This window comes from bacterium, from assembly GCA_030648955.1.
Lineage (GTDB): Bacteria > Patescibacteriota > Minisyncoccia > Phycocordibacterales > JAUSHB01 > JAUSHB01.
This window is the reverse complement of record JAUSHB010000006.1, coordinates 1-57671: the sequence shown is the minus strand read 5'-3', so window position 1 is coordinate 57671 and position 57671 is coordinate 1. Positions and strand designations below refer to the sequence as shown.

The following is a 57671-nucleotide window of genomic DNA, read 5'->3' as shown; positions in this document are numbered from 1 at the left end:
AGTGACCGTCATGGAATCATATCCGGAACAAGTCACTATTGATCTCAATGAACAGGGCGCTTCAAGTTTTTGTGCGCAGGTGATTACCCAAACCCCATTTGAGGTAACATTTAAGGCAAGCAAAGATGCTCGCGTTTCTCTTAAACTTGATGGAGTTCTTGCGGCACTAAAGATAACTGACCTGTCCGCGCAACAGCAGGCGGGAAAATCCGACGTAAAAAGTATTGCGCCAATTTCTACCACAACAACAAATACAACAGTTGACGATTCTTTCTTATACGAGGGAAGTGCGACGCAGTAGATACAAGAAGGGGGGAGCACGTATATTAAAAAAACATCCGCCAAGGCGGATGTTTTTTTAAGTGGTTTTTATCGTCTACACTTGTTCTCTGCCGGACGATGCTCGTCCCTCATTTCTTTTCTTGAGTTCTTCTGGTTTTACCACCTCACCTGTTGCTGGATCAACAACATTCTCACCCACGTACATGGGTTTCTCATTTTTAAATCCGCCCTCAGGTTCTTTTTTTCCTAATATTCCTTCAAACATATTGTAAAAATTATTTAATAATATCCATTGACATAACTTAATATTTATGCCACTCTAATTGTAGCACAAATTTGAACTTTACAGGAGGGTCTGTGGAAAACACAAAAGAAGAGCTTGAAACGTTATTCAACAAAGAGCTTCTCGAAAAACGGCAACTGTACTTGCGTGAGGTAGATAGCAAGTCCACATTATGGATCTTATCTTCTCTTACGTATTTAAATGCCATGAGTAAGAACGACCCAATCGAACTTCATATCACCAGTACTGGTGGAGGTGCTCGTCAAGGACTTGATCTTTGCGATAAGATAAGACTGTCGGATGCTCCCGTTATCGGCATGGTATCGGGAGTAGCTAATTCAATAGCGGCTGTCGTCCTTCAAGCATGTCATGTTCGGAAAATTGCACGTAACTCCATAATCGGTGTGCATAATGCTTCCAAAGATTCGACCAAGTTATTCATGCTTGATCCTGACAAAGAAAATCCGTATGGTATTGAAGATTGGGAAAAGATTAAAGAATCGCTTGCTCCAGGGTTCGAAGTACAAAAAGAAATTATAAAAATCTTTTCTGAACGAACAAAACGTGAACCCATTGAAATTATTCACGTACTAAATAAAGAAAAAGATTTTCGGTCAGAGGAAGCCCTTGAATTTGGTCTCGTGGATGAAGTAATCTAGTTCGCAATATTGGTAACGGCGTGCACGATGTGCACGCCGTTTTTTATTTTTCTTCGCTGTCTATTTTCACCACCCGCAATTTTTCAATCACCTCATCTTGTGCTTTCGTAACGATTTCACGCACGTTGTGCGGATTGGGGATACTCTTAACACTAATCTCTGGTACTTCACCGGCAGTTTGAATATGAATGTCTCCAAAATTAAAAAATGTCGGTATAATTCCATTAACGTTCACGGTTATATCTTGTATGCGATCAAGGCGAAATGTAGAAATTCCCCGAGAGAATAATCCCTTCTGTTCGATGTCGATGATTCGCTTGTTGGTGAGCATAAGAATATCGAGATAATAATCAGTCCAAAGAACAAAAAATGCCACCCAAATAATCCACATCCATGTTGCTGTGACCATAGTGATAAACAATTGAGCATGCTTGCCTAAAACCACAACATCCGAGAGTCCTGCACCACGTATCAATATATTAATCACGAACGGTAGAAAAACAAGAAACACAAGCGGTAGTGATTGCGCCATAAATATGAACCAATGTTTTCGTACCTCAATAATAATGTGTTCGTCTTTGTCGAGAGTAATCATGTCGTTGTGCTATATCCAAGAAGAGTAATAAGAATAATGGAGAAGAAGATGAGGGAAATTGAAAAAAAAATAGCTCCCATAAAACTCGTTGTGAGTGGTTTATATCCATAAGTAGTCCAATGATACACCAACACGAAACTTATAGTTGCAAACAAAACTAGCATGACCCCCAAGCCCATCCAAAGGTATTTGGGGTGTACCCAAAAATCAACAGACATTCCTTCTTGAATGATATTGTTATTTATGAGAAATAATTTTAGATCCATCATTCTGTGATTATATCCCCTAACTTGAATAGCTTCAATAGATTTTTTTGTTGCAGAAGTTTCTGGAGTTTTGGAAGTAGAAGCTCACAAAAAGTTGACTTTAAAGCACCTTCTGTTATATTAGAGCTCACTATGTTAATGGTACGACTGCAAAGAGTAGGAAGGAAAAATGACCCATCGTTTCGGGTTGTTTTGACTGACTCAAAAAATTCAACAAAAAGTGGCAAATTTCTCGAAGTGCTCGGCTCATACAATGCCCGCTTCGGTAAGCCGGAAATTAAAGCAGACCGAGTAAAATATTGGGTCTCTGTCGGCGCCAAAGTGTCTCCCACAGTCCACAATCTCCTGATTAATGAAAAAATTACGAGTGGAAAGAAAATCAATGTTCTCCCCCGCAAAAGCCCTCCCAAGAAAGACGAAGCGGCGGCTCCCGAAGTAGCAGGGGAGACCCAAGCAACTCCGGTAGTAATCGAAGAAAAACAAAGAGACGTAGAAGTAAAATCTTAACAAAAGGGGCTCATGCCCCTTTTTATTGACATACAATATGCAAGAAATATAATGATAGAACGGTCGAAAATCTGCAAAGAATTTATTAGATAGAGTTTGAAAGATTGAATACAATGGCTAAAGAGAGAGATGTTGAATTTTTGGAATATGTTATCAAAGCCCTTGTTGATGTTCCTGACAAAGTGAAGGTCAAGAGGGAAGTCGATGAGATGGGAGTTCTTCTCACGCTCGATGTCGATCAGGTTGATATGGGAAAAATTATCGGTCGATCCGGTAATACCGCAAAGGCAATCAGAACATTGCTTCGTGTTGTGGGTATCAAGAATAACGCCCGAGTCAACCTCAAAATTAGTGAACCCGAAGGTGGCAAAATGATGGCAGCACGCACTAGTTCAAGTGATGTCGATCGAGTGATAGAAGATCTCAAGATTTAAAGTGTTTTATTTTCAAAACCCGCCCCAGAAATGGGGCGGGTTTTGAAAATAAAGATGGTTGTACGAGTTGCCTAACACGATCCCGCAGACATTGGGGATACTGTGGCTCCTCCCTTGCCATCCTGCCCGCAGATACAGATCCATGGTTCAGGCATCATGATTTCATATACCGTATTGTTAAAACCGCCATCATTTGATTCCAGAGTAGTACCGCTTTCAAGATTGCAGTGGAGGAGATATTTTTGCACATTACCTGCAGTTCCCTCAGTTTCAAGAAAAATATATCGACAATTAAATGCATCGCTATTACTTGTTGGATTTGATGGATCATGCCAAGCTGATTTACTTATGTAACCGCCATTAAATAATTCTGAAATAAATCCAACCGATACACTGTTATCGATCCAAACACTGTCGGCTGGTACTGATTGGTCATACCAATCACCAAGAGCGCAAGTGCCCGCGTTGTATTTGTGGTATGAAAACCCCTCGAGTGGGGCATTTGAACCATCATTGGGGTACTTACCAAAATCAGTGTAATATAGTTCCAATGCAGTTTTAAATGCGCGCATTGTTTGAACTCGCTCACTATCTCGCGCTTTTGCGCGTGCACTATTAAGCGATGCAAGAACAACAGACGCGAGAATACCAATGATGGCGATAACAACCAAAAGTTCAATAAGGGTAAATCCTAGAGTTTTACTGTCCCAATTTACTCGGCTTCCTTTTTTGGTCAATGTGGTAATTTCTTGTCTATTGTTGGATTCTAATTTTTTCATATGTATTTTTAGGTGAAATCTTCTTCCTGGTTACCACGTACATTGAGCCATATATATCTTACGCATATCATACACTATCTCCCTATTTTCCCCCATTTAACATTATTCACACTCACTTTTATCCCAATTATTAAAGCAAAGGATGAACTGGGGGAGTAGTGGCTGTACAAAATCAAATGATGTTGAGCTCGGACCAGCGGTTTCTTGTGGATTTTTTCTCCGATGATATAGTTTCTTTATCCTGCAGTAATTCGCCTTGGGCGGACTATTTAAAGGGTTTGTAGTATGGCACAAGTTAATTTTCACATAGTCACACTTTTCCCAGAAGCGATTGAGCCCTATCTACAAGCTTCTATTCTAGGGCGCGCGGTACACCATAAGATTATAACAATTTCGTTATATCAACTTCGGGATTTTATTCACCGGCGTGGACAAAAAAAGGTTTTGAGTGGATTACCGAAGACTAAAAAGTATCTTAAGGTAGATGATAGACCTTACGGAGGAGGTCCTGGTATGGTACTTCAAGCAAAACCTCTCATTGATGCGGTAGAAATGATTCAAAAAAAGATTAAGAAAAAAGCCAACAGGAAAGTAAAAGTAATTTTATTTGCCACTTCTGGAAAACAATTTACCAATTCGTATGCAATAAATATTAGTAAACGGTATACGGATATTATACTCATTGCTGGACGTTATGAAGGAGTAGATGCACGGGTAAAAAGAATACTTCATGCCGAAGAAGTCTCCATAGGCCCATATGTTTTGACAGGGGGGGAACTACCTTCGGCGATAGTTATCGACGCAACAGCGCGTCATATTTCCGGAGTTCTTGGGAAAGATGAATCTATAGAAGAGCATCGTATCACTTCATCTGATGTATACACAAGACCTGAAATCTTGGAGTACAAAGGTAAAAAATATCGGGTTCCCAAAGTCTTGCTATCGGGGAATCACAAGGCAATAGAAGAGTGGAAAAGAAAACGCTTAGCTTCTGATATGTAATTAACATATCCTCCAATCGCACATGAATTGAACAACTCGATACAAACAAAAGTGCATTCCTGGCCGTTATCCCCAGTAGGATTTCCAGAAAAATTTGACAAAAAGTACACCGAGTGTATAATCCCTCTAACGCTTGAATGATTGAGTTATTTCTGAATTTCTGCATATTTCTCCCCATATTTGCGATGAAGCAAGAAATGTAAAACATTTCACTTTTCGCAGTAATTAAGAGTCTAGCTTTTGCATAATTTTGCAAAAAAATTCTTAGCATTATAAGCTAGTTTAATAGCCTTCATAATTAAAAGGTAGGGTTTCTTTTTGCGTTTATTGTCTAACGATGTGAGAGAACCACAAAATAAAGTTTTGCGGTTCCGAACGAGCGACGACAACAAAAGATTTATCCCCTTTTATTTTTTGCGTTATGAGAGAAAAAAAACATTTTTCACGTTACAAAGAAGCTCTCGAACAGTTGCCAAATTTTACGGATACACAAGTAAAATCGTATCAATGGCTTATCGAGAAAGGTCTCGCAGAAGTATTCAAGGAGTTTTCTCCCATCAAAGATTATTCGGAAAAAAAGTTTGAACTTGAGTTCACGGGATTTGAACTTTCAAAGCCCAAATATGACGAGCATTACGCTAAGGTAAATAAACTAACTTACGAAGCTCCAATCCGTGCACGCGTCAAACTCAAGAACAAGACTCTTAACATAGATAAAGAGCAGGAGATTTTCGTTGCTGATTTTCCGCTTATGACCGAACATGGTACGTTCGTTATCAATGGAGTGGAACGCGTGGTTGTGCCACAACTCGCGCGTTCGTTCGGAATTTTCTTTAATATTCAGGAATCAAAAGGCAAGCGATATTTTGGTGCAAAAATTATCCCTGCTCGTGGAGCGTGGGTTGAAATAGAATCCGAATCAGATGGAGCGATTTATGTGCGTATTGATAAGAAGCGTAAATTTCCCATTACGTCCCTTCTTCGCGTACTAGGACTTCACACTGATGAGGCGATACTGAAAGCGTTTAGTGATAATCCAGAAGCCAAAAAAGTTATCGAGATTTCTCTATCAAAAGATGTTGCAAAAAGTGTAGCCGACTCCTATGTTGAAATTTATAAGCGCTTGCGTGATGGAGATCTCGCGACAGCAGATCATGCAAAAGAATTTATTCTTTCCATTTTCAGCAAGGAAAAATACGACCTTTCAGAAGTCGGTCGTTTTAAATTTAATCGTAGATTTGGTAAGGGTACGGGAAAAACAGATATAGAAAAAAGAACAGTAACTTCTGATGATATTGCAATCATTGCTCGCCATATTGTTACCCTCAATCAGACACCCAAAGCGCTTCCTGACGATATCGACCATTTGGGATCGCGGCGCGTGCGACCCGTAGGAGAAATGATGCAGCAGAAGGTACGTGTTGGAATGTCTCAAATGAAGCGAAATATTCAGGACCGAATGTCTACAATCGATTCTGATGCAACACTTCCGATTCAGCTCATCAGCCCGCGTCCACTCCAGGCCCGAATCAAAGAATTTTTTACGACCAACCAACTTTCGCAGTTCATGGCGCAGTACAATACTCTTACGGAGATTGAACATTTGCGCACGCTCTCCGCACTTGGTCCCGGAGGTCTCACACGAGAGCGTGCAGGTCTTGAGGTGCGTGACGTTCACCCATCACATTACGGCAGACTTTGCCCAATCCACACACCAGAAGGTCCGAATATCGGTCTTATTCTCCGTTTGTCAACCTACGCACGTGTAAATGACTTCGGCATTATTGAAACCCCATACGCAAAAGTAGTAAAAGGAAAAATTACAAAAGAAATTGTATATTTTGACGGACTTGAAGAGGAAGGTTATAACATTGCCCATGGTGCGATTCGCTATGATGAACATGGCAACATTGCCGACGAACACGTTGAAGTACGTTCAAGTGGAAAACCAACCCTTGTTCCTCGTGATATGGTCCATTTTATCGACGTTGCTCCCGGTCAGGCATTTTCAATAGCTACTTCAATGATTCCATTTCTTGAGCACGATGATGCAAACCGCGCGCTCATGGGTTCAAACATGCAAAAACAAGCAACACCATGCATTTCACCAGAAGCGCCAATTGTTGCGACGGGCATTGAAGAAAAAGCGGCGCGTGATACAGGAAGAGTGGTTATTGCGAAAGAAGATGGTGTGGTTAAATATCTTGATGCGCGAAAAATTATTATTGAAGATACGAAAGGTAAAGACCATGAATACAACCTTATTTCATATTCAAGAACCAACGGTTTCACCGCGTTTCATCAACGTTGCGCGGTTGATCTGGGTCAGAAAATAAAAAAAGGGAATGTGTTAGCAGATACTTCTTCTTCCGAAGGTGGTCAGATTGCGCTTGGGCAAAATGTAATGGTTGCGTTTATGGCATGGGGTGGTGCAAACTACGAAGACGCGATCATTCTTTCAGAACGTCTGGTTAAAAACAGTAAATTCTCAAGCATTCACATGGATGAGTTTGTGGTAAATGTGCGAGACACTAAACTTGGTCCAGAAATAACAACACATGATATTCCCAATGTCGGCGAAGGCAAACTGAAAGATTTGGATGAGGATGGTATTGTGCGCGTAGGTGCCGAGGTACATCCGAACGATATTTTGGTCGGAAAAATTACACCCAAAGGAGAAGCGGAACTTACTCCAGAAGAGCGACTTCTTCGTTCAATCTTTGGTGAAAAAGCGCGTGACGTGAAAGATACATCACTTCGCATGGAGCATGGCAAGCGCGGACGCGTGGTGGGCGTAAAAGTATTCTCACGAGACAAGGGAGACAATCTCGACTCGGGAATCATCAAACGCATTCATATTGAAGTTGCACAACTCCGCAGTGTTTCTGTGGGCGATAAACTTGCGGGGCGTCACGGGAACAAGGGAGTTATTTCTATTATTTTACCTGAAGAAGATATGCCCTACGGTGAAGACGGTATGCCGGTAGATGTTATTTTGACACCTCTCGGCGTTCCTTCTCGAATGAACTTAGGACAAGTGCTCGAACTTCACTTGGGACTTGCTGCGCACACGCTTAATTATCAGGCAATATCTCCTGGGTTCATGGGTGCAACGGCTGAAGAAATAAAAGAAGAATTGGTGAAAGCTGGGTTTCCTGCTGATGGAAAGGTGCAACTGTATGATGGCAGAACAGGAGAACCTTTTGAACAAAAAAGTGCCATAGGGTATATGTATATTATGAAGCTTCACCACATGGTTGAAGACAAGATTCACATGCGCTCCATTGGACCATACTCTCTCATCACACAACAGCCACTTGGCGGAAAAGCACAAGGTGGAGGACAGCGATTTGGAGAAATGGAAGTCTGGGCACTAGAAGGATATGGCGCAACGCATGTGTTACGCGAAATGCTTACGGTAAAGTCAGATGACATATCGGGGCGTTCAGCCGCGTTTGATTCCATCGTAAAGGGTGATGATGTCAGGCAAAACAATCTCCCTGAATCATTTAATGTATTACTGAACAACCTTCGCGGTCTTGGTCTTGATGTCGAACTGCGAAAAAGAGAAGGCGGGACGAAAGAAAAATAAAAATGCAAATATCAAAATGAAAAATTACGGCGTCGCCGAAGGCGACACAATAATTTTAAACTTTGATTTTTAAACTTTAATTTTATACCCATGAAACCAATGAAAGAAAAATTTGATTTTGATGCTGTACTTCTCAAGCTTGCATCCCCGGAGCGTATTAAAGAATGGTCATATGGCGAAGTTACAAGGCCTGAAACCATCAACTATCGAACCCAGCGTAGCGAACGTGGGGGTCTTTTTGACGAACGCATTTTCGGTCCCGAAAAAGATTATGAATGTTATTGTGGAAAATATAAGAGGATTCGTTATAAAAATATTGTGTGTGAAAAATGCGGAGTTGAAGTAACACGAAGTATCGTACGTCGAGAGCGCATGGGGCATATTGAACTTGCAAGTCCCGTTGCTCATATTTGGTTTTTGCGTGGCGTTCCTTCAAGAATCGGGCTTATTCTCAATATCCCTGTTTCTGAACTTGAGAAGGTGATTTATTTTGCCGGTTATGCCATAACTCAAGTTAACGAAAACGAGAAAGAGAAACTCATGAAAAAGCTTGATACAGAGTACAAGGTGAAAGTGAATGCACTTAGTGACGATAAATCAAAGGAGAAGATCAAGGAACTATTGAGTAACGCTAAAAAAGAAATTGAAAGTATCAGCCTTGGTCGTGTGCTTGATGAAGCAACCTATCATCGTTTTTCACTTAAATACGGCACAGTGTTTGAAGCAAGTATTGGCGCGGAAGCGATTTATAATATCTTCAAAAATCTTGATCTTAATAAACTCAAAGATAAACTTCAGGGAGAGCTTCTCAATGCCGGCGCTGCGGAACGTGCAAAACTTCAAAAACGGCTTGGTGTGGTAAAAGCTATGATTAATTCAAAAGTTCGTCCAGAGTGGATGTTTCTTACGGTAATCCCCATTACTCCTCCCGCGCTTCGCCCGATGGTTGCACTCGAAGGAGGAAGGCATGCGACATCAGATATCAACGATCTCTATCGTCGTGTAATCAATCGTAATAATCGACTTAAAAAATTAAAAGAGATCGGTGCGCCCGATGTCATTTTACGCAACGAAAAACGAATTTTACAGGAAGCCGTTGATTCTCTTCTGGATAACTCAATCAGGCGAGCGCAATCTGCTGCCATGAGTCAAGCACAAAAACGAACCCTCAAATCACTTTCCGACAGTCTCAAGGGTAAACAAGGTCTTTTCAGACAAAACCTTTTAGGAAAACGTGTTGATTATTCGGGTCGTTCCGTTATTGTTGTTGGACCAAATCTTAAATTAAGCCAATGTGGAATTCCCAAACACATGGCACTTGAGCTTTTCCGCCCTTTCGTTATTTCAAAAATCCTTGAACGTGAATTAGCATTTAATATTCGCGGAGCAGGACGCCTTATTGACGAGGGCGTGCCGGAAGTGTGGGCAATTTTGGAAGAAGTGATTAAGGGTAAGTACGTAATGCTTAATCGTGCGCCGACACTTCACCGTCTTGGTATTCAAGCATTCAACCCTGTGCTTATCGAAGGCAATGCAATCCAGGTCCATCCGCTCGTGTGTACGGCGTTTAATGCCGACTTCGACGGTGACCAGATGGCAGTACACGTTCCGCTTTCTAAAAAAGCTCAAGAAGAAGCCCGTGAAATCATGGCATCAAATAAAAATCTTCTTGGTCCCGGCAATGGCGATCCTATTGTAAACCCAAAACAAGATATCGTACTCGGATGCTATTGGATGACCAAGATAATTCCTGGCGACAAAGGAGAAGGAAAAATTTTCCCAACCCCGAACAATGCCATTACTTCATATGACTTTGGGCAAGTTGGATTTCGCGCAAAAATAAAAGTGATGGGCACTGATAGTCCAAAATACAAAGAATTTGGAGGCGGAGTATTTGAAACATCTGTCGGGAGGCTCCTCTTTAATAGCGTTTTGCCAAAAGATTTCGCCTACATTAACAAAGAAGTCGGCAAGAAAGATCTTGAACAAATTGTCGACGATCTCATTAATACGTATGGTATTGATGCAACACCAGATGTTCTCGATAAAATCAAAGCGTTTGGGTATAAGTATGTTACAAAATCAGGAATTACCTGGGGAATTGATGAAGTACGCGTTCCAACCGCAAAAAAAGAAATTGTCGCAAAAGCACGAGCGGAAAATGCAATTGTGGTAACTCAATATAACGACGGGCTTCTTTCTGACGAAGAGAGATATCGTAAAGTTATTGAAATTTGGCAGGGGGTTCGAAATGAAATTGAAAAAATAATGCCCACCACCCTTGACCCGAATGGATCCGCGTATGACATGATTAAATCAGGCGCGCGTGGAACGCTTTCACAGGTGGTAAACATGGCTGGTATGAAAGGTCTTATTATTAACACCGCAGGACGTACGCTTGATTTCCCAATTATTCCATCGAACAAAGAAGGGCTTTCACCGCTTGAATTTTTTATCACGACTCACGGTTCTCGAAAGGGTCTTGCTGACACCGCGCTTAATACCGCAAAGGCCGGATATCTCACAAGAAGACTTGTTGATGTTGCGCAAGACGCAATTATTACGGAAGAAGATTGTGGGGACAAGGAGGGAAAAATTATTAAGCGCGAAAGTCTTGCGGGGTTTGAAACACCGCTCTCACGTGACATTCGTGGAAGAGTTATCATGAAGGATATTGTTGGCATAAATGGAAAAACTCTTTTCAAAAAAGGACATCTTCTCACTAAAAAAGAAGCGCAAGCCGTTGAAAAAGATGGAATTACCGAAGCCCATGTACGATCACCACTTACCTGTAAGGCATTGCATGGGATTTGTAAAACATGTTACGGCGCAGATCTTTCTAAGAATGTTCTTGTTGGATATGGAGAAGCGGTTGGAATAATTGCTGCACAGGCGATTGGAGAGCCGGGAACACAGTTAACCATGCGTACGTTCCACTCAGGAGGAATTGCAGAAGTGGGAGGAGATATTACTATGGGTCTTCCGCGCGTGGAAGAAATTTTTGAGCGAAGAATTCCCAAGAGTCCTGCGGTAGTTAGTCAGATAGATGGAGATGTTATAGAACTATTAGATTCTGAACAAGAAAAGAAGATTGTTGTTCTCCCTGATCCAAAATCTCTCACAAAAACTAAAAAAGAAAAAATTGAATATATCGTACATCCACGAAGAATGATACTCGTGAAGGTGGGCGAAACGGTAAAAAAGGGGGCTCTTCTTACTGACGGTTCTGCAGATATTGCCGAAGTATTTGAATACGGAGGCAAAGATGCCGCAGAAAATTACATCATCAACGAAGTCAATAAAATTTATCAACTTCAAGGAGCTTCAATTTCACGTAAACACATAGAAGTCATTGTGCGACAGATGTTCTCTCGAAGAAAGATTAAGGATCCTGCGGGAACGCGATTTGGGTTAGGGGAGGTTGTTGAATCCGGCGAACTTGCTGAAGAGAATGATCGTGTTGCGGAAGATGGCGGTGAAAAGGCAAAGGCGGATTTCGTGGTTCTTGGCATCTCTGAAGTCGCGCTTACCACGCAAAGCTGGCTTTCAGCAGCGTCATTTGAAAATACAACGCGTGTTCTCATTGATACGGCGATTCGCGGGGGCGTTGACGAGCTTCGCGGTCTCAAGGAAAATGTTATCATCGGTCGTATTATTCCTGCAGGAACAGGATTTCGTGAGACGATGGCAACAAAAGGGGAAAAGAAGGAAGAATCTGTATAATGAGTTGAACGTTCGTAAGGTTATAAAGTTCATAAAGTGAAGATACAACTCTTTTCTTTACAAACTTTACAAACTTTCTACTTTATAAACTGACTTTATGGCATCCGTTGTCGAACAGATAAAATCAAAATTGAGTATCGTCGACGTTATAGGCTCTTACATAAAGCTTGAACGGGCGGGGAGTAATTTTAAAGCTCGATGTCCGTTTCATAACGAAAAAACTGCGTCATTCTTCATTTCACCCTCACGCGAAACGTATCATTGTTTTGGATGCAATCGAGGCGGAGATATGTTGAGTTTTGTTCAGGAAATCGAAGGATTAGATTTTCGTGGAGCACTCGGTACATTAGCGGAACGTGCGGGAGTTCGTATGAACGTATCGGAACCTGGAGAAAGCCGCGAGCGAGAGAAAATTTTCGCCGTACTTGAAGAGTCCACAAAGTTCTTTTCGAATCATTTAGAAAAAAATAAAGAATCTCATGAGTATCTCATCAAGCGTGGAATCATGGATGAAACGATTAAAGAATTTCGGTTGGGGTATGCTCCTTCGGAGTGGCGATCACTCTCCGAATTTCTTCAAAAAAAGGGATTTACTCCAGAACATCTTCTGAAAGCAGGGCTCTCAATAAAAAGCGAGAAAGGATATTACGACAGATTCCGCGGAAGAGTGATGTTTCCTATTGCTGATAATGGAGGGAAAATCGTTGGATTTTCAGGCAGAATTCTTCCAGGGACCGAACAAGGTGATGTTGACAAACAGGCAAAATATGTAAACAGTCCAGAGACCGAAGTTTTTCACAAGTCGAAAATTTTGTACGGTTTTGACAAAGCAAAACAATCGATTCGAAAAGAAAATACAGCTGTTTTGGTTGAGGGGCAAATGGACCTCGTTCTTTCACATCAATCTGGGGTCGTACATACTGTCGCATCATCGGGGACTGCGCTTACTAAAGATCATTTGATTTTAATTAAACGTCTTGCTGATACACTTGTTATTGCATTTGATGCTGATGAAGCGGGATTGTCCGCATCAAAAAAAGGTGTTGACTTGGCATTATCCCTAGGATTTGATGTGAGAGTTGCGGAAATTCCTTCAGGTCTTGATCCGGCAGACGTTGTCATGAAAGACCCGGAAGGCTGGAAACACAGTGTTCTCAATGCGCGACACATTATAGATTTTTACCTCAAGGCTCTTTCGGGGAAAGGATATGATATGAGGACGTTTCGTAAAAAAACCAGCGAGCTTGTTCTTCCCTATATCGTGAAATTAAGAAACACTATTGATCAGGCACATTTTGTTTCTGAAACGGCACGAGCGCTCCATTTAAGTGAAGAGCCAATCTGGGAAGAACTCAAAAAACTTAGAGGAAACGAGCTTGCAGACACTTCTTATCGAGAACCCGAAGAAAAGGCGGACAAAAGTAGTCAATCTGCTGAATTAGGAAGACGGCAAAACATAGAGCGAAAGATATTAGGAATTCTGCTTTGGCAAGAAAGTACTTCAAAGCCATTGGCGGACAGGGTAGGATGGGAACAGCAATATGGAGTGATTGTCGGCGAAAGCACACTTAAAGAAAAAAAAGATCTTCCAGAAAAAGAAAAAAACAACCTTATTTTTGAAGCGGAAATATATTATCAAGATTTGAAAGAATTACCCCAAGAGATAGAACTCCTTCTTGCAAATTTAGAAGAAGAAGTCCTTAAGGAACAACTTGTCATTGCGATGGATGAACTGCGAGATGTGGAACATAAAGGAGACACGACGCGGTCAATGGAAATTTTAAAAAAATGCCAAGAAATTTCAAAAAAATTAAGTGAGATTGTAAAAAAGTAATTTAATACTATAATTATTAATCTATGGTAAAAAAATCTTCCACAGAAAAGAAAACGAAAAAGGTGAAAAAAACGAAAAAAGTTTTATCTCGTAAGGTAAAACGCTCTTCTTCTGTATCAAAGAAGATGATAAAAAAAGAGCTGGTTAAGAAGCCTACAAAAAAAGAAAAAGCAATCGAAGCAAAACTCATAAAAGTTGCAAAAAAACGGGGAGACAGTTTAAATAAAAAAGCTGACACGCTTATTTTAAAAGGGTATGAGCGCGGATTTGTGACGTACGATGAGCTCCTTAAAGAATTTCCCAATATTGAAGATGATGTTTCATTTCTCGATGAGTTGTATGAGCGTCTCAATAAAGCAGGCATCGATGTACTTGAGGGAGGCGATCTTCTCCAGACGGGACCGGAAACAGGCAAAAAACTTTATAGCGAAGGATCATCATATGACTCGATTCAGATGTATCTTAAAGAGATTGGGCAATATCCGCTTATCAGTGCGCATGAAGAAAAAGAACTTGCTAAACGCATAGAAAAAGGCGACATGGAGGCAAAAAATCTTCTTGCCCGTGCCAACCTTCGCCTTGTTGTTTCTATAGCAAAAAAATATGTGGGAAGAAGTGCAGACTTAACCCTTTTAGACCTTATTCAAGAAGGGAATCTAGGGCTTTTTAAAGCAGTTGACAAATTTGAATGGTCGAAGGGATATAAATTTTCCACCTATGCAACATGGTGGATTAGGCAGGCGATCACTCGCGCGCTTGCAGACCAATCGCGCACCATTCGTATTCCGGTGCACATGGTTGAGACGATTGCGAAATACAAACAAGTAGTGCGCCGTCTTTCGCAAGACCTTGGACGCGAACCGCTTGCGGAAGAAATTGCAACTGAAATGGGTGTTGAAGTGGACAAAATTCATACGATTGAAAAGATCGATCAAGACACCGTTTCACTTGAAAAACCGATCGGCGATGAGGGTGACGAGAAGTCAACATTGGGAGAATTTATTGCGGACGAGAAAATTCTTGCACCTGATCAGGATTCTTCACGGCGCATTCTTACCGATCAAGTAACAGAGATTTTAGACGATCTTTCTCCGAAAGAACGTAAAATTCTTGAAATGCGGCATGGATTGGGTGATGCGCATGGCGTCATACACACACTCGAAGAAGTGGGGAAAGAGTTTGGCGTGACACGCGAACGTATCCGCCAAATTGAAGCAAAAGCGCTTGAAAAGATCCGCATGCATGAGAAAGCTCTGCGGCTTAAGAATTACTGAAGTCGCGTAGCGTATAACTTGTAACACGTAACATAAAAAAACGGCGCACTGTGTGCGCCGTTTTAAAAACCAATTAACAAAACAGACCAATTTTTTAGTCCTACTTTTTTAGATTTGCGTAATCATATCCTGCAATGAAAAGGGCACGTGCACCCAAGATTCCAGTAACCGCACATAGAACGACCAGTCTCACGGATGTCGGGTTGACAGGAAGTGCGACTATGATACTGAAAATACAACCCAATCCAAGTAATACGAAAAGAACAACCTCCCAGATTCTTGTGTGCATAAATCACCTCATAGGATTAAAGAACTGTTTGTATGCTTACACATTTGGTACAATAAATCAAATACTATAGCGATCATCCTTCTGCAGAATATAGCAGGGTCAATATCAATGAAAACCACAAAAACAGTGACAAAAAAACAAAAACTGAAAACCCATACAGGACTCTCGGAAGCTTTAGTGCGCCATATTTCTGCGGTAAAAAAAGAACCGAAGTGGATGCTTGAGAAGCGGCTCAAAGCTTATGGGCTTTATCAAACCGCAAAACTTCCAAGATTCGGCCCAGACCTCTCGGGTCTTGATCTGAAAAATATGATCTATTACGTCGATCCCGATGCTCCGGAAACAGACCAATGGAAAAAACTTCCCAAAGAAATCACAGATACATTTGAAAAATTAGGGATTCCAAAAGCGGAGCGGGAATATTTGGGCGGTGTTGGCGCACAATATGATTCTGGTGTTGTGTATCATCGGCTTAAAAAATCTCTCGCAGATAAGGGAGTTGTTTTTGAAAATATGGATGTTGCGGTACAAAAATATCCCGAGCTCGTGAAAAAATATTTTATGACCGATTGTGTTCCGATTGAAGAGCATACATTCACGATGCTTCATGCTGCTGTCTGGAGTGGGGGGACATTTATTTATGTACCCAAGGGGGTGAAAGTCGGAATGCCGCTTCAGGCATACTTTAGAATGAATCGCGCGCGTAGCGGACAATTCGAACACACGCTTATTATTGCTGATGAGGGTTCAGAAATCGAATATATCGAAGGATGTTCCGCACCAAAATATAATTACTCATCACTTCATGCAGGCTGTGTTGAACTTTTTGTGCTTCCTGGAGCAAAAATGAAATATATCAGCATCGAGAACTGGTCGCTTAATACGTACAACCTCAACACAAAACGTGCAATCGTGGAGAAAGACGGGGAGATAAAATGGGTCAACGGCAATATGGGCTCGGGCGTCACTATGCTCTATCCCTCGTCGGTTTTAAAAGGGGAAGGGGCAAAAGCAGCCAACATCGGTCTTGTGATTGCGGGAAAGGGTCAGATACAAGACACAGGGGGAAAGACACTTCACCTTGCTCCCAATACTTCATCGACCATTTATTCAAAATCAATTTCAAAAGACGGTGGAATTGCCAATTATCGCGGACTCATTAAGGTAGCTCCCAATGCAACAAACACTCGCTCGTCGCTCGTGTGCGAGTCACTTCTTCTCGATGAAAAGTCGCAGGCGAATACATTTCCATCGGTGCAAAATGCAAACGATCAGGTTGAAATCAGTCATGAAGCACGTATTGGGCGCATTGGGGAAGACGAAATTTTTTATTTGAAAACTCGCGGATTTTCGGAGCAGGCGGCGGTGCGCCTTGCGGTGACCGGTTTCGCAAATCCGATCATCAAAGAACTTCCACTTGAATATGCACTTGAACTTAACAAGCTTATCTCGCTTGAAATGGGGGAGGGGAAATACTAAATCATGATATCCAAAGACATAAAAAATAATTTTCCCATTTTTAAAAAAGTTTCCAACCTTGTTTACTTGGACAGTGCCGCAACCTCACAAACACCCGAGGGAGTGTTGAAAGCGATGGAAGAATATTATACGGGGTTTCGTTCAAATATTCATCGCGGGTTATACAGAATGGGGGAACAAGCGACAGAAAGCTACGAAGGTGCTCGAAGAAAAATCGCGCGGTTTATTGGTGCAGACGAGGGGGAGATAGTTTTTACGAGTGGAGCAACAGATTCGTCAAATATGCTTATTCGAAGTATTGAGGAGTCCCTTGAACTTAGGGAGGGTGATGAAATCGTGACCACAGTAATGGAGCATCATTCAACACTTATTCCACTCCAAAAACTTGCAAAACGGCGCAAGCTCGTTCTAAAGCATATTTCCATGACAAGCGATTTTCATCTAGACTATCGTGAAGCAGAAAAACTTATTACCCCAAAGACAAAAATTGTTTCGGTCATACTTGCGAGTAATGTTTTGGGAACGATTAATGACATAAAAACTATTGCGAATCTCGCACATGAGGTGGGGGCGCTTATGGTGGTTGATGGCACGGAAGCAGTCGGGCATATTTCCGTTGATGTAAAGGAATTTGATGCAGATTTCCTGTATTTTTCCGGACACAAGATGCTTGGACCGACAGGAATTGGCGTATTGTATGGCAAGAAAGAACTACTTTATAAAGTGGAACCAAGTATTTTTGGCGGTGGTATCGTAGAAAAAGTAACACTTACCGATGCAACATGGAAGAGAGCACCTGCCCGTTTTGAAGCGGGGACACAGAACATTGCCGGAGCGATTGGTCTTGGTGCGGCAGTTGAATATCTCGAAGAGATTGGTATCCAAAATATTCACAAACATGTGCAAGAACTTACGGAAGATGCAATCAAGAAACTAGAGAAAATCAACGGGGTCAAAATTTTTACTCAAAAAAATACAAAGAAAAATGTCGGCATCGTTTCTTTTATAATAGAAGGTATTCATTCTCACGACATAGCAGAAATTGCCGGACGAGACGATGTAGCGATTCGCGCAGGACATCATTGCGCGCAGCCACTTATAGAAACCTTGGGGGTACGTGCTACTGCTCGCGCAAGTTTTTATATGTATAATAGTAAAAATGATATTGATAGGTTGGTAATAAGCATTGATCGTGCGCATACGATGTTTCTTAAAACCACAATTGACTAACAAATTACTTCTGAACAACAATGGACGAAGAACTATACAAAGAGCATATTTTGGAACATTATCGTAACCCACACAATAAAAGGGAGCTTCCTTATGCAAATATACAAGGTAGTGCTTCAAACCCAATATGTGGAGATGATGTCGCGATTTATATCAATTTGAGTGGAGAACATAGACTCATTGAAGTATCATTCCTTGGTGAAGGGTGTGTTGTGAGTCAGGCCGCAGGCTCCATGCTTACCGATAAACTCCGTGGAATGGAACTCCGTGATGTGAAGCTATTATCTCCTGGCGATATCTACAGCATGCTTGCGGTTCGCATAAGCCCCGCCCGTGTTAATTGCGCGCTTCTTTCATATGAGGCATTAAGTAATGGACTAAAAAAACTTGATAGCAATCAGTAATAATTTCCAAGTGGTGCCATTTAAAATTGTCCTTGGAAATTGGATTACGAATTATGGTTGAACAGAAAATATTGAACGTAAGGAATTTGTCCGTGGAAACTCAAGAAAAAGTTGTTGTAAGCAATGTCTCTTTAGAAATGAAACCGGGAAAGATTTCCATGCTTATGGGTCCTAATGGGTCAGGTAAATCCAGTCTCCTTAAGGGTATTTTTGGACATCCAAAATATAAGATTACGGAAGGGACAATCACTCTTAACGGCAGAAATATAACGAAGATTACTACTGAAAAAAAGGCAAAACTGAAGATGTTTTTTTCTATGCAATATCTTCCGGAAGTATCTGGAGTAACTCTTTTAAAATTTATTCATACGTCGCACCAAGAGATTACGGGGAAAAATATTTCGGTACTCGAATTCTACAAGACGATTATGGCGACCGCATCTCTTCTCGAAATTCCTGATGCGCTCCTTAAGCGTGAATTACATGTAGGTTTTTCCGGAGGAGAGAAAAAACTTTCGGAAGTTTTACAGATGGCTTTACTTGAACCAGAGTTTGCTTTTTTGGACGAAATAGATTCCGGAGTCGATGTGGATTCTTTAAAAAAAGTATTTTCTGCAATCGTGAGACTTACAAAAAAGGGTACTGGTTTTCTTTTAGTAACGCATGCTACTAAAATCTTGGATTATATTAAGCCTGATGCGGTGTATATAATGAAAGAGGGGAGAATAAAAAAGACAGGAGGGTATGAGCTCATGGAGGAAATTGAAGAAAAAGGATTTAATATGTAATGCAATAGCTTGTAGTTAGTAGCCTTAGGAGGGCAATACTTAAAAGTTATAAGTTAAGAGTTCGAATCTTTTAGAAAAATATGCATACACCTAATACAATTACCGAAAAAGCAATAATCGAGAAATTAAAACAGGTCAAAGATCCTGAATTGGGAATCGATATTTGGACTCTTGGATTGGTGTATAAGATTATGATTGATGATAAGGAGATTAAGATATTAATGACCTTAACCACGCCGTTTTGCCCATTCGCAGATGATATTTTTCGTGATGTTAAAAAAAATGTTGGTGAACTTATGAAAGAAAAAGATGTGGAGAATGTTAAAGTGGATTTTACTTTCGAACCTCCGTGGGAGCCTGCGGAGGAATTGCGTACGTTGCTCGGATTATAAAAACTCCCCTAGGCGGGGAGTTTTTATAAAAGAATAAAAGAACAGAGTATAATACTATTTTGCTAGTGCGCTATCGATAAAAGACTTCACCGAAGCAAGTGGTTGTGCTCCCGGGATAACCACTTGTTCACCTGTTTTCTTGATGATTGCGAACGTAGAAGGAGTTCCCGTTACACCCGCCTTAAGCCCTCCCTGAAAATCTTCCTCAATATGCGCAGCATATTTACCCGAATTGAGACATGTCTCAAATTTTGCGCCATCTAATCCGATATACTTTGCAATCTCTAGGATTTTTGCCGGATCAAGTTGGTTATTTGATGGCGTAATTTCAAAAATTCTGTCCATATATGCCCAGAATTTATCATTTCCACCAAGGTTGTTTGCGCATTCTGCGCCCTCGGCTTCTTTTCGCGCCTTAGGGTGTATAGAATCAAGCGGGAAGTGACGATATACTAATGCAACTTTTCCGTCTTTGCCATACTGATCCATAATCTGTTTTACCGTGGGGTGAAATGTCTTGCAGTACGGGCATTCCGTGTCTGAGTATTCAACGAGTACAACTGGAGCATCGGGATTACCGAGTATGTGGTCTTTGGCAGTAACGGGGGGAATTTTAACCACCTCTTCTTTTTTACCATCTTCTGCTACCGGCTTGGGAATGGTTCCGGATTTTCCGCTTGTATAAAAAATCGCTCCTGCGATGATCGCTCCCGCGATAATGATTGCCACAGGGACGGTCATAGTGCTTTTGATTTCTTGCTTATTTTCCTGCTCCATGTTTTTATGCTTTAGGTTAGCCGTATTTAATTTATTACGGCATGCTTTTAATGTCTACTGTCGCGTACTTGTCATGATAGCACAGTGGAAAATCTCTGCAAATAAATTTACCGGCGTCATTGCAGTTTAGGTTCTCTTGGGGTAATCTTATGTTATTGACCATGACTATTAAAACCGCAGAATTTATCAAGGGAATTGTTGGAACAGATCCTATTCTGGAAGATCTTCATAAACAGATTGTGTTTGTAGGGCGATCAAACGTTGGAAAATCAAGCGTTATTAATTCCTTGACAGGAAGGAAAAATTTAGTGAGATCAAGTGCGGAACCTGGAAAAACTCAAGAAATAAATTTTTTCCTCGTGAATAAGAAGTTTTACTTCGTCGATCTTCCGGGTTATGGATTCGCAAAAATTCCCGCCAAGCGACGTGAAAAATTACGCAAACTTATTATTTGGTATCTTACGTATTCAGGTGTGACTCCACAAAAAATCGTGTTGATTATCGACGCACGAGTTGGCTTTACACAGCTCGACCAAGAAATGTTCACCATCCTCAAAGAGTGTGGTCATCCGATTCTTGTATTAGCAAATAAGATTGATGGCGTGAAAAGTGGTGTGCGTATAAAACAAGAACGAGTGGTTCGTGAACAAGCAGGGGGAGAGGAAGTGTTTTTTTATTCCGCAAAAAATGGAGAAGGTAAGGAAAAATTATTACGCAATCTTTCTTCTTCTCTTCTCCCGTAAAATCAATATATGCTAAAACGCGTTATTATAATCACCGTCATGATTACTTCAATTACCATTGTGGCGAGTTTTTATGCACCCAAGAGCGACACGTCTTCAGGTTCAGGAGAAAAAATTTCCGTGGTCACCAGTTTTTATGTGCTGGGAAATTTTATTGAGAATATCGGTGGAGATATTGTTTCAGTGCGTGTTATCACGCCACCAGGTATCGAACCTCATGATTACGAACCGACACCAAACGACCTCGTTGCCGTTGGACATGCAACGCTTTTTATATACAACGGCGCCGGATTTGATCCGTGGGCGAATCAATTAATCAATTCAAGTAACGCGCACGCTCTTAATATGAGCGAACAATTGAACCTCGTTCTCAATCACCCAGGAGAAACATCAGATCCACAAAATTTTTCCAATCCCCACTATTGGCTTGACCCCGTTTTGGCTATCGAAGAGGTAAGAATTATCCGCGATGCTTTAATAACGTTGGTTCCATCACAACAGACTCTGTTTAAAAAAAACGCGGAAGCATATATCAATAGAATTGCTTTATTGCACCATGATTTTGAGGAGGGTCTCGGTACCTGCGCTAATCATGATATTATTGTTTCCCATAATGCCTTTGAATATCTCGGCATTCGGTATACTATAAACACCATCCCTATCGCCGGAATTTCTCCGGAAGACGAACCTTCTACAAAAAAAATTGGCGAACTAACTCAATTAGCAAAAGAAAAAGATATTCGTTTTATTTTCTTCGAAACATCCGCAAGTCCAAAGCTTGCAGAAACGATTGCGCGGGAAGTAGGAATTAAAACACTCGTGTTGAATCCGATAGAAACTCTTACAGAAGAGGAACTAAAGGTTGGCGAAGATTATATATCAGTTATGAAAACAAATTTGAATAATTTAAGAAAAGCACTTGTATGCATGTAAACGAAATTCCTTATATACAACTTGAAGATGTAGATTTTTCTTATAATAAAATACCGGTTCTTGAGGCGGTGAGTTTTACGGTGCGCAAAGGAGATTATATCGGGATCATTGGACCCAATGGCGGGGGAAAGACAACACTTCTCAAGATACTATTGGGACTCATTGAGCCTGCGCGTGGCGTGGTGCGCATTATGGGACAGGACATACATAATCTCAAAGACCGTTCAATTATCGGATATGTACCCCAGCGTGTTGGAGAATCTGAACATCGCTTTCCCGCAACCGTGGAAGAAATTGTTGAGACAGGGCGTATTGCAAAACGTGGACTTTTTAAACGACTCACCGAAAAAGATCGTGATGCGGTAGGACATGCGATGGATATGAGTGGCGTATTGGGTTTAAAAGATCGCCTCATTGGTCAGCTTTCAGGCGGGGAAATGCAAAAGGTTTTTATAGCACGCGCGCTTGCGGGCGACCCAAAGATTTTGGTACTCGATGAACCTACGACAGGAGTTGATGTGGGATCGCAGAAGAGATTCTATGAATTCTTGGGTAGACTCAATCGTGAACATCATCTAACTATTATTTTTGTATCACACGACGTTGATGTTGTTTCCACTGAAGCGCGTTCTGTCATTTGTCTGAATAAGAATTTGGTGTGTGAGGGACCCTCGTCTCAACTTCATGACGAAGAAGTTATTAAAAAGCTTTATGGAGATAAAATCAACCTTGTAATTCATAGTCATTAGACAATTGGTTCATAAGAAATTCCATGTTAGAAATTTTTCAATTTGATTTTATGATACGAGCATTCGCGGCGGGGCTTGCCATTGCCGTTGTCGCTCCGGTTATTGGCATGTTTCTCGTGGTCAGGCGGTACTCGCTCTTGGCAGATACATTGGCGCATGTCTCGCTCGCAGGTGTCGCCATAGGGCTTCTTCTGGGGCTTAATCCTGTTATTACCGCCATTATAGCTTCTATCATCGCTTCGATTGGTATTGAGCGTCTTCGAACAACAAAAAAAATACTTGGTGAATCAGTTCTCGCATTATTTCTTTCCGGAAGTCTCGCAATCGCTGTTATTCTGTTGAGCCTTGCGAAGGGGTTTAACATGAACCTTTTCAGTTATCTTTTTGGCAGCATTTCCGTTGTTTCTCCTCTAGATTTGTACCTCACACTCGGTCTCGCGGTATTATTGATACTGGTTGTAAAATTTCTCTATAAAGAATTTTTCTTTCTCTCTTTTGATATCGACCTTGCGCGTGCAAGTGGCGTGCGCACAAAAACACTCGCGCTTATTTTAACCGCACTTGCCGGGGTGACTGTCTCGCTTTCGATCAGGGTTGTTGGTGTACTCCTGATTGGTGCGCTTATGGTAATTCCGGTAATATCAGCGATGCAGTTTAGCAGAGGTTTCCGCGACACCATGGTTCTCTCGGTGATATTTTCGGTGATATCTGTTATTTCGGGACTCTTCTTGTCGTTTTATTGGAATATCGCAAGCGGGGGAGCAATCGTCGTTGTTGCGCTTCTCATTTTCATCTTGAGTTTGGCGCTTAATCGAACGCAATCTTAAGTAGCAGAGAACCTATAGCTAGATTTGTGGGTTTTATCCCTCAATACACAAATACACCACAATCCAAAGCGAGGCTTTGGATTGTGGTCTTTTTATTGTATTTTGAGGAATATGTCATCACAGCCGTATGTTCCCGTTGTCCCATTCCCCAATTCATCTGGTCCAGAAGAAAAAACGGTAACAAATTCTGGAATGGTAGGATATTTATTTGAGGCTGGTTCAGTCCCACAATCGGCATATTGGTGATAGTCAGGATCAAAAATATAAGAATTTCCCCATGGGTCAACAGGTGTTTGCATGTACGGTCCTTTCCAATTCGTGATATCTTGTGCTGTCCACTGGCACACAATAGGGGCGTCACATGTGGGGTTATTGCTGTTATTGCTATCTTCAGTGCAACCAACTGTTGACGTTACTTTAATTCCCGCTAGCGCATTATCAAGCGCAACCTCTGGGTTAGCTACTGTTGCCGGTGGGCATCCATTTGGCCATTTTCCCGTGTCATCTTCAAGAAGGGCGATAGCGGTGCGCAATGACCTAAGATCAGCCTTAACTTTTGATGTCTTTGCTTTGTCTCTCGCGGTATTAAGCGACGCAAGAACTACCGACGCCAAAATGCCGATAATCGCAATGACAACCAGGAGCTCAATGAGAGTAAATCCTCTATTGAAAAATATTGTTTTTGACCCAAAATATTTTTCAATCTTATTATTCATACCCAATCTTTTTTATAGCAGTAGTATGTGATTTTTTTGATATGCTCACGATGGAGTATCCCACAAATCTATTTATCTCCTATTATGATAATTACGTCAAATTCGCTATCTTCAGAAAGAAAAGGGGATTCACCGATATTGTAGTGTTCGCCAACAATCGTTTTTACTTCCGCCAATGAGTCCTTTTTACTTTCTTTTATTTTAATCAGCGTATGGTCGCCCGTCTTTTCCGTATTGCCAGTCTCGGTCACCTCAAAACCTTTTTCTTTGAGAATATTCTTAAGATTTTGAGCTAGACCAGGAACATCAGTGCTATTGTATATGGCAATTTTAAGCGATTGTATGTTGTCGATAGTATACTGCGAACTGGTAGCGGATGAGTTCGAGGGCGTATGAATTTGTGATTCTGCCACAAATTCATCACCGAGCTCCTGTGATGGTTCAAATGTGTTTACCGGGATGCCTAATTTTTTTGCGACAGGTAAATAACTATCAAGTTCAAGACGTGGCAATTGACCCTCAATACTTTCCTCATTTATAAATACTCGATTGATACTTTTAGAGATAAAGCGTACGGAAAATATGAACAATACAATAATAATAAGTGCAAAAATACTAACAAGCGTCGGGTAGAAGACTTTTTTCCACGTGATTCCTTTTATGATCTCCTTTAATTTAATTTTATATCGCTCTTTCATGGTATTTTAATAAAGTAAGAGATTGTATTTATTGATTCGACAGTGTGTAGATTTTTGCTTCAATTGTTGCCTGAGCAGTTTCTTCCCAGCCCCGTGTTCCACCTCCGGATATGGTTATACTTGAGATTGTTGAAAAGTAGGGGAGCGACTCAAACCGCTGTAAATAATTAATCAGGGTATGTACGTTTCCGTTTACGCGAATTGAGTAGTCTATGGTTGCGATTTCCATACCGTTTTGTTTTTCACCCGTGAGCGATGGAATTCCAAATTTAAACGACTGTTGTACTGATGTCTGATCCGCTATGTTTTCGAGAATGGCGACAAAAGGGAGAATATTATCAGAAGGCGGGGATGCTTCTATAATCCTTTTGTCTGCTTCGCCCACAACATTAAAATCTCGCTTGAGTCCCGAAAGATATTCGCCTCGTTTGGAAAGTATGATCGATAGTCGTTTTTTTTCAATGAGGGAATCTCCGATTGACGTAATATTTCTACTGAGTATGGATATGGCAATAGATGCTACGATGATGGCTGTGATCATCACAAAAAAATGTTTACCCAGGGTTATTAAAAGTTGTCGTCGAGTAAGCATAAATAAGTTTTTTTTACTTGTTACCTTGATACAAGACATTCGGATCGATCATGCGGAATGTTGCTGAAAAAGAAATATTTGCTCGTTGTTCAAGGTTTGTAAGGGGAATGGTCATTTCGGTAAAAATCTTTGAAGTTTCCATCGATTTTTTAAATATATTAATATCGGCGCGTGTTGCGGCTATGCCGGTTAATGAAAAAAGTGAATCAGGGGTGGCGAATGAAACATTGGTAATAGTGATACCCTTCACGCTATGGGCTTTAACATCCTCAACAACCATACTCCATGCGGGAAATGTGGCAATAATAGAATTTGCTCGCCTTGCGAGTGCGTTAAATTCGTGCGCCCGATCTTCAAGAGCCAAGTTTTCCGCTGAAGAGGGAAGCGATGAGAGTGACGAGAGTTCTTTATTGGAATCTTGTTGAATTGCCGACAAAAGAATCCACGAACTGAAAAATATTGCAGTCCAGAATAGCGCAAGACCGATTGTGGTGTTGGTGATAAATTTTGAAAATGCTACCGCCTTCTGGTACTCATATGCTTTTTCGGTACCTACGGGAAGCATGCTCACGATGGTATCTTCTGCTCGCGGGAGAAGTCCGCGCATGGCTGCCCCAAGAGCAATTACCCATGCTGTTGTATTATTCTCCCCGCCAAAACGTTTCAACTCAAGCGCAAGTGAGTGAAAAAGCGAAACATGGGGAAGTTCAATTACGCGCGTAATTACCTCCCTCCATTCAACCTCATAAAATTTTTTAATTTTTTCCATCTCCATACTCATGGATTTTTCACCCAAGAGAGAAATTGGGGTGATTCTTTCAAATCGTGGAATACCATTTTTTACCACCGAGAATGTGATGTCTGTTTTTCCGGTGTTACATACCAGAATAGGTTGGTCTTCATGTTCTACTACTCGAGCCAAGCTCATTGTGTGTGATTCGAGCGCAACTGTTTTGACCCCCGCACGATCAAGTGCTGATAAAAATCCTTCGACAACAGTCTTGGGGGCAGTGGCAAGAAAAACTTCATTGTGCAGATTATTTGATGATTTTTCCCAATCAACATAGGCCGTATCTTCCGCGTAGGGTAATTGGAATGTCGTCACCAATTTCATCGCGTCAACAAGGCGCTCTTCTAAAATAGTCTGGGGAAATGGAAAAATCTTTTGGTAAAGTTTATTCCCCGGTATGGAAACAATAAAATATTTAACACTCGGTGATTTATTGAGGAGTTTAATAAGGGAAGCTGTCAATGCTTCTCTATCGAGAACTTCGCCATCTTGTATAGTGCCCCCCGGTAGAGGTTCTTCGGTGAGTGCTTTGATACGTAGGGTTGGCTGTTCTTTTTTGTGAGAAGTTTCGAGGGTTAGAAACGCGAGCTTCAGATGAGTCTCGCTTATTTCAAGACCCGCGATTGACTCCTCTCGTGTGAAAATTTTAATAAAGTTCATTTTAAATTAAGTCTATTCCTGCGTACGGCAGATACTGGGGATCTGAAATTACGCCATACTTAAAGATTATACCACTATATCTCTGTATTTAATCGAGTGGATATGGTGATAATCTAATGATGCGATTAGAGTGTGGGAATTTTTATCTCTACCTGACTTCTTTGTGGTAATTCTTGAGACACATTGTGTCATTGCGCACATACTTAATTAGATGGAGCCTTCTCCCTTTGGATTTATGTTTGGTTCTAGTATACTATACACATATTAAACTGTCGCCAGATCTTAATGGGGAGCGTGACCTCATCTTTCCGTAAACAATTACTTTATTTTAAGATTTGTAAACTTCCTCAAAATACTAGAATACATGCCTAAAAAATTATTTTTGATCGTACTCGTTTTTTCTATTCTTAGTATTGCAGTATGGTATGTTTACGAGCATGGGGGCATAAAAGGGGGGGAAGAAACAGTCCATACTCACCACATTGTGGTATTAAATCCTGGCGGAGAAACATTCACGATTTTTTTGGATAGTTTCATGAAAGAGATTAGGAAAATACATCATGAGCAGGGATTAAGTATCGTCATTGATTATAAGAATACTGAAGGAAGTAAGGAAAAACTCAAAACGTATATTGATGAAGCTATTGCTGAAAAACCAGATCTCATTGCCACCATTTCTACCAGACCAACATTTGATCTTGCGGATAAAACAAAAACTATCCCCATATTGACTGCGTTAGGAGATCCTATCGCTCACGGGTATTTTAAATCAATTCAAAGTTCTGGAATCAATATTGCTGGTATTTCGCACCAAAGTATTGAGCTTACCCCCAAACGGATTGAGCTTATCAAAAAAATGATTCCGTCTATAAAAAATATTGCAATGTTTTATGATACTACGTGCGGTCCTACAGCGATAGCTCGACCTATCGGCAAGGAATTAAGTAAAAAACTAGGCATTACCCTAACTGAATTTTCTCTTACCAATCCGGGACGAAAAGAAATTGAAGACGCTTTTATGGGTGTGGATTGGAAAAAATTTGACGCGCTCATGTTCTATCCTCACGGAACGCTTTTTTCACAGTCGGACCTCTTTCTCAAGGTTGCGCGGGAGAATAAATTACCAATCATTATGCCCGACAAAGCAGCACTCAATGGCGGAGCCCTTGCTTCATATGGACCAGATTACGCCGACATGGGAAGATCACTTGCGCGTATCGCCGAGAAAGTTCTCCAAGGAGAAGATCCCGGAGCACTTCCTTTTGAAACTCCGAGTAAAATTGATTTTGTGTTGAGTATTAAGAATGCGAAAGAAATCGGCGTCACGTTTTCGGAAGAAATAAAAAGTATTGCATCCCAAATTGTAAACTAACATGATTCTGCCTATGGGCACCACAAAAAGCAATTATTCTTCACACGTATACATATTCCTGGGTTCTCTCGTGGTGCTCGGTAACCTTATTTGGCTTTTCCCTACGCTTACGCTTCTTCGGAGCAACATAAACATTGTTGAGGAACGTACGATTGAAATCGCACTATCAAGAATAAAGTTATTTCTCGAAAATAATATTCTAGGACTTCAGGTATCGTCTCAATACATTATCCCGGATCTTGAGGCTAAGGAAAATAGTCTCGTACTACAAAACGTACTCAAGGGGGATAATGTTAAGGCAGTTTCTCTTACCGATCCTTCCGGCAAAGAAATTATTAAGTTTGATAAGTTTAAACCCACGAATCTGCTCACGTATGAGAATATTAGTACGCGCCATAATTTTATGGAAGCGATAACAACCAGAAGACCAGCATGGTCTTCTGTAACAATCTCAGCAAACCTTGAGCCACATATTATTGCCAGTGTTCCTTTCTACACATCAGATGAAGCTCTTGCCGGTGTTATTTCTGCTGAATTTAATGTGAATGAAATGTTTAAGGATGTTGGGAGTATTAAACTTGCACAAACGGGAAAACTATATATTGTCGACAGTGAGGGAGTTTTGATCAGCGATCCGGATACATCCTTGGTGCTTAAAAACCCGGGCTACATGTCGCGGCGTATTGTGATCGATACGCTTCAAGCAAAACAAACGACATCTTCGCTTGACGATAGATACACGTATAAAAATGAAAAAGGTGTTCGCGTTCTCTCTGCGGGAGGCTATGTTTCCGGCCCTCAATTTTTGGTCATCCTTGAAGAAAACCGAAGTGATGTATTTAAAGCAATCAATCAGATTAAAATTTACGCCACATTGATTAGCGTACTCGGTGTTATTGTTTTGCTGGCGTTGCGCAGTATTAATCGAAGACTTATAAACACAAACAAAGCTGTTTCGTTACGTATTCGCCAGCAGGCATTTGTGGCAGACTTCAGCAGAAGTGCGATTACTGAATCGAATGTTCAAGTGTTCACGCAAGATGGGGTTTCTAAGATTAGGGCAAGCTTAGGGGTTGACTACGTCAGTATTCTTGAGCTTCTCCCTGACGGCAAAGCGTTGCGTCTTGTTATCGGCGCTGGATGGAGAGAAGGCATGTTGGGGAACACTATTGTCGAAGCGGGAAAAAACTCGCAAGTAGAATATACATTTCTTTCAGATGAGCCAATTGTTGTTACAGACTTCAAAGTAGAACAGCGCTTTCAGGCACCTCCTCACTTAGCAGAACATGGTATAACAAGTGGCGTAAGTGTCGTTATTCCAAAAAACACCGGCAAGCCATATGGAGTCCTTAGTGTGTACTCTATAAAACGAAGAACATTTTCTTCCCAGGACGTTTCGTTTATTCAATCTGTTGCAGGCATTATTGCTCAGAAAATTGAAAAGAAAGAAGCGGAAGAAAAAATGACGCACACTATTAATGAACTTACTAAAATAAACAAGATTACCATTGAGCGCGAATTGAGAATGATAGAGCTAAAAAAAGAAATTTTACAGCTTACCGAAAAACTTAACCCTAAATCATAGCGAATGTATGTCTAAGTATCATTTACCAATCATAGACCGAAGAGTTGTCGCTGGGGGAACTATAGAGATTACTTTTGGTCGTAAGTCTGTTGGTGGGTCGTCAGAAATTGTCGAACAAGAATTACCCTTTACGCCGGGACAATATGTCCACATAATGCTTCCCAGCCTCATATTCCAGGATCCCAGGGGAAATGGAAGGGATTTTTCGATTTTATCATCACCAAATAATCATGATGTTATCACGATAGCATTTCGTATTTCCGGAAGCGGATTTAAAAAAAGCATTCTTGAAATGGCAACTGGTTCGGTGGTTCACGTAAGTGATCCATTGGGCTCCTTCTTTATTCCAGAGGACAGTTCTCGTCCCATTGTGTGTATAGCCGGGGGCATCGGTATTACTCCCTTTTTGAGTATCTTGCGGTATTCTTATGAAAATAAACTTCCTCATAGGATTACGCTACTTTATGTAAGCAAGGACGAAGAAACAAGGGCGTATCGCAAAGATCTCGATGAGTTTTCACAAGGAAATCCAAATATTTCAGTGCAGTATATTGAGGGAGACCTTACGCTCTACGAGTTGAAAAAGATTGTAGAAAACGAAAAAAATGCCCTTTGGTATGTAGCGGGACCGGAAGGGATGGTACGGTTTTCTTTGGCATCACTTATGGAAATGGGGATTACACATGACGACATTCATGTTGAAGAATTCTCTGGCTATCGCAGTGAAGATAGTACCACATCCTCTCTTCATGAAACAATCGTTGAAGCATCAGTGCACTCATTTGTTCTCAAGAACACGTCTCCGGATGTACTTCCCAAGAATTTTAAAACGATTCTCGATGCAATGAATTCTATCGCCATTGTTTCTCAAACAGATGAACGCGGTAATATTTTTTATGTAAGCGATACGTTCATTCAAAACTCTAAATATTCTCGAGAGGAATTGATTGGAAATAATCACCGCGTGTTACGCTCAGAATTCCATCCGCAAGCTTTTTTTGATGACATGTGGCATAACTATCTTTTGAAAGGTCGTGTTTGGCACGGACAAATTAAAAATAAAGCTAAGGATGATTCGTTGTATTGGGTTGACGCGATTATTGTTCCCGTAATCAGCACGAAAGGGATTATTACGGGATATGTGAGCATACAGTTCATCATAACGGAAAATAAGATTACTGAAGAAAAACTCGAGATAGAAAAAAAATATTATCAAACGCTCAGTGAAAATTCCGTTGATATGGTCACGGTAATCGGGAAAGATGGTACGGTATCGTATGCGAGTCCCTCTTTTTCTGCAATCTTGGGGTATAATCCGGATGAGCTCAAGGGAAAAAAGATTTTTGAGCATATGCACGAAGATGATCTCCCTGGGATAAAAAAGACATTTGAAAAGGTGGTGGGAGAGCCAGAGGAAACGCACACCGTTGAATTTCGTTTTCACCACAAGGATGGTACTTGGCGCACCATTGAAGCACTGGGCAAAAACCTCCTTAATAATCCTGTCGTCAACGGCATTGTTTGTAACTGTCGCGATATTACAAAACATAAAATAGATGAAGAAGTGCTCAAATCAAAGACGATTCAACTTGAAGAAGCCAATCGATTGATGATTGGTCGCGAACTTCGGATGGTTGAAATCAAGGAGGAATTAGAAGAACTTAAGAAGAAGTTCAATTCACCATAACGAGAAAAAGCGAGTGCCCTATAAACAGCACATACAATGATCTTTAAAAACAATAAAAAGAAACAGCGAAAAATAAATACCGAAATGCGGGTTCGTTTCGGTATTACATACAAACTTGCAACGTTGGTGGCAGTCGCAGGATTTTTGCCTTTATTTGCCGCGGGTATTTATATGTTTTTGAGCGTGAGTTCATTTAGCAAAGATGAAATACACGAGAAGATGCAAATATCCGTTGATATCGCAGATAAATCAATCAGTGATTACTACGCGGATTTGGGAGGACACCTTATTGTTTTCAAGTCAAACTTCACAGGGTCTAAAGAAATAGTAGAAATGTTGCATAGCATACCTAGTCAAGAAGACACGCCACCACCAAAAACAAAGCTCGGTGTTCAAAATGCGCTAAGAGAATATTTGGTCTCTATGGTGGGTAAGGACGCTCACACGGCGGGGGTATTTACGAATATTTACATTTTTGATGCAATTGGGGAAAAGTTGATAGTGTCAATGAACACAGACATATCACAGGGATCGCAAACGTACATGGATCTGTACAAAAACACCAGATCTCATGCACGTTCAATACATTCTAACGATGAAACATTTTTGATATATAACGAAGGGGGTGATGATGATCAAGTTGTCACTGTTGTTACACGCCTGTTCACAGAAAATGGTTCAACCAAATTATTTCTCGCGGGGGATGTGCCCATGAGGGAATTTACAAAGCCATTTTTATCTACCGGTTTTTTTCAAACACACACAGAGCTCTACCTCATTTCTCAAAATGGGCAAGTGCTTGCCGAAGAACATGTACACGATACAGAGGATCATGAGAACATTCAGGAGGTTGGCGCTACGTTTGAACTCTGGGGAAGAGGGAGTCCACTCGTGGGCGACAGTGGTCTCGTAGAGTATATCAACCACAATGCGGTCAATGTGCTTGGTGGGTATACATGGTCACCAACGTTAAATCTATGGATTCTTGTTGAGGTAGAGAAGCGAGAGGTATATGCCTTTTTGGATAAAATCACGAATCTAATAGCGATCTGGCTTGCGTTTCTTCTCGGCATCGGTGTGATTATTTATTTCCTCATTTCCTTTTTGGTCGTGTCTCCCCTCAAGCGACTAACGGATTTTGTGACTCATATAGATATTAAAAATAAATCAAATATATTACCCCTGTTTACCATAAGCACGCATGATGAAATTGGAGTCCTTGCGGGGGCTTTTAATCGCATGCTTGTACGCATCTATGAAGCTCAGTTTGATCTTGAAAAGAAAGTGATTGAAAAAACTCATGACCTTGCGGCGAGCTTGGAAACTACCGAACGACAAAATAAATTCCTTGAAGATTCAAAACGCGCAACCGTGAATGTGCTCGAAGATGCTTGGGAGCTAAAAGAAAAATTTAAGTTGCAACGCAATGAGCTACAGTCGATTATTACGTCCGTTGGCGAGGGACTTTTTTTGGTTAACCAAGAACATGTTATAACGCTTGCAAATCCGATGACGGAACAAATACTTGATATTTCCTTGAAAGATATTATAGGGAAAAAGGTAGACGATGTAATCTTGGCGCGTAAAGATGGAAAGGACATTCCCTACGACGATCGTCTTATGGCGCGAGTGCTTGCAACGAAACAGCCCATAGAGATTGGATTAGAAGACCGCTACTCATTTCGCACAAATTCCGGAAAGGAATTTCCTGTTGCAGTTTTTGCTACTCCGCTCGTAAAAGATAAGGATATGGGCGCAGTTATTGTGTTTCGCGATATTAGTAAAGAAAAAGCACTCGATGAATCAAAATCAAGTTTTATATCCATTGCATCGCACCAATTACGCACGCCACTTACTTCAATTAGGTGGTATTCCGAAATGCTTCTTTCAGAAGATGCGGGACCTCTTAATGAAATGCAAAGAGACTTTGCATCCGAGGTCAATAGCGGTACACTCCGTCTTTACAATACAATCGATCTTTTGTTATCAATTTCCAGAATAGAAAATGGAACATTAAAGCAAAGTACGGAGAAGGTGAACATTGTGAAACTTATGAATGAAGTTATAGAAGAATTCAAACCCCAACTTTCCCCCAAAGCCCTTACGATGAATGTCTCACTTCCACAAGGAGATATCCCCGATATCGACCTTGATCCATTATTGCTACGACAGGTGTTTTTGAACCTGATTGCAAACTCGATTCAATACACCAATAATGGCGGAATTATAAACGTAAGTATTGAAAAAAGAGCAGGAGAATATCTCTGTCGCGTTCAAGATAATGGAATCGGTATTCCGGATGAAGAAAAATCAAGAATCTTTTCAAAATTCTACAGAGCTCAGAATGCCTTGAATAAGGTTCCTGATGGATCAGGGCTCGGACTTTCGTTAGTAAAAGGATTAATCGAATCATGGGGAGGCAAGGTGTGGTTTGATTCTGAAATAGGGAAGGGAACAACGTTCAATGTTACTGTTCCCGAACATCCTTCCCTTACGCAGAAGATGAGCTGATTCTATAAAAGACAGTGCAGGCACAAAAAGACATTCCGCGGGAGTGTCCTAGAGTAATACGAGATCGCTTTAATTGTAATAAAATAGTTATTTTACATAGACGCATGGTTAATGATTTATAGTTTGTGGTATACTAAACACATGATTGAAAAATCTACCGAAGTGAAAACAATTCTTGTTGTCGAAGACGACGTAGCTCTTAATAAAGCCATTGTTCTTAAGTTGAACAAAAGAGGCTATACTATTGCAACTACCTTTAATGCGGAGGACGCATTTAAAGTTCTCGAAGAAAATAATAGCGTTGTGCTCATTTGGCTCGATATTTTATTGCCTGGAATGAACGGTCTCAATTTCCTTGAACTCATGAGGAAAAACCCTTTATATAAAGATAAAAAAGTTATCGTAGTATCAGTATCAGGAGGAGACGATTCAAAGAAAAGAGCCCTCGAGTTGGGGGCGGTTGACTACCTGGTTAAAAGTGCCTATGATTTAGATACATTGGTTTCAAAGGTGGTTTCGTACATCTAAAGAAATCGTACGCTTGTAATTTGAGACTCGTCAAAGATTCGTTCCGTATAACAGAAATTCAATGGATACAGAAAAAAGAAAAAAAATAGTGATTATAGAAGACGACGAACATATTTCAAAGGTTTATGAAATCAAACTCGCGAAAGAAAATGTAGATGTTAAGGTGTTTCGAGATGGTCCATCGGGTTTTGCGGGGATCGCCATTGAAATACCGGACTTGATCCTCCTTGATCTTATGATACCGGGACGTGATGGTTTTTGGGTGATAGAAGAGGTAAAAAAGAAACCAGAACTAGCAAATATTCCCATAATCGCACTTTCAAATCTAGGTCAACAAACTGACCGTGATCGTGCAATGGGACTTGGCGCGGTCGACTACCTTATTAAGGTGGATTATTCAATCGGAGAAGTAATCAGTAAGGTTAAGCAGTATTTAGAAAAAAATGGCGGGAAGGGGAGTAATGGGAATACGGAACGACAATAAGCACTCCTCACATCAACATTCTACGCACAGTCGTCTTTTTTGGATTTTTAATGAGAGTGAGGTCCGTAAAAAAAAAGGGGGGGGTTATCCACACCCACAGTTATCTATTGTTGAGTAGTATGTTGTATAATTGCAAGAGCATTCGAGCACATGAGTTAATAAGTTCGGTAATTTAATAGAAAATAATTTTTTATACTATGTACACAGGAAATGTTATGTCACGGGAAAAGAAAGATGGTTTCACACTCCTTGAACTTTTGATTGTAATCGCAATTATTGCGATTTTGTCAGTCGCTCTTATTTTGGTCATAAACCCAGCAGAGACGCTTAAGAAGTCTCGAGATGCACAGCGAATTTCAGACTTGAGCACGCTCAAGACAGCACTCGGTCTTTATATTACCAGCACATCGACCCCTTATCTTGGTGATGTTGCAAACAATACGGCATGTAAGGCATCCCCTACTGCTGCATATATCGCTGGAGACAAGATTTTTTACTCGCTTGGTTCTGGTACTCTGATTACAGATACAACACTTGATGGCAGTATTGTTGTGGTTTCAGGTCAGTCAGCAACACCAACCCTTACTGATGGTACGGGATGGATTCCAGTAAGTTTCGATTCTCTTACTAGTGGGTCTCCAATTTCAAATGTTCCACAAGATCCAACTAATACAATTGCAGCACTTGGTACTGTTGCAAGCACTGACCTCGTATATCGCTACGCATGCGCCGCGAATCCTCTCAACTTTGAGATTAACGCACAACTTGAAAGCACTGAATACACAAGCACTGATAACAGAAGAACAAAAGATGGTGGTAATAATAACGACTATTACGAAGTAGGAACAAACTTGAGAATTTTGGGCGCGGGTGTAGATTTCTAGTCCAATAGTCCAATAAAACGTTCCTTGAAGTTTAGAAGATTTAGTTTTTCCAAAGCCCGCCTTCAAGGCGGGCTTTGGTGTATAATAAAATAATATGGATTATCACGTTATCAGTAGTATAGCCTTGTGGGCACCTCGCATCGTAATTCCGGCACTCTTAGTTTTTACGACTCTAGTATTTCTAAGGAACAAAGAGGGAAGAGAGGGTGTTTTACGTCGGCGTCTTTGGATACTCTCATTTCTTACGATAGTATTTATGATAGGGTATTCTCTTTTGCTTACTTTTGGTCAGCATGCTGTTTGGCAAAATGGAACCGAATTGACAAAATTTTTGGTAACTGCTCCCGTGAGCACGGCGGTACCCTTCCCCAGTGCGATTGAATTTACTCGACCGTTTTTTAACCATTCTGGCGGGTATTTTATGTTTTATGTTCTCGGTCGTTTTTGGTTAAGGGTGGGAATCCTTCTTCTCGTGTCATTCGCGTTCTATGCATTTCTTAGATTATTACGTAACTATCGCGGTCATTTCTTTGCAGAAGGGGAGATGGAACTGGGACTTCTCTGTGCTCTTTTGTCCGGCTGGCCAGGGGTACTTGTCTTTATTCCCGGCGCACTTTTCTATACGGTTATAATGAGTATGTATCGGCTGAAAGTGCTCAAAGAATCTCGAACCACTCTTGGAATTTCTTTTCTACTTTCGGTCATGACTATATTTGTACTGTCAATATTTGGTGATCCCACGGCGTTTTTTCATATTTCCGCCCTCAAGGTCTAAGTCTTTTTACGGTAAACAATATACACTACAGATCAAACCACATACATTAAATTATCACCCCGCACGGAATACTTTCACGGTCGTGAAGATGTTAAGACAATTGGAAGGGGCTACGAAGTCTTAACGAGCCTAGGGAAAAAATTAAATGATCATTTTCTAACAAAATAACAAAGAAACGCTCGAAGGGCTTTATGCGTATGATTATTTTTATGGATATGCGAGCATAAAACCACATGATATAATATGTGGGCATGCACATTACCACCGACAACCTAAAAAAAATACTAAATGAATCCGGCGTGGTGACTGATAAGGATTTTGAATTGGCTCGTGATGAGTCATTTAAAACAGGACGCGAAATTCCCGAGATTCTCATGGGGAAAGGATATATTTCAGAGGAATACTTATCGGAAGTTCTTTCTCCATATTTTGAAGTTCCACTCATAAACCTTAAAAAGGTCAATATTCCACAAAAGACACTTGAGCTTGTTTCAGAAAATTACGCTAAATCAAAGAGCGTTATTGCTTTTGAGCATGATGTGACTAAAAAAATTCTCAAAATCGCGATGCTTGATCCGCTCGATCTTGATACGATTGAATTCTTGCGCGCAAAACTTGGTGTTTGGATAGAAACACATCTCATGACGATTACGAGCTTTAAATATGGTCTTAGGCAATATAAAAAGAAAATTGGCGTAGGATTTAATCAAACAATATCTGAAAACATAGAAAAGTCACTTTTAATTGCCGTGAGCAGTGATACAGATTTGGCAAAAACAGCTTCCGCGGTTCCCATTGTGGCGATCCTTGATAATATCGTGGAGCATGCAGCGGTACTCAATGCTTCCGATATCCATTTTGAGCCGCTCGAAAAAGCTCTCCTGGTACGATTTCGTATCGATGGAATCATGCAGGAAATATTAGCACTTCCCAAAACGATTGCGCCAATTCTTGTTGCGCGGGTGAAAATTCTTGGCAACCTACAAATCGATGAACATAGAACACCCCAAGATGGACGATTTCGTTTTGAAATTGAGGACGGTACAGCTATTGATATTCGTACCAACATCATGCCGATATTCCATGGTGAAAAAGTTGAAATGCGACTATTGAAAAATTCCGCTCGTCCACTTACTCTCGATGACCTGGGTGTTCCTGAAAAAATGCAAACTCGGATTGATGAGGAGATCAAAAAACCCCACGGAATGATATTGGTTACGGGTCCTACGGGACACGGAAAGACAACTACGCTCTATGCAATGCTCAATATTTTGAATACGACAAAAGTAAATATAACGACAATCGAGGATCCGATAGAATATCAAGTATCCGGCATTAATCAAACGCAGGTAAATTCAAAATCAGGCATCACCTTTGCTAATGGTCTGCGTGCACTTTTGCGTCAAAATCCCGACATCATAATGATTGGTGAGATACGTGACAATGAAACAGTAGAAATCGCAGTCCATGCCGCCCTTACGGGACATTTAGTGCTTTCATCTCTTCATACGAATGATGCTCCCTCGGCCCTGCCCCGTCTTCTTGATATGGGTGCTCCCGCATTCCTACTTTCTTCAACCGTGAATCTCGTGATAGCTCAACGCTTAGTTCGTAGGATATGTACATCATGTGTTGAGTCATACCCCATCCCCGCAGAAATAAATCATCTTATTGTGGGGGAGATAAAAACACTTGGTGAAGGTAATATAAAAAATACACCAACTACGCTCTATCGTGGTAAGGGGTGCAAGGTATGCGGCAATACGGGGTTTACGGGACAAATTGGTATCTTCGAGTTGTTCCAGGTGAGTAATGCGATTCGGGAGCTTCTTATGAAAGTTGCTACAGTAGGGGAAATTCGCAAGGTGGCGATTCGTGAAGGAATGGTAACAATGTTTGAGGATGGTCTCGGGAAAGTTGAACGGGGAATGACCACTATTGAGGAAATATTAAGGGTGGTGAGGGAGTAATATAAATGTATTATGAGCATCTATTTCTACGAAGGGTATGACAAAGATGGCGCAATAATTCGAGGTGAGTTTGATGCCGCCAATGAGCGCGAGGTGGTCACACATTTGAATAAACGTGGATTGACTCCTGTGTCTATCAATCAGATTAAGATTGGAGAAAAAGAAGGAATTTTGGCTATCTCAATTTTTGAGCGCATCACGCCTGTCGACATTGTTTTTTTAGTTCGCAATCTTTCAGCTGCGATTCGTGCGGGGCTCGGCATTATTGAGGCACTTGATATTCTTATTGAGGACACTAAAAAGAAAATTCTACAGAAAGTTTTGCGTACTGCAAAATCGCAAGTAAAAAACGGGCAGCCGCTTTCACGAGGGTTTGAGATGAATGGGAAATATTTTCCGCCCATGTTTCTGGGAATGCTTAAAGCGGCTGAAGCATCTGGACAGCTGGACGTGACACTTGATAACTTAGGGAAATATCTCACCAAAGAATATAATCTCACCCGTAAGGTAAGATCTGCGCTCACCTACCCCGTCATACTTCTTGTTGGTTCGGTTGCAGTAATCGGGCTTTTGCTGATTTTTGTACTTCCGCGACTGACAAAAGCATTTTTACAAAGTGGCGTTGAATTACCTCTCGTGACAAAGATACTTATTGCAACAAGTAATTTTCTTTCGACCTATATCTTTGTTGATGTAGGAATTGTTGCGTTTTTCATTTGGTTCTTTGTTTTTTTTCGCAAAACTGAACGCGGGAGAAAATTCTTTTTTAAAATATTACTTAAGGTTCCGATTGCAAGTGATCTTGTAAAAAAAGTAGCACTTATACGCTTTGCGCGTACTCTGGGGGGTCTCATTGGGAGCGGAATACCCGCGACAGAAGCGCTTGAGCTTTCAGCAAACTCGGTGGGAAATTATTATTATCGCGAAGCGATTTTAAAATCTGCAAAAGAAATACAAAGCGGAATTCCTTTTTCACAAACATTTTTAAAATATCCCCATTTGTTTCCCCATCTGTTCGTAAGCCTCATTCTTATGGGAGAAAAAACAGGGACACTCACCTCTATCCTTGCGACTGTATCAGATTTTTATGAAGAAGAAGTTGACGGAAAACTAAAAGACCTATCCTCGCTCATTGAGCCGGTCCTCCTTCTTTTTATGGGGCTTGTTATCGGTGCCGTCGCTCTCTCGATACTACTCCCTATCTATCAGCTCGTAGGTAAATTTACTTAGACCGTATGTCTAATTTCTATAATCTTTCTCGAGGCATAAGTTTGCTTGAAATTTTGATTGTCATTGCTATTCTTGCGGGATTGAGTGCAGCAGGAGCGGGATATTTTCATAATACGGTAACGACTATTGAATCTCAAGCTACTAGTAAAACATTGATGTCTGACATTAAAAATGTACGAGCAAAGTCTATGGCGGGTGAGAATAACATGAAATGGGGTATGCGTGCAGTGAATAGCGCAGACGATTACTACGAAATCTTTTCAACACCTACAAATTATATCGATGTGCTCACGGCCGTTCATTCAACCACAACACTACCGCGCGGGGTAATATTTACCAATCCGGGAGAGGGTTTGAGTAAAGAAATTATTTTTTCAAAAATAAGTGGAACAGCCACTGCAATGACACTCGGGCTTTCATCTCTAGGCGACACAGCTACCATTACGGTGACTGCACAGGGGACGGTGTATTAGGCAGGATAACGATTCCATAAACTACTCAACATGTTTATAAAAAAGATAAAAGAATTATGTTGAAATCATTTCCGAATTCAAAACTTTATATTCTACGTTCTACCCAAAAACGCGGGGCGTTGCTTCTTGAAATCCTTGTCGCCACAGCGATTCTGGGCATCATTCTTTCAATTGGTTCACAAATGGTATTTGTAAGTTTACAAAGTGATAAGATGGCAGGAGAGAGGGATGTGGCAGTAGGAATCCTCAATGAGACCATTGAAGCAATTCGCGCAATTGGAGATGGAAGATGGCAGACTATATTCGGGTTGGCACATAATGGTACGCATTACTATCCCGTTGCTTTGAATGGAACGTGGTCTGTTTCAGCAGGCGGTTCCGATGAATCAATTTTGGTGAACGGAGTTAATTTTATGAGATATTTTATTATTGAAAACGTAAGCCGATGTAATGATGGCAGTCGCGGGGTTGCGAGTAGTACCACATGCAGTCCAGTTGGTAACTATTCAGACGATCCGTCTACTCAAAAAGTTGTCGTTTCGGTTAGTTGGAGTGGGGGAGAACCTATCGTGCAAACAGAATATGTGATTCGTTGGCGGAACAAGGTTTGTCCTCAGACCAATTGGAGCGCAGGAAAATCGTTTCCTGCTGACCCAGCACCGTCATCTTCCTGCAGTATATCCCCAAATTCATATTTTTCTGATGATGGAAACATAGACAACACAAGCATGCCGGGGGCTATTAAATTACAATAATAATGAGCACAGATAGTCTTGTGAGTATTAGTCAAAATATCTTCAGGCGTGTATAATTTCAAATATAAATGTGCTGTTAATATGCCACGTACGTTCTATGATCAAGATCTTTACTTTATTGAAAAATACATTTAAACAACTCTTGATTACGTTGTTTATTGCACTGTTCGCATTCTCAAACATGTCCGCGGTGCTCATCGGTTATTTTTTTACTGGTCAAGGAGGTATTGGTAAGATTCCAATAGCCCATGCTGCGGGAACGAAAACAAAAACAATAGAATTTTTTGTCGGGCAAAATCAAACATCGGGAATAGGTGTTGCCGCGGGAACAAATTGGAATTCCGTATTTACCATAGACTTGCCTGATGCCATTGTATCACCCACAATGATCAAGTCGGCGTGGATTGATTATACATTTCAAAGCGCACTCACAGGACCTCCGGGGATCGTTACGCTCGGCCTCACGCCCTCGGGATTTTCTGAAACCGTTTTTAATTCAGCGTCATATCAATCTTCGGGTGAAAACTATACGATTCTCGTAAGGCCGAATTTTACTACTGCTATGCAGGCCGCCATGCAGGGACCGGGTACCAAGAATATCACATTTCGCGCGAATGTCGCGGGTGTGCCGCGCAAAATGGAAAACGCAAAAATGTTCATTACTTATGATTATGATGACACTGCTGCGACGCAAATCAGCACCATCAAGTATCGTATTGGGCAATCTGCAGGAAATGTTGCAGTAGGCGCAACGGGTGTTACCTTTACAAGTCCCACTATGGCTGTAACGGAAGATTCTCCTGTTGTCGTTTCTGCATGGTCAGAAATACGCGGACAAATCCCTGCGACAGGAACAACGGACAGCACCTTTGCGGTAAATTATGATGCCGATGCAGCAAGCGCGTATTATTTGGATAATAGTGGAGGAACGAACAGCCAAGCAATTTACATACTTCATCCAAAGAATTCACTGACACTCAATGTCGCTCATAACTTAAAAATTGCCGCTACTGTCGGGTATCAAATGAATCTTGTTTCTGCGGAGCAGGTTATTACCTATAAATTTAATTACACGAATTCAACAACCCTCATGCAGACTGAGGAGATCATGCTGGAATCTAATGGGAATAAAGCATCAGCAGTTCCACTTGATGTGACGGATACTATAAACATTCCAGAAGATACCCCATCGTTTAAGAATATCTACATGCGTGGTACTGCACATGCGGTAACAAATGATTCCCTTGGGCTTGCTGCGCAACTGGGAGCAAGTGTCCCCACGCCCGCCACTTCGTATACATACACAGCATCAAATGAAATTATGAACAACTTCTGGATACTCTCGAGCGACATTAACAATCTCGGCTCCATGGTGCAGGGGAATAATCAGCTTTCCGCAACCTTTACTGGCACCATGACATCGCGCACCGCACAATTGATTATTACATACTCATTTGCAAAAAATTCTGCAACGCAATCCGCTTCGGCGATTTTTTGGGCGGTACAACAGAGTGCATATGGAACCACGGGAACTCCTGCTGTCAATATAACTATTGCGGGGACCCCTCTCGCGGGAAGTTTCAGGTCTTCTACTGCGGCGAGTTCAGTAAGTGGGGTTACGGTGGATCGGCTGGTAAATATTTCTATTAGTCCAACCGCGCCGTCCGCGTATAATTGGGATTCCACGGGAGAATATCTATGGGTTCTTTTTTTTGACAAAAATATCAACAACGAAATTACGGGGAATGGAACATATACCGTAAATCTAGGCTCAACTGGATCTAATGTTGTGGCGGCCGTTGAACAAGTTTCATGGCGGTATACCACTCCGCCACCCTCAATTACCAGTTATGTAAATTCAACAGAAGGGGGGTTGGATTATGTCGTGGCATGTACAGAATGCGGTGCTCGTATTGGTGGAGGCGCGGGATTTCGACAAACAGTTGTTGTAACAGGAACTAACTTTAATACCGTGGGAGTGGGGAATCGCTCAACAGGAGGAAACAACATCAAGGTGGGCACTAAACAAATCGCTGATGCTAACGTAATCGTGTGGACAGATACTTCAATTACTTTTTTAACCGATTCTGCGGTTGTTGGCGATACAGATTCTGATTGGGGAACGAATTTTGGCGGCGCAAGCGCACTCACGATAACCGTGGGAGGACAGACAAGCACTGGACTCAATTTTTATGTGTTGCCGCAGATTACCGGCGTTCGAGCGTGTGATAAACCAGGATTTCCTGTTGGAACATATGCCCGTGAATATGACGCAAGCGATCCCCTGTGTCCCAATGGGCTCACTGACGGTGAAGTATTCCTCGATGGTACACGGTTTGGCAGTGCATCCATTGGAGGGGATGTTCAAATTATTGGAATAAGCGTTATCACAGGATCATGGTCGAATACACTTATACAAGCACAAGTATCTCCCGCAATTGCAGATAGCACATACACAGGAAGTTTGGTAATGCAACAAGGAAGCGATTCCAATAACAAGACTCATACCTATACTACAACTGGCTTTAGGGTGCTACCTCGGATTACGGGGTTTACGCCGACATCTCAATCAGAGGGTAGCGCAGTAACGGTAGACGGAAATCATTTTTGTCAAAATGCCGCAGTGTGTGGAACGGGATCGCCCGGCACTGATTCGGATTTGGTAAACACCCCTGCATTTACCACCAACGACCGCGTAATGTTTACTTCAAGTATTGTTGCAAACTATTGGGGCGCAAGCGGGTGGACGAACACGGCGATGAGCACCCAAGTGCCTTTAGGGTCTGCGACGGGGAATGTGGTACTCAAATCAAACGGCTATGATTCAAATGGGAAATTATTTACCATTTTATCGAATACGCCAAGTGAACCGGTTGGTCTCGACCAATTCAAAGATTTGGGACTTACGCAATCAATCGGTATTGGCAACACTGCGTCCGCAACCCCAATATATCTCAAACAGACAATGGAAGTACCTGGCATTTTCTTGGGCACCTTGTATCCGCAATTTGAATATAGGTCAATTGGAACTTCATTTTTATGCACAGGAACTGCGGCATGTGGATCTGCGGTGGAGGGGGCGGGGTCTGCTGGTTCTGGTCCTGCAACTGGCTCAATATCAATTTCTCCGTCTGACAACACCTATCATTGGCAAGCACGAACATGTCACAACAAAGGGGGAGCGCATACTACATCCTGTGGCGGGCTTGGAGATTATCCAAGTGCATGGGTGTCATTTGGTGGGAACTTAGAAACAGAGACAGACATTAATATTGACACTACGCCGCCGATAGTCAGCAACATATCGTCCGGATCACCAGGAACGAATTCTGCAACAATCACCTGGGATACATCGCTTGAGTTATCAACGAGTCGCGTTGAGTACAATACAAGCGGAACATTTATTGGAGGGTATGATTGTAGTGGCACCAACGAATGCACAATACTTGATCCAACGTTGGTCACTTCACACGCCGTTGTGTTCCCCAATCTCAATTCCGGCACAATATATTACTATCGTGTGCGATCGAAAGACAATGCTGGAAATGAAACGGGAATTCTTGGTGCGACAGGTAGCTTTCAAACACAAAGCGTAACACAACCGGCAAAAACAACGCAGACATCACTCTTTGGTGAGCCAACGGTTATTGCTTCCGCGACCACAACTTACTTTACTATTCTTGCACCGGAGGTTGGGCAAACAATCAAGAGCGCGTATATAGAAGTACTGGGTATTGTAAGCGGAAGCGGTACTCTTGCGCTTCAGGCAAATAATCTTGCTGCAAAAATATTTACCATCCCAGGGAGTAGTCTCACTAACTTCAGACTGTTATATAAGATTGCTGACGGGAGTGCTCCGCCTACGGAAGCAACACTTAATCTCAATGATTCTGGATTATGTACCAACGCAAATCCAATGAACCCCGGAGTACAATGCAACAAGCTTGTGATTACACCATCGACTGCGAGCATATACATTACTTCCGCACGATTTATTATGACGTATGGATTTAATCCTTAATATTACATAAGCACCATGTCGGGAAATAAATTTTTTGACACAATCATGCAAACTCAAAGTCCTCGTAAGTCGGGATTAAACCCTGAAGAGAAAAAAAATCATTCGCGGGTATTTAGGATTTCCATAGTTATTATCGCCCTTATCATCACTATTGTTTTGGTTATAAAAATGTACCCTGCTATAGAAAAAAAGATTGGAATTGGTGGCAAACCCCATACGGTGATTGATTCAGTAAGTATCCCCGAGACAGAGCGTATTACTGGAACTGAAGGTAAGCTCATGGAGCGCAATACCACCGCATATCCAGTGCCCCTGGTTCCCAAGAATGACCGAGATCGTGTAGTGGTTGTTGGGGCGGAACTCACCCTTAAGGGGAGTTATGAACGCGCAGTAATAGAAGCAAAGAAATGGGCGATTGATGCGAAGCTCGTGTTCGTACAATCACGGGGGAGTATCGGTCTTGATGGACGGTCAAGTTATTGGCAAATTGGATTCGGTTCAAAAAACAAAAAGAAGGGATATGAAATTATTATGCAGGGTAATAAAATCATTTCTCAAAAAGAAATTGAATCAAGCGCGTATGGGTTTGATCTTCCTAAAAACTGGTATGATTCCGGCAATGCCGTTATTTCACTTCAAACACTTCCTCAATTTTCGGACGCCATGATTACGGGACTTAATTTTTTCTATAATACCGATGGAAAAATATGGATGTACTCGGTCATTACTTCTCTCGGCGCTTACACAACGCCCGTAAAATAGGGAAAAATATTTGACTATTGACCAGTAATTACCCACATTCTTCGATAGGTATAGAGCATGATTATAAAATATAAAAAAACATTTTTTCCATTTTTTTTCGCAACCCTTTTTGCACTATCGTTCGGCATGGTTGGATATATCGCCATTGCTGCTGATCAAATCAAAACCACCGAAACCTTTGTTGGTAATTCAGATGTCGCCGTTTCCAGCACCATCAACCATCAATTCACTCTCTATATCGGGGACAATTTAAACGGCGTTGCTAATCCCGTTAAGTCGCTCTATTTCAAAGTATCCGGCGTGTACACTGGAGGTGCGGGAAGCATCGCGCTCTCCATTGATGGTGATGGGGGAACCACGAAAACTTTTAATCTTCCTGCTGTGGTTGTTCCCACGCCGTTCGAAATACTCTACAAAGACACAACAGGGAAAATCAATCCCACATCCGCAGGAAGCTATTCCTACACACTTACCATCGATCCTTCAGGGGTTACGCTCTATGGGCTTGGGGAGAAGATGGTGGAGACGCATCGGTATAAGCCGCCTACGTGTGGAGGAATTTCTATAAAAGGAGAACTAACTTCAGCAGTGTTTGATAGCGGGGTTGTAAGTGGTGCGGCGTACAACTCAATTCTTTGGAAGGGGACACTGGGAAGTGGAAGTTATCCTGGTAAGGTGAGATTTCAAATTGCTACTTCAAATTGCTTGGGTGGTCAAACTGACGTCGGGTGCACCATTGGTTCATGGGGTTCGGGCTCAAGTGATTATAAGGGTGGAGGAACTTGTAGTAATTCTGATTGGTATGATCCCGGAACAATCAATGCGCAATCGCAAGATATCCCCATTGAAATTACATGCGCTCCATCGCAATTTCAAAATAATAAACGTTATTTCAGATATAAAATTCAAATTTGCTCAAAAGATTGTGTTGATCCTGGAGACTCAAGTCCCGTGGTCAATGATGTCATTGTAAACTGGGCGCCATAAGCAGAAATATTGGGAGAAAAATATCTAACGATTGGCTATGAAAAAAACACAAAGTAAAAATACTATTTGGCACATACTATATACCAACTACTCCTCGCGTTTTACTCGCGGCGTCAGTCTTCTGGAGTTACTTATCTACATCGCGCTTCTCGCCATTATCATGGTTATTATTTCATCATCCTTTATCTCTATGAGCGTCGGAAAAGGGAAGGCGGAAGCGCAATCGGACGTAAATTCTGCAATCCGTTTTTCTTTAGAACGATTAACACAGGATATTAAATCGGCAACATCAGTAACTACGCCGTCATGCACCCCGAGCTGTACCGCAGATGCTAATTCATCCACCACCACATTAGTGATGACTATTGGAGGACAAGCCGTTGTCTATGATATTTCAGGGGGAGAGTTGCGAAGAACAGTAGGAGTGAGTGCACCTGAACCTATCACTGCAAGTACTACCGTCAACGTGGTGAATGCTCGATTTACGCGACTTGAAAATACAAATCTTGTTTCCACATTGCTTTCCGCAACGACTACAAGTATCAGGATTGGAATTTCCCTACAGCATAAAAATACAAGCCCAGAATTTCAGTATAAAAATACCGCCACGACAACTGTTACATTGCGATAATCTCACAATCGAAAAAAATTAAATTTTTATGATAAAAGGTTCAATGAATAATGCAAAAGAAAGAAAACTAAAAGTCAGTATGCGTGCATCGCTAGACGGTGTATCGCGCGGGGTAGCAACCCTTCCCACCGTGATCGCGCTCGGGATGCTTATACTTGCTATTGGTATAGGTATTACCGCAACAAGTTTGACTGAAAGCTTTATATCTGCAGGGTCAAAAAATTCAGCACAGGCTCTTCGTTATGCTGAAGCAGGCGCTCGTGATGCATTGATAAAAATCGCACGAAAGAAAAACTATTCGTGTACATCAGCAGATTGCTACACGGTTGAGTTTGCTCCCAATGGATGTACAACAAATAATGCGTGTGCCCGTATCGTTGTTTCAAGCGGGACAGGAGCACTGGGTGATCCAAAGGTTGTTACTTCAAAAGGTCAAGCAAAATCAAGCACGCGAACGCTTCAGGTTTCCGTCCTATTTGACGCGTCTTTACACGGAGAAATTTCATCCGCTACTTGGCAAGAGTTAACAAATTAAATATCAAATACTCGTGTATATAATCTATATATATAATCATAGTTGGATTATTACCCACTTAACATCTTCACGATCGTGAAGATGTTAAGACAAGAATGTTACAAGGAATTATTTGAGGGTACATTATTTAAAGTCCATCAAGTCTTAGCTAGTCTATGTTCGATAGGTATTAAAAAAATCGTATTTCCTTGGCTTGAAGTACTATTCGTAACGAAGTGCTTCCATGGGACTTTTTTGTGATGCTTTTCGCGCAGGGTAGAGACCAAAAATAATTCCAATCGTCCCCGAAACAAGAATACCAACAATAGACGCACCAACGGGAAATGTAAATGTCCACAACATCGCCAGTGTCTTGGAAAGAATCAAAGATATTAAAAAAGAAAATGTTGTGCCGAGTGCTATTCCCATAATACCTCCTGTGGCCGTGAGCATCACTGCTTCAAGTAAGAATTGCGTAAGTACGTCACGATTCGTTGCTCCCAGAGCTTTTCGAAGACCTATTTCTCTTGTACGTTCCGTTACCGACACAAGCATAATATTCATGATTCCAATACCACCAACGATAAGTGATATTGCTGCGACAGCAGCAAGAAACAGGGTAAGGGCCGTGGTAATTGTCCCTAAACTTTTAACCAGATCTTCTTGCGTTTGCACGAAAAAATCATCTTTTGACGGGTCGGTAATGTCGTGCGACTCTCGAAGTGTTTGATTGACATCATCGACAGTTCGGGAAATAAGATCTTCATTCTCTGACTCGACAATAAAACGGTGAAAATAATTGATTCCCAAAATATATTTTTGCATCGTAGTGTAGGGGACGATCGCCATTTCATCAAAATTAAAAAATGAAGACTGTCCTTTCTTGGGGAGCACTCCGATTACGCGCAAACTTTTATCTTTGATTTTTATTTTTTCACCCAAAGCTGGTGAAGAACCAAAAAGTTCGTCTTTGACCTTTGAGCCAATGACGACGACGCTTGCAAGTCCCTTTATATCATCATCGCTAATAAATATCCCTTCAGATGGATAAAGGTTAAAAATTTCAGCCATCAAATCTGTTCCTCCAAAAAGTGTCAGGCGATACGTCTCTCCTTGATACGAAGCTGATTCACCACCAAAAACAACCGGCATAATGTTTTTAAGTGTCGGTACGTTTTCTTTCTTCTTAAGTGCGACAAGGTCTTTTTCTTTAAGTGAGTCACTGAAGATTTGTGCGGCATCCGAAGGACCAGTAGGCTCTCGACCGGGAATGACAGCAATAGTTTTTGATCCCAATCCTTGTATTTGCCCTAGGATGAGATTTTGCGCTCCCTCTCCCAAGGATACGACAAGGATAATAGCAGCAACGCCGATGACAATACCAAGTATAGTAAGAGCCGATCGTGATTTATGGGTGGTGAGACCGCGAAACGCTGTTTTGATGCTATAGCGTAATATCATAAATTTATTTAAGCATGCTATCGCCCGTCCTGCGCTGTTTTTTTACGAGTTCATCACTTGCGATCTGTCCATCAAGGATGCGGATTATCCGCCGGGCATGCTCCGCAGTGTGTGTTTCATGAGTAATCAAAATAATCGTGTGTCCACTTTCTTCGTTTAAACGCTGAAGGATATCAATTACCGCTTCTCCCGATTTTGAATCGAGGTTTCCTGTCGGCTCGTCTGCGAAGATTATTTCTGGATTATTTACGAGTGCTCGCGCGATAGCAACCCGCTGCCGTTCGCCGCCTGAGAGCTGAGAGGTGTCATAATTTGACCTATGAGAAAGACCAACCGATTCAATCGCTTTCTGTGCAAGTGTATCCCACTCTGATTGGGGTGTTGCGGAATAGAGAAGAGGAAGTTTTACATTTTCAAGAACCGTTGTACGCGCGAGGAGGTTGAATGCTTGGAACACAAATCCCATTTTTTTGTTCCGTACGTGTGCAATTTCTTCGGGGGTATAGTCATCTATTGTTTTGTTTTCAAAAAGGTATGTGCCATCAGTATGTCGATCGAGAAATCCCAAAACATGGAGTAATGTTGATTTGCCCGACCCTGATGGTCCCATAATTGCAACAAACTCACCTCGATTAATATCAAAGGTAACCCTGCGAAGTACTTTTGTTTCTACATTTTCATCAATGTACGTCTTTGTTAGATTTTTTGTACTTATGATACTCATGATGTTACATTGAACCCCATTTCTATTGATAGAAAATTAGTTACCCTAAAGCATCGTGTCATTACTACTGTGTATTTAAAATAACCCGGTCGCCTTCTTTCAGTCCGTCAATAATCTCAGTTCTTCCATCTGAACTTTTCATTCCTATGGTTACGGGAATAGTACGGATCGTATGATCAGAATTTTCCACATTCACGCTCGCACCCACACCATTCATGGTAATGGCGCGTGTCGGAACGGAGAGTGTATTTTCGCGTTTATTCGTCAAGATATCGATATTTGCGGTCATGCCGGATTTCACTTTCGAGTCATATTTAATGAAGTAGAGCGTTGTCTTGTATGTGGGCACGCTCTCGATAACAGTTGCGGCAGGATCGATACTTCCAATAGTTGCTCCAAAAATAACACCGTCCCCATATGCATCAAGGGTTACGGTTGCCGTATTTCCGATTTTTATTTTTGCGATATCGGTTTCCGGTATATTGACATCCAATTCAAGATTTTGATCTGTTATGACGGAAAGGACGCTTCCATTTCCGGATATAATTTCTCCCACTCGCGTGTCTTTTTTGGTGATAACTCCGGAAATTGGCGAGCGAAGTATTGTTTTTTCAAATTGTGCATGCGCCGTCTCCACTTTTGCTTCCGCCTGTTTTACGCGTGCTTCCTGGCCGGCGATCTGTTCTTCATTTGTTCCTGCTTGCTTGAGAGTAAGCTCGTTTTGTGCCAGAAGAAGTGTTCCATCCGCTGTGCGGAATTTCTCTTCGGCCGCAGTGAGATTTACAATCGCTGTATTGATATTTGAACGCGCTGTAGTGATACTCCCCTTGTAATTATCAATAGTCGTTTGCGAAAGTGTTCCCGATGGAGTGATTGCGTTTACTGCAAGTGCTACTTTGTCGAGAAACCCCTTAATGGTTGCAAGATTTTCCTGGGCAAGTTTTCCTGACTGTTTCGGGGCTAGGGTATTTCCCAGGAGAGAAATATCTTTTTGCCATGGGAGAAATAAGAGTTCAATGACATATCGCTTCTCTACAATATTGATACGAAGTTGTTCGTCTGCTACAACAAAATTAAGCTGTGGTGTCGATGTACGCGGATTACTCATAAATTGATCAACTTGATTGCGTACTGCGTCATCTGCTTTTGTGTATGCATCCCCGATTTTGTCTCGCAGATTTTGGTCTGCGTCCATTTGGGATATTTTTGCATTGGCAACTTTTGTTTCTGAAACCTGAAGTTCTTCGGGACGGCTTCCACGCTTGAATTCGGCAAGTTTCGCGTTTTCGGCGGCAAGGTTTGCTTCGGCATCCAGAATTCCCGCCTTCAATTCAGCGTTGTCTGTTTCCGCGAGGACTTGTCCTGCCACAACCCTTTGCCCGACATCAACATAAATTCCTTTTATTTTGCCACCCTTTTCGAATGCAAGCACAGCACTTTTGACTGGTGTTACGGTTCCCGTGACGCTGACTTCTTGGGTAAGGGTACCGCGCTTTACGGCAACCGTTTCATATGAAGACGTTTGCGTTCGATTGAAATACAGGAAACCGCCGACCCCGATTACGGCAACGGCAACGATGATGATAATTTTTGAACGCGTGAGAAACGATGGAAATTGCATAATGTTTTTATAATTTGAATAAGTGATATTAAAAAAATGCTGTTTAAGTTTTTACAAGTGGTGTACGATTTTTTCTGTGCAGTAATGTGTATATAAGAATAATCGCCGAATAATTAAGCACCATAAACCATGGCGTGCCCCACGATATTCCATTCACTTTAAAATCTGACAACGGCCAGAGGAATGGAGTAGGGAAGAACGCGTATGAATGTGTCGGAATATCAGAGATGATATGGACAAGAATTCCCGACATTTCCCAGAGTGGACGCTTTAAAATAACATACGCGAGAGTAAATAAAAGGAGAAATATGGGAATACTGTGACTAAAATTATACAGCAGTGACGTAAGGGCCAAGAAAGGAATTGAGTTCCCTTGTACCGGCTCATGCGGAGGATGAAATCCTTCCCATACTCCATTTCCGATAGCTATTTGTCCTACCATCCACACAAAGGGAATTGTGAACGCAAAAAGGTCTGGAAAGATACCCCAGAAAAAAGCCCATCGCCCCGAAACACGCCGTTTGGTGAACCTCTGTGCTTTTTCTCCCGTGTTAATCGCCTGTGCCGCAGCCCCTGCCCATAATCCGTGTGAAAAAATATCCATCCTGGTAGAGTTTTAAATCGCAGATCAATCTTCTATCGAGTTCTCACTCTACCATCTATTGCTCGATATTTCCAGTAGTTTGTTTAAAAACACTCCAGTTTTAAAACCGGAGTGTTTGGAATAAATATTAGTTATTAATTATTTTTTTCTCTACTGTATTTTATTGAACACATCCGGTCGCGGAACGCCCTCCACAATAATTTCTCCCAAAGCGCCCTTGTCAATTGCCCGCGAGAGGCTGTGGTCAACGAGGAGATATTTGCCGGGAACATCAAAAGTAGTTTCGATCATTGCCGAGCCGCCCGGTGGCACGATAGTTGTTTGCACGTTTCGATGAGGAGGGGAGATGATGTCGCCTTCAGGATAGAGGCGATCAAAAATCCCGCCGATGATATGGAAATTTGACGCAATATGTGTACCGACACCGAAGAAAATTCTCACCGTTTCTCCTGCTTTCACATGGATTGCATTTTCTCCCGCGACACCGCCAACGCGTCCATTGAATACAAAATATTCCGGACGTTCATTTTTTAGCTTTTCCAAATCCAGTTCTTGATGACCTTTCTGTCCAAATAGACCCTTTGTATACATGTCTGCTTGCATCACATAAAATTCTTTGTCCACAGGGCGCAATCCTTCTTGTGGTTCAACCAAAATCATGCCGTACATGCCGTTGGCAATATGTGTCGGAATATGCGGACTCGCACAGTGATAAATGAAAAGACCGGCACGCTGTGCCTTGAATTGAAACACAGTTGTTTCATCTGGTTTTGTTTTTGAAAGCATTGCGCCTCCACCAGGTCCCATTACAGAATGAAGATCTATTGAATGCTCGCCATGTCCCTCTGCCTCATGTGTCGCGTCTTCGGCGGACATCGCGTGTCCATCTCCTGTATTCATGGGCATTTCATTGGTACCATTATTGTGTCCCGCGTCTGCTTCTGCTACTGCGACTGAGAAATTATCAACAGAAAACGAATGGGGAAAATCTTGAGAAGCATGGCTTCCACTATCGGCATGAACATGTGCGAGTCGTACTTCCACGGTGTCACCTTCTTTAACACGAATGAATGGCCCGGGAACAGTGCCATTGTATGTCCAATATTCATACGTTGTTCCTGGAGCGATCTCTGCAACAACTTGTCGCGCTTCAAGATTGACGACAACTTTTGTATTTTCCTTGCGCGTTATTGGTCCTGGAATAGTGTTTGCTTTTCGGCTGATGTCGTCAGTTTCTACAGTTTTTGATGGAGGAGTAACATATCCGTCCCTAGTTTGTTTAATGCTATAAATAATTCCTCCACTAATTATTACCAATATTATAATTCCTATTACTACTGATCTATTGTTCATAAATTTTAAAAGAACCGCTATGAATGATAATTAAAACCCGTTGAGTATCGTTAAAGCTTACTCCGTAAAATACTTTCTAAAATATCAACCTTTTGTTCCGAAAGGCGATGCTTGCCGATATTTTGTTTAAGCCACGTAATTCCGGCGTCAATTTCTTTTCCGCTAATTCCACTTCCGCTCGTTCCGTCGCTATCTAAATCTGCACGGAAGACTTCTTCCGCCTCGGTGATATCATGAGGATTAAATCCTTTTGACATAAGAAGACTGCGGACTTTTTTGAACTCGTCTTTTGAAACTCTTGGCTTTGGGGAATCGAATGGAAACATATATACACTTAGTATAGCAACCATAAGAGTTTTTAACAAAAAAAGAAGAAAGATACCTGTTGATATCCGGAGGGGACATCTCGGGGTTGATCCCGTCAGAAGTTGTCTGCCTGTGCGTGGGCGCACGCAGACAGGTAACCATCACTATTACCCAAGTTTTCAAAAACATGCATAAAAGGGAATAATGTATAACGATTGGGCGATAAAATCGCGACAACTTCATACGGGATTGACTTTTTTATATTCTCGTGTATTCTTACAAAATCGTAGGTTTTCTCCGTTGGTAGAGCAATGTTAAAAATTCTCTGGCCGTGGATACAAGACTCAGTATATGAGTATCTTGGACACCTAAAATTAATTAGACGGAAGAGGTCGTCCTACAGAAAATTAGATACAACAGAATACTACATGGCAAAAAAGTTATTTGTGGGAGGTCTTTCATTCGGAACGAATGAGGATACTCTTCGAAACACTTTCGCTCAGGCTGGTACCGTTACCTCTGCTGCTATCATCATCGACCGCATGTCTGGGAGATCAAAGGGATTTGGTTTCGTGGAAATGGAAAACGATGCTGAAGCAGACAAGGCAATTGAAATGTTCAATGGTACTGAACTTGAGGGACGCGCGCTTACTGTAAATGAAGCACGCCCCCGAGAGGAACGCCCACAGCGCGGAGGTTTCGGTGGAGGTGCAAGCCGAGGACGAAGAGATTTCTAAGGAAATTTCTCTGAATTGAGCTCAAACTCTACAGAAAAACCCGCCCCGTTATTGGGGCGGGTTTTTCTGTAGGTGGTCCTATATTTTTTTTTATTCTCTCTCTAAGAGCCCGCTCAACATCTAACCGTAAAATATGTTGCAAAACGTTGCTTGCCTGTTAAAACTTTCGAATTTCGGCTGCAAATCACTCATTCCTCCTCAACGTATCTCGATATGCTTCGGCGGACTTCATGATTTTTCGCTCGAAATTCGAGAGTTTTAACGAGGCATTAGATGTTGAACCGGCTCTTATCCCCACGACCCCTATCCCCACCCCATATTCATACGGTATACTGAAGTGATATATTTAATAAACACAATCAGACACTATCAATCCCATGAAAAAACTCCCTTTATTTGTCTTCGTGCTTGCCTTGTTGTTCGTTACCACCATCGCCCCACTTCACCACGCACAGGCAGAGACCACCTTCTCATCTGCTGCGGCAAGCCTTCTCCAAACATTAAAACAAACTCTTGAAGACATTACACAGAAAGTTGCCTCCCTCTCACTTGGCAATACTCAGCGTGCGCAAGTGGTTCCCACAAGTGGTCTCCTCGGTCACTGGAAATTCGACGAGGGAACGGGAACTACCGCAGCTGATTCTTCAGGCAACAACTATATCGGCACACTCACCAATGGTCCTACGTGGACCACGGGAGCAGTAGGGAATGCAATCACCCTTGATGGCACAAACGATTATGTGAGCCTCGGAACAACTCTCGACATTTCCGCACTTCCATTCACACTCTCCGCACGGGTGAATCCTTCAAATTTTAGTGACTATGGAACTATTGTTGGTAAACGTACTACGTACAGCGCGAGTGGCATGAGATTCAATTTAGATTTAACACGCACGAGTGGTTTAGTGCTCCTTCAATCAGCCACTTCAGATCTCACCTTCTCCTACGCACCTCCCTTAAACACGTGGACTCACCTTACGATTATCGCACGAAGCGGAGCGACCGATCTGTATGTCAATGGTGTTCTCAGACAAACACTTGGCGGATTTACATTGGGAACTGGCGCAACATCTCAATTGCGCGTCGGTAATGCTCCCGATGGTCCTGATCAATTTGCAGGAAAGATTGATGAAGTTTTAATATACAATAGAGCCCTTACCGCAAGTGAAGTAAGTGGACTTGCAAGCACAACAACAACTCCTCCCACTACTGACACCACCGCCCCTACCACTCCCACCAATCTTTCAGCCACACCCACCTCTTCATCACAGATTAATTTAAGTTGGACTGCATCAACCGACAACGTCGGCGTCACTGGCTACAATGTGTATCGCGGTGGAGCACTTATATCAACGGTTGCCAACAACTCCTACAACGATACTGGACTCACTGCATCGACGGCGTATTCATATACAGTACAAGCGACCGATGGAGTAAATGTTTCGACGCAATCAACTAGTGCAAACGCCACCACCCAAGCACAAGGCACCGCCACGGTGACCGGCCTCGACTTCCCCGGCTCTGCAGGTGTCGCCAACACCATGCGCTTCAAGTTCAACAATCCCCAATTGAACGGTCTCCCCATTTATGGTCCCAACGGCAATGGTGTCACCTACATCTGGCAAGCTTATCCACGCCAACAAGCAAGTTACTACACCGCATTCTTCTGGGGTAACGATGATGGACAGGGAACGTTAAGTACATTCCTCTGGAAAGGTGGTGGTGCAGACTCCTACTATGGCGCTCACCCGTATCCTCAAAATCCACCCAACGGTAACACCCACGATTGGGAAATCTCCATCGAACAGCAAGACTTCGTGAACGGTGCCGTTCAGTACAACCGCTGGTACACCCAAGCGCTCCGCGTATGGACAAACCCCGATGGAACCAAGTCACACGAGTTCTACTGGGATCTTCCCAACACTGATGCTGCTCACAAAGTCATCCGCACATCACCTGCAACTTGGGGCAACACCAACCCTCCTTCTCCCGCACTCACCTGGGGTGATGCACCATGGAATCCGGGCAGTGAAGTATGGAACGGCGTTCTCCGTGGTATCCAAATCTACGGAAGCAACCTTTCACTCACCGATATTCAAAATGAAATTGCCAACCCACTCTCTACCGGAGCCGGAGCAACCAACATCTGGTACCTCAACCAGAATCCCACCCCCACTGACATCACTGACAAAAGTGGCAAAGGCCACAACCCTGTGTGGGTGGGGAGTGAGCGGCCGACGTTGTTTGCAGAATCTACCCTAACCCCCGACACCACCGCTCCTACCACTCCCACCAACCTTTCCGCAACTGCAGTTTCTTCGTCTCAAATTAACTTGAGTTGGAATGCTTCCACCGACCCAACTGTAGCCGGAGAAACCACATCAGGAGTTGCACACTAC

Annotated in this window: 52 protein-coding genes (1 of these 52 running past the window's edge); 37 read left to right on the top strand and 15 right to left on the bottom strand. The window is 41.9% G+C overall.

Features of this window, described 5'->3' with window-relative positions; all coding sequences use genetic code 11:
• Positions 1-301 carry the 3' portion of a hypothetical protein gene (locus Q7S11_00915; GenBank protein MDO8572313.1) on the top strand. 227 nt of this gene lie to the left of the window's left edge, so 301 of the gene's 528 nt are visible here — the last part of the coding sequence; its start codon lies beyond the left edge, outside the window; it ends in the stop codon at positions 299-301.
• A gap of 75 nt (positions 302-376) precedes the next feature.
• Here the strand turns inward: Q7S11_00915 and Q7S11_00910 are convergent, their stop codons facing one another.
• A complete protein-coding gene (locus Q7S11_00910) occupies positions 377-547 on the bottom strand; it encodes a hypothetical protein (GenBank protein MDO8572312.1) in 171 nt (56 codons plus the stop codon).
• A 92-nt stretch (positions 548-639) separates the two neighbouring features.
• Between Q7S11_00910 and Q7S11_00905 the strand changes: the two genes are divergently transcribed.
• The gene (locus Q7S11_00905) at positions 640-1224 is read left to right on the top strand and encodes an ATP-dependent Clp protease proteolytic subunit (GenBank protein MDO8572311.1); all 585 of its coding nucleotides are present in this window, start codon (positions 640-642) and stop codon (positions 1222-1224) included.
• Positions 1225-1267: 43 nt separating this feature from the next.
• Here the strand turns inward: Q7S11_00905 and Q7S11_00900 are convergent, their stop codons facing one another.
• Positions 1268-1819: a PH domain-containing protein gene (locus tag Q7S11_00900; protein MDO8572310.1), complete on the bottom strand. Its 552-nt coding sequence runs from the start codon at positions 1817-1819 to the stop codon at positions 1268-1270.
• Positions 1820-2217: 398 nt separating this feature from the next.
• Here Q7S11_00900 and rpsP point away from each other — a divergent pair, with 398 nt between their 5' ends.
• Both rpsP and Q7S11_00890 read left to right on the top strand, forming a co-directional pair.
• Complete coding sequence (gene rpsP, locus Q7S11_00895) at positions 2218-2592, top strand: 30S ribosomal protein S16 (protein MDO8572309.1); 375 nt, start codon at positions 2218-2220, stop codon at positions 2590-2592.
• 113 nt (positions 2593-2705) lie between these two features.
• Positions 2706-3026 (top strand): KH domain-containing protein, encoded by a 321-nt coding sequence (locus Q7S11_00890; GenBank protein MDO8572308.1) that lies wholly within the window; start codon positions 2706-2708, stop codon positions 3024-3026.
• A gap of 71 nt (positions 3027-3097) precedes the next feature.
• Here Q7S11_00890 and Q7S11_00885 read toward each other — a convergent pair whose 3' ends face one another.
• On the bottom strand, positions 3098-3805 hold the full coding sequence (locus tag Q7S11_00885; GenBank protein MDO8572307.1) for a type II secretion system protein: 708 nt from the start codon (positions 3803-3805) through the stop codon (positions 3098-3100).
• A 285-nt stretch (positions 3806-4090) separates the two neighbouring features.
• Between Q7S11_00885 and Q7S11_00880 the strand changes: the two genes are divergently transcribed.
• The 5 genes from Q7S11_00880 (at position 4091) to Q7S11_00860 (ending at position 15230) form a co-directional block, all read left to right on the top strand.
• Entirely contained in the window at positions 4091-4807 is a 717-nt protein-coding gene (locus Q7S11_00880; protein ID MDO8572306.1) for a tRNA (guanosine(37)-N1)-methyltransferase TrmD, read from the top strand.
• 421 nt (positions 4808-5228) lie between these two features.
• Positions 5229-8399: a DNA-directed RNA polymerase subunit beta gene (locus Q7S11_00875; protein MDO8572305.1), complete on the top strand. Its 3171-nt coding sequence runs from the start codon at positions 5229-5231 to the stop codon at positions 8397-8399.
• Between the two features lie 90 nt (positions 8400-8489).
• Entirely contained in the window at positions 8490-12122 is a 3633-nt protein-coding gene (gene rpoC / locus Q7S11_00870) for a DNA-directed RNA polymerase subunit beta' (GenBank protein MDO8572304.1), read from the top strand.
• A 97-nt stretch (positions 12123-12219) separates the two neighbouring features.
• Positions 12220-13956 carry a DNA primase gene (gene dnaG / locus Q7S11_00865; protein ID MDO8572303.1) on the top strand — a complete coding sequence of 579 codons (1737 nt, stop codon included), beginning with the start codon at positions 12220-12222 and terminating at the stop codon, positions 13954-13956.
• A gap of 23 nt (positions 13957-13979) precedes the next feature.
• The gene (locus Q7S11_00860) at positions 13980-15230 is read left to right on the top strand and encodes a sigma-70 family RNA polymerase sigma factor (protein ID MDO8572302.1); all 1251 of its coding nucleotides are present in this window, start codon (positions 13980-13982) and stop codon (positions 15228-15230) included.
• 100 nt (positions 15231-15330) lie between these two features.
• On the opposite strand, the gene Q7S11_00855 is transcribed toward Q7S11_00860, so the two are convergent.
• Entirely contained in the window at positions 15331-15519 is a 189-nt protein-coding gene (locus Q7S11_00855) for a hypothetical protein (protein MDO8572301.1), read from the bottom strand.
• A gap of 108 nt (positions 15520-15627) precedes the next feature.
• Between Q7S11_00855 and sufB the strand changes: the two genes are divergently transcribed.
• From sufB to Q7S11_00830, 5 genes are all read left to right on the top strand, one after another.
• Positions 15628-16998, top strand: a complete 1371-nt coding sequence (gene sufB, locus Q7S11_00850; GenBank protein MDO8572300.1) for a Fe-S cluster assembly protein SufB — start codon at positions 15628-15630, stop codon at positions 16996-16998.
• A gap of 3 nt (positions 16999-17001) precedes the next feature.
• On the top strand, positions 17002-18228 hold the full coding sequence (locus Q7S11_00845) for a cysteine desulfurase (protein ID MDO8572299.1): 1227 nt from the start codon (positions 17002-17004) through the stop codon (positions 18226-18228).
• 20 nt (positions 18229-18248) lie between these two features.
• Positions 18249-18632, top strand: a complete 384-nt coding sequence (locus Q7S11_00840; GenBank protein ID MDO8572298.1) for an iron-sulfur cluster assembly scaffold protein — start codon at positions 18249-18251, stop codon at positions 18630-18632.
• 53 nt (positions 18633-18685) lie between these two features.
• Positions 18686-19420 carry a Fe-S cluster assembly ATPase SufC gene (gene sufC / locus Q7S11_00835; GenBank protein MDO8572297.1) on the top strand — a complete coding sequence of 245 codons (735 nt, stop codon included), beginning with the start codon at positions 18686-18688 and terminating at the stop codon, positions 19418-19420.
• An 80-nt stretch (positions 19421-19500) separates the two neighbouring features.
• Positions 19501-19812 carry a metal-sulfur cluster assembly factor gene (locus tag Q7S11_00830; protein ID MDO8572296.1) on the top strand — a complete coding sequence of 104 codons (312 nt, stop codon included), beginning with the start codon at positions 19501-19503 and terminating at the stop codon, positions 19810-19812.
• Between the two features lie 54 nt (positions 19813-19866).
• Here Q7S11_00830 and Q7S11_00825 read toward each other — a convergent pair whose 3' ends face one another.
• A complete protein-coding gene (locus Q7S11_00825) occupies positions 19867-20589 on the bottom strand; it encodes a DsbA family protein (protein ID MDO8572295.1) in 723 nt (240 codons plus the stop codon).
• A 161-nt stretch (positions 20590-20750) separates the two neighbouring features.
• Here Q7S11_00825 and yihA point away from each other — a divergent pair, with 161 nt between their 5' ends.
• The 4 genes from yihA to Q7S11_00805 are packed head-to-tail and all read left to right on the top strand — an operon-like array spanning position 20751 to position 23841.
• Positions 20751-21332 (top strand): ribosome biogenesis GTP-binding protein YihA/YsxC, encoded by a 582-nt coding sequence (gene yihA / locus Q7S11_00820; protein ID MDO8572294.1) that lies wholly within the window; start codon positions 20751-20753, stop codon positions 21330-21332.
• Positions 21333-21341: 9 nt separating this feature from the next.
• A complete protein-coding gene (locus tag Q7S11_00815) occupies positions 21342-22265 on the top strand; it encodes a zinc ABC transporter substrate-binding protein (protein ID MDO8572293.1) in 924 nt (307 codons plus the stop codon).
• Positions 22256-23014 carry a metal ABC transporter ATP-binding protein gene (locus Q7S11_00810; protein ID MDO8572292.1) on the top strand — a complete coding sequence of 253 codons (759 nt, stop codon included), beginning with the start codon at positions 22256-22258 and terminating at the stop codon, positions 23012-23014. Before Q7S11_00815 ends, Q7S11_00810 begins: the two co-directional genes overlap by 10 nt.
• A gap of 23 nt (positions 23015-23037) precedes the next feature.
• Positions 23038-23841, top strand: coding sequence for a metal ABC transporter permease (locus Q7S11_00805; protein ID MDO8572291.1), 804 nt, complete (start codon positions 23038-23040; stop codon positions 23839-23841).
• Between the two features lie 92 nt (positions 23842-23933).
• Here Q7S11_00805 and Q7S11_00800 read toward each other — a convergent pair whose 3' ends face one another.
• The 4 genes from Q7S11_00800 to pilM all read right to left on the bottom strand — a co-directional run bounded on the left by Q7S11_00800 (position 23934) and on the right by pilM (position 27297).
• Complete coding sequence (locus tag Q7S11_00800; protein ID MDO8572290.1) at positions 23934-24557, bottom strand: prepilin-type N-terminal cleavage/methylation domain-containing protein; 624 nt, start codon at positions 24555-24557, stop codon at positions 23934-23936.
• A 68-nt stretch (positions 24558-24625) separates the two neighbouring features.
• On the bottom strand, positions 24626-25255 hold the full coding sequence (locus Q7S11_00795) for a LytR C-terminal domain-containing protein (protein MDO8572289.1): 630 nt from the start codon (positions 25253-25255) through the stop codon (positions 24626-24628).
• A 28-nt stretch (positions 25256-25283) separates the two neighbouring features.
• Entirely contained in the window at positions 25284-25847 is a 564-nt protein-coding gene (locus Q7S11_00790) for a hypothetical protein (GenBank protein ID MDO8572288.1), read from the bottom strand.
• A gap of 13 nt (positions 25848-25860) precedes the next feature.
• Positions 25861-27297, bottom strand: coding sequence for a pilus assembly protein PilM (gene pilM, locus Q7S11_00785; GenBank protein ID MDO8572287.1), 1437 nt, complete (start codon positions 27295-27297; stop codon positions 25861-25863).
• Between the two features lie 364 nt (positions 27298-27661).
• Here pilM and Q7S11_00780 point away from each other — a divergent pair, with 364 nt between their 5' ends.
• From Q7S11_00780 to Q7S11_00700, 17 genes are all read left to right on the top strand, one after another.
• The gene (locus Q7S11_00780) at positions 27662-28669 is read left to right on the top strand and encodes an ABC transporter substrate-binding protein (protein MDO8572286.1); all 1008 of its coding nucleotides are present in this window, start codon (positions 27662-27664) and stop codon (positions 28667-28669) included.
• Between the two features lies 1 nt (position 28670).
• Positions 28671-30254, top strand: a complete 1584-nt coding sequence (locus Q7S11_00775) for a GAF domain-containing protein (protein MDO8572285.1) — start codon at positions 28671-28673, stop codon at positions 30252-30254.
• A 7-nt stretch (positions 30255-30261) separates the two neighbouring features.
• Positions 30262-31941, top strand: a complete 1680-nt coding sequence (locus tag Q7S11_00770; protein MDO8572284.1) for a PAS domain S-box protein — start codon at positions 30262-30264, stop codon at positions 31939-31941.
• 36 nt (positions 31942-31977) lie between these two features.
• A complete protein-coding gene (locus Q7S11_00765) occupies positions 31978-34452 on the top strand; it encodes an ATP-binding protein (protein MDO8572283.1) in 2475 nt (824 codons plus the stop codon).
• Positions 34453-34593: 141 nt separating this feature from the next.
• Positions 34594-34980 (top strand): response regulator, encoded by a 387-nt coding sequence (locus Q7S11_00760; protein ID MDO8572282.1) that lies wholly within the window; start codon positions 34594-34596, stop codon positions 34978-34980.
• A 61-nt stretch (positions 34981-35041) separates the two neighbouring features.
• A complete protein-coding gene (locus Q7S11_00755) occupies positions 35042-35464 on the top strand; it encodes a response regulator (GenBank protein MDO8572281.1) in 423 nt (140 codons plus the stop codon).
• Between the two features lie 197 nt (positions 35465-35661).
• Positions 35662-36348 (top strand): prepilin-type N-terminal cleavage/methylation domain-containing protein, encoded by a 687-nt coding sequence (locus Q7S11_00750; protein ID MDO8572280.1) that lies wholly within the window; start codon positions 35662-35664, stop codon positions 36346-36348.
• A gap of 94 nt (positions 36349-36442) precedes the next feature.
• Complete coding sequence (locus tag Q7S11_00745) at positions 36443-37123, top strand: hypothetical protein (protein ID MDO8572279.1); 681 nt, start codon at positions 36443-36445, stop codon at positions 37121-37123.
• A gap of 251 nt (positions 37124-37374) precedes the next feature.
• On the top strand, positions 37375-39093 hold the full coding sequence (locus Q7S11_00740; protein MDO8572278.1) for a GspE/PulE family protein: 1719 nt from the start codon (positions 37375-37377) through the stop codon (positions 39091-39093).
• 12 nt (positions 39094-39105) lie between these two features.
• Positions 39106-40323: a type II secretion system F family protein gene (locus tag Q7S11_00735; protein MDO8572277.1), complete on the top strand. Its 1218-nt coding sequence runs from the start codon at positions 39106-39108 to the stop codon at positions 40321-40323.
• A 5-nt stretch (positions 40324-40328) separates the two neighbouring features.
• Positions 40329-40796, top strand: a complete 468-nt coding sequence (locus Q7S11_00730; GenBank protein MDO8572276.1) for a prepilin-type N-terminal cleavage/methylation domain-containing protein — start codon at positions 40329-40331, stop codon at positions 40794-40796.
• Positions 40797-40852: 56 nt separating this feature from the next.
• The gene (locus tag Q7S11_00725; protein MDO8572275.1) at positions 40853-41551 is read left to right on the top strand and encodes a type II secretion system protein; all 699 of its coding nucleotides are present in this window, start codon (positions 40853-40855) and stop codon (positions 41549-41551) included.
• A gap of 97 nt (positions 41552-41648) precedes the next feature.
• Positions 41649-45572 (top strand): fibronectin type III domain-containing protein, encoded by a 3924-nt coding sequence (locus Q7S11_00720; GenBank protein MDO8572274.1) that lies wholly within the window; start codon positions 41649-41651, stop codon positions 45570-45572.
• Positions 45573-45587: 15 nt separating this feature from the next.
• Entirely contained in the window at positions 45588-46334 is a 747-nt protein-coding gene (locus Q7S11_00715; protein MDO8572273.1) for a hypothetical protein, read from the top strand.
• A gap of 57 nt (positions 46335-46391) precedes the next feature.
• A complete protein-coding gene (locus tag Q7S11_00710; protein ID MDO8572272.1) occupies positions 46392-47321 on the top strand; it encodes a hypothetical protein in 930 nt (309 codons plus the stop codon).
• 37 nt (positions 47322-47358) lie between these two features.
• Complete coding sequence (locus Q7S11_00705; GenBank protein ID MDO8572271.1) at positions 47359-47952, top strand: prepilin-type N-terminal cleavage/methylation domain-containing protein; 594 nt, start codon at positions 47359-47361, stop codon at positions 47950-47952.
• Between the two features lie 28 nt (positions 47953-47980).
• Complete coding sequence (locus Q7S11_00700) at positions 47981-48487, top strand: hypothetical protein (GenBank protein ID MDO8572270.1); 507 nt, start codon at positions 47981-47983, stop codon at positions 48485-48487.
• Positions 48488-48688: 201 nt separating this feature from the next.
• Here Q7S11_00700 and Q7S11_00695 read toward each other — a convergent pair whose 3' ends face one another.
• The 6 genes from Q7S11_00695 to Q7S11_00670 all read right to left on the bottom strand — a co-directional run bounded on the left by Q7S11_00695 (position 48689) and on the right by Q7S11_00670 (position 54555).
• A complete protein-coding gene (locus Q7S11_00695; GenBank protein MDO8572269.1) occupies positions 48689-49927 on the bottom strand; it encodes an ABC transporter permease in 1239 nt (412 codons plus the stop codon).
• 4 nt (positions 49928-49931) lie between these two features.
• Positions 49932-50651 (bottom strand): ABC transporter ATP-binding protein, encoded by a 720-nt coding sequence (locus tag Q7S11_00690; protein MDO8572268.1) that lies wholly within the window; start codon positions 50649-50651, stop codon positions 49932-49934.
• Between the two features lie 64 nt (positions 50652-50715).
• On the bottom strand, positions 50716-52272 hold the full coding sequence (locus tag Q7S11_00685; protein MDO8572267.1) for an efflux RND transporter periplasmic adaptor subunit: 1557 nt from the start codon (positions 52270-52272) through the stop codon (positions 50716-50718).
• Between the two features lie 43 nt (positions 52273-52315).
• Positions 52316-52876 (bottom strand): hypothetical protein, encoded by a 561-nt coding sequence (locus Q7S11_00680; protein ID MDO8572266.1) that lies wholly within the window; start codon positions 52874-52876, stop codon positions 52316-52318.
• Between the two features lie 150 nt (positions 52877-53026).
• Positions 53027-54229, bottom strand: a complete 1203-nt coding sequence (locus Q7S11_00675) for a multicopper oxidase domain-containing protein (protein MDO8572265.1) — start codon at positions 54227-54229, stop codon at positions 53027-53029.
• A gap of 50 nt (positions 54230-54279) precedes the next feature.
• On the bottom strand, positions 54280-54555 hold the full coding sequence (locus Q7S11_00670; protein MDO8572264.1) for a hypothetical protein: 276 nt from the start codon (positions 54553-54555) through the stop codon (positions 54280-54282).
• 291 nt (positions 54556-54846) lie between these two features.
• Between Q7S11_00670 and Q7S11_00665 the strand changes: the two genes are divergently transcribed.
• Both Q7S11_00665 and Q7S11_00660 read left to right on the top strand, forming a co-directional pair.
• Complete coding sequence (locus Q7S11_00665) at positions 54847-55272, top strand: RNA-binding protein (protein ID MDO8572263.1); 426 nt, start codon at positions 54847-54849, stop codon at positions 55270-55272.
• A gap of 377 nt (positions 55273-55649) precedes the next feature.
• Positions 55650-57671: LamG-like jellyroll fold domain-containing protein (locus Q7S11_00660; GenBank protein ID MDO8572262.1), on the top strand; the 2022-nt coding region annotated here is incomplete at its 3' end.

Excerpts from the sequence above, each read along its gene's own strand:
- Q7S11_00910 (MDO8572312.1), bottom strand. The coding sequence starts at position 547 with ATGTTTGAAGGAATATTAGGAAAAAAAGAACCTGAGGGCGGATTTAAA.
- Q7S11_00900 (MDO8572310.1), bottom strand. The coding sequence starts at position 1,819 with ATGATTACTCTCGACAAAGACGAACACATTATTATTGAGGTACGAAAA.
- rpsP (MDO8572309.1), top strand. The coding sequence starts at position 2,218 with ATGTTAATGGTACGACTGCAAAGAGTAGGAAGGAAAAATGACCCATCG.
- Q7S11_00890 (MDO8572308.1), top strand. The coding sequence starts at position 2,706 with ATGGCTAAAGAGAGAGATGTTGAATTTTTGGAATATGTTATCAAAGCC.
- Q7S11_00885 (MDO8572307.1), bottom strand. The coding sequence starts at position 3,805 with ATGAAAAAATTAGAATCCAACAATAGACAAGAAATTACCACATTGACC.
- Q7S11_00880 (MDO8572306.1), top strand. The coding sequence starts at position 4,091 with ATGGCACAAGTTAATTTTCACATAGTCACACTTTTCCCAGAAGCGATT.
- Q7S11_00875 (MDO8572305.1), top strand. The coding sequence starts at position 5,229 with ATGAGAGAAAAAAAACATTTTTCACGTTACAAAGAAGCTCTCGAACAG.
- rpoC (MDO8572304.1), top strand. The coding sequence starts at position 8,490 with ATGAAACCAATGAAAGAAAAATTTGATTTTGATGCTGTACTTCTCAAG.
- dnaG (MDO8572303.1), top strand. The coding sequence starts at position 12,220 with ATGGCATCCGTTGTCGAACAGATAAAATCAAAATTGAGTATCGTCGAC.
- Q7S11_00860 (MDO8572302.1), top strand. The coding sequence starts at position 13,980 with ATGGTAAAAAAATCTTCCACAGAAAAGAAAACGAAAAAGGTGAAAAAA.
- Q7S11_00855 (MDO8572301.1), bottom strand. The coding sequence starts at position 15,519 with ATGCACACAAGAATCTGGGAGGTTGTTCTTTTCGTATTACTTGGATTG.
- sufB (MDO8572300.1), top strand. The coding sequence starts at position 15,628 with ATGAAAACCACAAAAACAGTGACAAAAAAACAAAAACTGAAAACCCAT.
- Q7S11_00845 (MDO8572299.1), top strand. The coding sequence starts at position 17,002 with ATGATATCCAAAGACATAAAAAATAATTTTCCCATTTTTAAAAAAGTT.
- Q7S11_00840 (MDO8572298.1), top strand. The coding sequence starts at position 18,249 with ATGGACGAAGAACTATACAAAGAGCATATTTTGGAACATTATCGTAAC.
- sufC (MDO8572297.1), top strand. The coding sequence starts at position 18,686 with ATGGTTGAACAGAAAATATTGAACGTAAGGAATTTGTCCGTGGAAACT.
- Q7S11_00830 (MDO8572296.1), top strand. The coding sequence starts at position 19,501 with ATGCATACACCTAATACAATTACCGAAAAAGCAATAATCGAGAAATTA.
- Q7S11_00825 (MDO8572295.1), bottom strand. The coding sequence starts at position 20,589 with ATGGAGCAGGAAAATAAGCAAGAAATCAAAAGCACTATGACCGTCCCT.
- yihA (MDO8572294.1), top strand. The coding sequence starts at position 20,751 with ATGACTATTAAAACCGCAGAATTTATCAAGGGAATTGTTGGAACAGAT.
- Q7S11_00815 (MDO8572293.1), top strand. The coding sequence starts at position 21,342 with ATGCTAAAACGCGTTATTATAATCACCGTCATGATTACTTCAATTACC.
- Q7S11_00810 (MDO8572292.1), top strand. The coding sequence starts at position 22,256 with ATGCATGTAAACGAAATTCCTTATATACAACTTGAAGATGTAGATTTT.
- Q7S11_00805 (MDO8572291.1), top strand. The coding sequence starts at position 23,038 with ATGTTAGAAATTTTTCAATTTGATTTTATGATACGAGCATTCGCGGCG.
- Q7S11_00800 (MDO8572290.1), bottom strand. The coding sequence starts at position 24,557 with ATGAATAATAAGATTGAAAAATATTTTGGGTCAAAAACAATATTTTTC.
- Q7S11_00795 (MDO8572289.1), bottom strand. The coding sequence starts at position 25,255 with ATGAAAGAGCGATATAAAATTAAATTAAAGGAGATCATAAAAGGAATC.
- Q7S11_00790 (MDO8572288.1), bottom strand. The coding sequence starts at position 25,847 with ATGCTTACTCGACGACAACTTTTAATAACCCTGGGTAAACATTTTTTT.
- pilM (MDO8572287.1), bottom strand. The coding sequence starts at position 27,297 with ATGAACTTTATTAAAATTTTCACACGAGAGGAGTCAATCGCGGGTCTT.
- Q7S11_00780 (MDO8572286.1), top strand. The coding sequence starts at position 27,662 with ATGCCTAAAAAATTATTTTTGATCGTACTCGTTTTTTCTATTCTTAGT.
- Q7S11_00775 (MDO8572285.1), top strand. The coding sequence starts at position 28,671 with ATGATTCTGCCTATGGGCACCACAAAAAGCAATTATTCTTCACACGTA.
- Q7S11_00770 (MDO8572284.1), top strand. The coding sequence starts at position 30,262 with ATGTCTAAGTATCATTTACCAATCATAGACCGAAGAGTTGTCGCTGGG.
- Q7S11_00765 (MDO8572283.1), top strand. The coding sequence starts at position 31,978 with ATGATCTTTAAAAACAATAAAAAGAAACAGCGAAAAATAAATACCGAA.
- Q7S11_00760 (MDO8572282.1), top strand. The coding sequence starts at position 34,594 with ATGATTGAAAAATCTACCGAAGTGAAAACAATTCTTGTTGTCGAAGAC.
- Q7S11_00755 (MDO8572281.1), top strand. The coding sequence starts at position 35,042 with ATGGATACAGAAAAAAGAAAAAAAATAGTGATTATAGAAGACGACGAA.
- Q7S11_00750 (MDO8572280.1), top strand. The coding sequence starts at position 35,662 with ATGTACACAGGAAATGTTATGTCACGGGAAAAGAAAGATGGTTTCACA.
- Q7S11_00745 (MDO8572279.1), top strand. The coding sequence starts at position 36,443 with ATGGATTATCACGTTATCAGTAGTATAGCCTTGTGGGCACCTCGCATC.
- Q7S11_00740 (MDO8572278.1), top strand. The coding sequence starts at position 37,375 with ATGCACATTACCACCGACAACCTAAAAAAAATACTAAATGAATCCGGC.
- Q7S11_00735 (MDO8572277.1), top strand. The coding sequence starts at position 39,106 with ATGAGCATCTATTTCTACGAAGGGTATGACAAAGATGGCGCAATAATT.
- Q7S11_00730 (MDO8572276.1), top strand. The coding sequence starts at position 40,329 with ATGTCTAATTTCTATAATCTTTCTCGAGGCATAAGTTTGCTTGAAATT.
- Q7S11_00725 (MDO8572275.1), top strand. The coding sequence starts at position 40,853 with ATGTTGAAATCATTTCCGAATTCAAAACTTTATATTCTACGTTCTACC.
- Q7S11_00720 (MDO8572274.1), top strand. The coding sequence starts at position 41,649 with ATGATCAAGATCTTTACTTTATTGAAAAATACATTTAAACAACTCTTG.
- Q7S11_00715 (MDO8572273.1), top strand. The coding sequence starts at position 45,588 with ATGTCGGGAAATAAATTTTTTGACACAATCATGCAAACTCAAAGTCCT.
- Q7S11_00710 (MDO8572272.1), top strand. The coding sequence starts at position 46,392 with ATGATTATAAAATATAAAAAAACATTTTTTCCATTTTTTTTCGCAACC.
- Q7S11_00705 (MDO8572271.1), top strand. The coding sequence starts at position 47,359 with ATGAAAAAAACACAAAGTAAAAATACTATTTGGCACATACTATATACC.
- Q7S11_00700 (MDO8572270.1), top strand. The coding sequence starts at position 47,981 with ATGATAAAAGGTTCAATGAATAATGCAAAAGAAAGAAAACTAAAAGTC.
- Q7S11_00695 (MDO8572269.1), bottom strand. The coding sequence starts at position 49,927 with ATGATATTACGCTATAGCATCAAAACAGCGTTTCGCGGTCTCACCACC.
- Q7S11_00690 (MDO8572268.1), bottom strand. The coding sequence starts at position 50,651 with ATGAGTATCATAAGTACAAAAAATCTAACAAAGACGTACATTGATGAA.
- Q7S11_00685 (MDO8572267.1), bottom strand. The coding sequence starts at position 52,272 with ATGCAATTTCCATCGTTTCTCACGCGTTCAAAAATTATCATCATCGTT.
- Q7S11_00680 (MDO8572266.1), bottom strand. The coding sequence starts at position 52,876 with ATGGATATTTTTTCACACGGATTATGGGCAGGGGCTGCGGCACAGGCG.
- Q7S11_00675 (MDO8572265.1), bottom strand. The coding sequence starts at position 54,229 with ATGAACAATAGATCAGTAGTAATAGGAATTATAATATTGGTAATAATT.
- Q7S11_00670 (MDO8572264.1), bottom strand. The coding sequence starts at position 54,555 with ATGTTTCCATTCGATTCCCCAAAGCCAAGAGTTTCAAAAGACGAGTTC.
- Q7S11_00665 (MDO8572263.1), top strand. The coding sequence starts at position 54,847 with ATGTTAAAAATTCTCTGGCCGTGGATACAAGACTCAGTATATGAGTAT.